Consider the following 55881-nt stretch of genomic DNA (forward strand, 5'->3'; position numbering starts at 1 on the left):
CCTTCGGCCAGGCGGTGAACGAAGTAGTCGCGGGTGGGCTGGTGACGGCGCATGCGCACCACCAGGATGACGTGCAGGGCACGGTTGGCGTCGCGATTGCCTCCCCAATTGAGCCGGTGGCGGATCGTTTTGCCGCTGGAGGCTTCCAGTGGGCTGACCCCGCAGAGTTTGGCGAAAGCGGCGTCGCTGCCGATCCGAGCGGGGTTGTCGCCGAGGGCGGTCAGCAGCGTGGCAGCGGTGTCGGGCCCGACGCTGTAGCTCGGGTGCGGCGGTGGCGGTGATGGTGTCGACGTGGCGTTCGAGTCGGGCGGCTGCGGTGTCGAGCTGGTGGCAACGTGCCGCCATCGACTTGATAGCAGTAAAGAAAGTTCTCACATCGCAGGCCAGCGGCGGTCAGGCGGGCGTTGGTCGCGCCTGCTGCCCGCGGCGTCTCGATGCGGCGAGGAGCGAGGACAGTCCTGGCTTGTCGTGGTGCCAGGATGCCGTGGCCGTTGAGATGTACAGCGCTCGTCGTCGTGTGCAAGCTTGTGTGGCGGCGGACGGAGGGCGAAGCGTAGCGAGCGGCGCGGACGGGAGCGCCAGCGGACGGGAGCAGAGGGAGTGTAGCGAAGCCCGCAGGTAGCCGCCGGTTCCTCGCGGGCTATGGCGGCCCGGGCTCCGCTGAGCATCAGTTGCGGGTCTGCGCCATGGCGATGGGACTCGTAGGATGGCGGTTGTGAGCGGGATGCTGGCGCAGCGTGCACGGCGAGAGGCCGAGACGCGACTGGTGGGGCAGCTGCGGCGGTTGGCGCATGTGCGGGGTGTCGCGACGACTGCCGAGCGGCTGAGTCGGCGGTTCGATGCCCAGACAGCGGACTCTTTGGTGGCAGCGGCGTGGCTGCACGATATCGGCTACGCACCGTCGTTGCGCCGGACCGGGTTTCATCCGCTCGATGGCGCAGAGTTTGCCCGGGCGGCGGGTTTTCGGGAGCTGGTCGCCTCCCTGGTGGCGTTCCATACTGGGGCGCACGCGGAAGCTGCCGAGCGCGGCTTGTCAGGTTTAGCGGCGTTCAGCGATCCGCCCAGCGATGTTCTGGATGTGTTGACCTTTTGCGATCTGACGACCGGGCCGGACGGGGCGCCGGTATCACCGCGAGATCGATTGATCGAGGTGTTGGGCCGCTATGGACCCGAGGACCCGGTGCACCGCGCGGTCGACGCGGGGCGCGACGAACTGTTGGCGGCGGTCCGACGGGTACGCGATTGGCTGTAAACCCAGCCGGTTAGCCGAGGTAGGGGCTGTCGCGGTGTTGCAGGTAGTGCTCGATGCGCAGTCGCATCGACGGGTGCATGTCCAGATTGGGGATGTCGTCGGGATCGGTCCAGGCGATGTCGGTGCTTTCGTGATCGATGGCCAGGGTACCGCCGAGAACCTTGGTGGTGAAGGACAGAGAGAACTGTTGGCGGACTTCGCCATCGGTGAACGCGACGACATGCTGCGGGTTGGTGTAGACACCGACAAGGCCGGTGACTTCAATGTCGAGCCCGGTTTCCTCTTTGACTTCCCGGACGGCGGTGTCGGCAATCGTTTCGCCGATGTCGTGTCCGCCGCCGGGTAGCGCCCACAGGGTGTTGTCGCGGCGTTTGATCAGCAGGATACGACCCTGTTCGTCGGTGACGATGGCCGAGGCTGACGGAACGACGCTGTTGGGCAGCGGGGCGTTGGGGTCGTTGTAGTAGTCGGTTCGCATAGGGTTCAGCCTTTCGCGCTGAGCGGTCTGGCGCGATCCCAGACCTGGGTGAAAGCGTCTTCGAGGGTGGCCCAGAGCCGTGGTTCGTGGTGGCGCGACAGCACAAGCACGGGGTTGTTGCGCCCGGGTGAGCCGTAGATGTGGAAGTTGACGATCATGGCGTCGTCGACCCGGAAGATCGACGTGTAGAGCGTGGTGTCGTGGGTGCGGATATCCAGCCCCGGGGTATCGGCATGCGGGGCGAGCAACTCCACGGACGTGCGGCAGCGGGCGATGACGGCCTCGCCGATGCCTTCCTCCTTGCCGCGCAGGATCGTGGTGGCAGTGTCAGGATCCCCGACGAGAAACCGCACCGCCACACCGCGGGCGGCGGCGTCGAGCAGAATGTCGAGGAAGCCGTCGAGGGTGTCAAACAGGAACGTGGCCGCCAGGACGAGGATGTCGATGCCGGTGGTGGCGTCGCCGAAATGCTGCTGCCACGTCGTGATCGGCAGCTGGGTGCGGCTGGCATACAGCGTCGCGGTGAACGGACCACCCAGCGACGTCGTCGCCAGCGCGCTCGCGGTAGGGGCAGGATACTGGTTGGGCCACAGGTTGTGCGGTGTGCAGCCAAGCAGCTTAGCGGCGCGGCGGGCGTTGTCCTCGCGGACGTTGTAGTCGATGTTGGCCAGCCAGCGGCGCACCGTCTTGATATCCACGCCCACCGCAGTGGCGAACCTCTGTGGGGAGAGTCCCTTGGCGTGCAGCCGTTGGGTGAGGCGATCGTTGGGGATCGTGGCGGCCTCGGCGTCGCCGTCCTGATCGCCCGTCGTCTCAGCGCACATCTTTCCGTGTCATCCCTGTCCATCCTCAGCGCGTGGTTCCTAGTTTGCCATGCGACTGCCGCCGCCCCGCGGCGGTGATGCCCGTCCGATGCCCACGGGCATGTCCCTGTCGTGTCCGAAATGTCTGCGGCAGTGTCGGCAATGCCTGCCAACGTCCCTCGCTACGTCCGCGATGTCCACGTGAACTGAGCCCAGCGCCGCAACGGGCGCAAACAGATCACGAAAGGAACAGCGGGACAATGCGTTTAAGAATCGACACATCAGGCACACGGTTCATCGTCACCCGAGCGGCCGAGCCGCGGCTGAACTTCGAGACCGGCAGCCCAAAAGTGGACACCGCCACCGGCGTGCCACTGTATGCCGCGCAGCTGTTGGCGTTGGATGACACCGGTGGTGAAGTGCTCAACGTCACCGTCGCCGGGGATCCGAAAGTGACAGTCACCCAACCTGTTTCAGTCGCGGGTCTGGTTGCTATCCCTTGGGCTCAAGGTGATCGCAGCGGCGTGGCGTTCCGTGCCGACGCCATCACCCCCACCAACCCCGCGGCTGCGCCGAGCGATCAAGCGTCCCGCGCGCAGAAATAACCCCATTTGCTGGGGCGCGGCGCTCGTGGGTGTCGCGCCCCAGCACGTGAGCTGCTATCGACCATTCACTCACCAGAGGGACGCCTGTCATGGCATCAAACTACAAAAACAGCAAGAACTCTCAATCCAACGACGACGACTGGATCACCGACCTCATCCTCTCACTGTTCAAAGCGGCCGGGTATCTGCTGTGGTGGGCGGTCCTGTTCCCGGCCATCAGCATCCCGATCATCGCCAGCGTGGCGATGGCCATTACCCATGGCTCACGCGCGGGTCTGATCATCGGTATTGCTTTCGCTGCCGCGTATGCGGGCTGGGCGTGGCTGGACCCGCGATCGTTTCACGGATGGGTCACCGAGCCGGTGCGGCGGCGCTGGTTGACCTGGTCGCGCTACACCCGCACCTGGCAATCGGTGTGCACCCTGCACGGCCTGACCGCCACACTTGGCGAACGCACCTTGGTGCCGACCTTGCAGTCGGTGCGCATCGGCAAGACGACCGACGTCCTGGCGCTGCGAGTGGTCACCGGCCACTCCCTGGCTGATTGGCACAAGCAATCGGAGGCGCTAGCCGCCGCCTGGCGTGCCGACCGGATCGCCATCCGCGCGACCGCGCCCGGAGAGCTACGCATCACCCTGATGCGCGGCGACGTGCTGGCCGACCCGATTGCCCTGCCCATGCCCACGACGGCGACTGCGGTGGATGTGGGGTCGGTGCGGGTCGGGATCACCGAAACCCGCCACTGGTGGCACCTACCTCTGCTTGGCCACCACCTGCTCGTGGCTGGCGCGACCGGCGCGGGGAAAGGTTCAGTGTTGTGGTCACTGATCGCTGGCCTCGCCCCCGCCGTGAAAACCGGACAAGTGCGGCTCTGCGTCATCGACCCGAAAGGCGGCATGGAACTGGGCGCCGGAGCACCCATGTTCACGGTGTTCACCCACGACGCCACTGGCACCACCCTGTACCTGCTGCGGCAACTAGTGGAGGTGATGCACGCCCGCGCCAATCGGTTACGGGGCAAGACGCGCATGCACACCCCGACTCCGACTGAGCCGTTATTCGTGGTGGTGATCGATGAGATCGCCGCGCTGACTGCGTATGTGACCGACCGCAAGGTGCGCAGCGAAATTGAACAGCTGTTGGGCCTGCTGCTCTCCCAAGGCCGGGCCGTCGGCATTTCGGTGGTGGCAGCGGTGCAAGATCCGGCCAAAGACACCCTGCCGGTGCGGCAGCTGTTTACCGTGCGAATCGGGTTGCGGTTGACCGAAGCCACCCAAACCACCATGGTTTTGGGCCAGGGCGCCCGCGACGCGGGGGCCGACTGCGATCACATCCCCGACACCACTCCCGGTGTGGGCTACATGATGATCGATGGCACGGCCCAACCGGTGCGGGTACGGGCATTTCACGTCGCCGACCACGACATCGCCACTCTGGCAGCACGATTCCGGCCACCTCGTGCCGCGACCCGAACCAACCAGTCCAACAGCGGGCGCACCGACACCGCCCGGGGTCAACGGTGACTACTGCAACGACAGCCCCCACGCTGGTGTTGCCCGGGGTTCCCGGCTCGATCGACACCAATGCGGTGGTGGATCAGATGGTGCGCCGCGCGTCCTCGACGGGGTTCGAATCGTGGTGGCGGCGCGCGGAATCTGTTGGCTTCTGCGCCCACCCCATCCAACTCAGAGGTACCGACGAGATAGGCCGCGATCGGGTGGTGTGGACACGGTGCAACAACCGCCGCGCTCAGGTATGCCCATCGTGCTCAGACCTGTACGCCCGCGACACGTGGCAGCTCGTGCACGCTGGCACCGCCGGCGGCCACCACAACATCCCCGCAGCAGTGGCCGATCGTCCGCAGGTGTTCGTCACCCTCACCGCACCTAGCTACGGGCCTGTTCACGCCGCCGCGCGTGCAGGCGACAAGAAGCAGCGTGTGTGTCGCGACCACCACCACACTGGCGGCTACCGCCGTTGCCCGCATGGAAAACCACTGTGGTGCAGCACAACCCACGGCGAAGGTGATATCTATGCGGGACAGCCGATCTGCGCGGACTGCTACGACTACACCGGGCATGTCCTGTTCACATGGCACCTGCCCGAACTGTGGCGACGCTTCACCATCACCCTGCGACGCACACTGCGCCGAGAGCTACGCGCTTCGGGCGCCGACCCGGATGCGGTGCAGGTCAGCTTCATCAAAGTCGTCGAACTGCAAGCCCGGCTCATCCCGCACATTCATGCCCTGATCCGCCTCGACCCGCCCGACAGCGATGACTCTGGCGGTCATGACTGGCATGCGCCCCTTGCGGCAACCGAACTGGCCACCATCATCCAACAGGCCGTTCGAACCGTGGCCGTGACGGTCACCGACTCATCCTCAAATACAGCGACACGGGTGATCAGGTTCGGCACACAAGTCGACACCCAACCCATCGACAACCGGCACGCCGGCACGGACGGCTCTGCTGTGCAGGAGGATTCACCACACGGCGGGGTTCTTCCAGGCCGCCGCGTAGCTCGCTACCTCGCGAAATACGTCACCAAATCCTTAGCTGACGTCGGGATCAGCGCGCGACGCATCTCCACCGAGGCCATCGCTGACCTCGATGTCTGCGACCACGTTCGGGCGATCCTGACCGCCATCAGCCAACTCGCCGATAAGGGACTGGCCGGTGTCGGTCGGTGGCTGCACACCCTGGGCTACCGGGGCCACATCACCAGCAAATCCCGCCGCTATTCCACCACGATGACCGCGCTGCGCGAACGTCGCGCGGCCTGGACCCGTGAACAACGTTTAAAAAGCACTGCGCACCAACATGATCTCGGCCTCGACTCCACCGATGGCGATGATCTGGTGGCATGGGAATTCGATCGTGCCGGCCCCACCAGCCTCGGCGACCGGACCCTCATCTACTCCGCGGCCGTCCAACACATCCACACCCGCCGCATCGGACTGATCGAAGTCCGTGGCCAAGCCCGCAATCAACAATGGGATCCGCCAGGGGGAAGCGATGGCTGACAGGTCCCGAGCAGCACGTGCTCGCTCCGGGTGTGACGCTCGTCCCGATGCGCCGACGGTGTCAGAGGGGGGTGTTGAAATTGTTGTGCCCAACCAATATCGACTTCCGTCCGAGGCCAACCGCGCGCTGGTACACGTGATAATGGCTGTGCGGGACCGGATGCTTGGATCAGGGAGGGGAGTGGCGTGAGCCTGAGGTTCGCCTTCTATGGCCGAGTGAGCACGGAGGACGCTCAAGACCCGGAGGCGAGCCGCAGCTGGCAGAAGCGGCGTGCCATGGACCTGATCACTCCGCACGGCGGATTCATCGCCGCCGACTACTTCGATGTGGGACAGAGCCGTTCACTGCCGTGGAAGCGCAGGCCAGAGGCGTCACGTCTGCTTGCTGATGTCGCTTGTCGGGACCGTAGCTTTGATGCCGTAGTGATTGGGGAACCCGCCCGTGCGTTCTACGGGCCGCAGTTCGCGCTCACCTTCCCTGTCCTCACGCACTACGGAGTTGGCCTGTGGGTACCCGAGGTCGGCGGAGCGGTCGATCCCGGCTCCGAGGCACACGACCTGGTGATGACTCTGTTCGGCGGCATGAGCAAGGGAGAGCGCGCTCGAATCCAAATGCGCGTCCGTACGGCGATGTCAGCACTCGCGCAGGACACCGCCAGATATCTCGGTGGTCGACCACCCTACGGTTACCGGCTCGTCGATGCCGGCCCGCATCCAAACCCTGCCAAGGCCAATCTTGGGCAGCGGCTTCACCGCCTCGAACCCGACCCCGCGACATCTTCGGTCGTCGAGCGGATCTACCGCATGTACGCCGACGGAGCGGGCCTGCGCTATATCGCGCAACTGCTCACCGACGATGGTGTACCGTCACCGAGCCAGTACGACCCGGCACGGAATCGGCATCGTGACCCACGAGGATGGTCCCATTCGGCGATCCGCGCGATACTCGACAACCCGGCGTACCGCGGTATCCGTGTTTGGGGCAAGCAGGAGAAATACGAGGTTCTGGTCAACCCCGATGATGTCGCTGCGGGGTATGAGACTCGTATGCGGTGGCGTGATGAGGCCGACTGGATCGCACCAGAACGCCGCACGCATGAAGCGCTGATCCGTGACGAACTAGCGCAGGCTGTCCGTCTTCGGATGCAGGCGCGGCGGGGTCCCGGTCTTGTTTGCAGCAGAGAGTCAACAGTGCCATATGCACTGCGTGGGCTGCTGTTCTGTGCCGCATGTGGACGGCGGATGCAGGGCGCTGCCCGCGTCGGGAAGCGAACAACACGCATCCTCTACCGTTGTGAGCTCGGTAAGTCGCGTTCGGTACCCGCGGACCTGAGTGATCACCCGCGCACCGTCTACCTCCGTGAAGATGAGGTGACTGCGCGACTTGACGAATGGATCGCCACCCTGGCCGATCCGGCCGACTTGGCACGCGGGCAAGACGCGGACCCGGTAGCAGGGGCTGGCTACGCGGCCTTGCAGCGCCAGCTCAGCGAGGCGAATGCGAAGGTTGCTGCTCTGGTTACCGCCGTGGAGTCTGGTGTGGCCGTTGAGGATTTGACTGTTGCATTGCGCCGCCGCACCGCCGAGCGCGACGAGCTGAAGGTCCGTCTTGAGCAAGCGGAGCGACCTCGCGTCATGACTGCCGCACAAATCAGCGAGTTGGTTGAGGAATTGGGCGGGCTGTCAGCAGTGCTTGGTGAGGCAACCGGGGCGGAACGCGCTCAGGTATACGCAAGCCTGGGCCTGCGCCTCGACTACGACCCGCATCTTCAGCGAGTCACGGCGACTGCCGACTTAAGTCGTGTCGCCGGACGTGTCCGAGGGGGGACTTGAACCCCCACGCCCGTTAATAGGGCACTAGCACCTCAAGCTAGCGCGTCTGCCATTCCGCCACTCGGACCAACCCGGCTCGGCCGGGCAGCTAAGGCTAACGGATGCTGATCGCCGGACCCAAACCCAGCCCGTGCGGCGCCATGCGATGGGCCGCAAAAGCCACTCGGAAGGGACTGGGAGGCAAGTGGTAGTAAAGAAACTGTGACCGCTTTCCCCGATCCCGCCGACGACGCAGTGGGCGAGGTGGTCGAACTCGTCAGCACCCTCATCCGTTTCGACACCTCCAACACCGGCGAACCCGACACCACCAAGGGCGAGGCCGAGTGCGCCCGCTGGGTGGCCGCCCAGCTCGAGGAAGCCGGCTACGAGACCGAATACGTCGAGTCCGGCGCGCCCGGGCGCGGCAACGTCTTCACCCGGCTTCGGGGCAGTGATCCGTCCCGCGGGGCGCTGCTGATCCACGGTCACCTCGACGTGGTGCCCGCTGAGGCCAACGACTGGAGCGTGCACCCGTTCTCCGGTGCGATCGAGGACGGCTACGTCTGGGGCCGCGGTGCGGTCGATATGAAGGACATGGTCGGGATGATGATCGCGGTGGCCAGGAGCCTGGCCCGGGCCGGCATCACCCCGCCGCGTGATCTGGTGTTCGCGTTCGTGGCCGACGAGGAGGCCGGCGGCAAGTACGGCGCGCACTGGCTCGTCGAGAACCGGCCGGATCTGTTCGCCGGTGTCACCGAGGCGATCGGGGAGGTCGGCGGATTCTCACTGACGGTGCCGCGGCGCGACGGTGGCGAGCGCCGGCTCTACCTGATCGAGACCGCGGAGAAGGGGCTGTGCTGGATGCGGCTGCGGGCCCACGGCCGGGCCGGGCACGGGTCGATGATCAACGACGACAACGCCGTCACTACGCTGGCCGAGGTCGTGGCACGACTGGGCCGGCACCGCTTCCCGCTGGTGCTCACCGAGGCCGTGGCGCAGTTCCTGGCCGCGGTCAGCGAGGAGACCGGGCTCACCATCGATGTCGACTCCCCGGACCTGGAGGGGATGATCGAGAAGCTGGGGCCCATGGCTCGCATCCTCAACGCCACCCTGCGCGACACCGCAACCCCGACCATGCTGCAGGCCGGTTACAAGGCCAACGTGATCCCGGCGACGGCCGAGGCCGTGCTGGACTGCCGGGTGCTGCCCGGGCGCCAGGCCGCGTTCGAGGCCGAGATCGACGAGCTGATCGGCCCGGACGTGACCCGGGAATGGGTCACCAACCTGCCGCCGGTCGAGACCACCTTCGACGGCGACCTGGTCGAGGCGATGAACGCCGCGCTGCTGGCCTGTGACCCGGACGCCCGGACCGTTCCCTACATGCTGTCCGGCGGGACGGATGCAAAAGCGTTCTCCGAGTTGGGTATTCGATGCTTCGGGTTCGCTCCGCTGCGCCTGCCGCCGGACCTCGACTTCTCCGCGCTGTTCCACGGCGTCGATGAGCGGGTCCCGGTCGACGCGCTGACGTTCGGTACCCGCGTGCTGCACCACTTCCTGACACACTGTTGACCACAACGAGAGGACCAGGCATGACCACAGCTCCCGATCCCTACGCCGCGCTGCCCAAGCTGCCGACGTTCACGCTGACGTCGTCGTCGCTGACCGACGGCCAGCCGCTGGCCAACGCCCAGGTGAGCGGAATCATGGGTGCCGGGGGCCAGGACGCCAGCCCGCAGCTGAGCTGGTCGGGCTTCCCGGAGGAGACCCGCAGCTTCGCGGTCACCGTCTATGACCCGGATGCGCCCACCGCGTCGGGGTTCTGGCACTGGGCGGTGGCCGATCTGCCGGCCACCTGCACCGAACTGCCGGAGGGTGTCGGTGACGGCAGCCTGCTGCCCGGCGATGCGCTGACGCTGGTCAACGACGCCGGGATGCGCCGCTACGTCGGCGCCGCGCCGCCGGCTGGGCACGGCCCGCACCGGTACTACGTCGCGGTACACGCCGTCGACGTCGAGAAACTGGACCTGGCCGAGGATGCCAGCCCGGCCTACCTCGGCTTCAACCTGTTCATGCACGGGATCGCCCGCGCGGTGATCATCGGCACCTACGAGCAGCAGTAAGGTCCCCCGCCGAGCAGACACAAAATCGCATGATCCCGTGTCGCGGGACGCGATTCTGTGTCTGCTCGCGCCAAGTGGCTAACGCGCGGCCGAACCGACCGCTTCGGACAGCGACGCGAATCCGCCGGCGCGCAGCCGCGCGGCCAGGCCGTCGTGGATGTCCCTGGCCCACAACCCGCCGCCGTAGATGAACCCGGTGTAGCCCTGCAGCAGCGATGCGCCGGCGGTGATGCGCTCCCAGGCGTCGTCGGCGGTCTCGATCCCGCCGACGCTGATCAGGACCAGCCGGTCACCGACCCGGGCGTAGAGCCGCCGCAGCACTTCCAGCGCCCGGCGGGCGACCGGAGGGCCGGAGATCCCGCCGGGCCCTAGTGCTTCCACCCCCGGGGTGGCCAGCCCGTCGCGGGACACCGTGGTGTTGGTGGCCACGATGCCGGCCAGGTCCAACTCCACACACAGGTCGGCGATGGCGTCCAGGTCGGTGTCGGCCAGATCCGGCGCGATCTTCACCAGCACCGGTTTGGTGGTCTCTGCGCGCACCGCCGCCAGGATGGGCCGAAGCGCCTCGATGGCCTGGAGATCGCGCAGGCCCGGGGTGTTCGGCGAGCTGACGTTGACCACAAGGTAGTCGGCCAGCGGGGCGAGCAGCCGGGCGCTGGCGCGGTAGTCGGAGACCGCTTCCTCGGGTGGGGTGGTCTTGGTTTTGCCGATGTTGACCCCGATCGGCACGTCGGCGTGATGCCGGGCCAACTGTGTCGCCAGCGCGCCGGCCCCGTGATTGTTGAACCCCATCCGGTTGAGCAGGGCGCGGTCGGCCGGCAGCCGGAAAAGTCGCGGTGCGGGGTTGCCGGGCTGCGGTGCCGCCGTTACGGTGCCCACCTCGGCGTAACCGAAACCCAGTGCGCCCCAAGCGTTCAGCCCGACGCCGTCCTTGTCGAACCCGGCGGCCAGCCCAAGCGGGCCGGGAAAGCGCACCCCGAAAACCGTGCTGGCCAGCAGCGGGTCGTGCGGCCCCAGCCGGCGCTGCAGCGCCCGGCGTGCCGGCGCCGGCGCGGTGGCTCCGCGTAGCGCAGCGAACACGAACGTGTGGATGCGTTCCGGTGGCACCAGAAACAAGGCGCGGCGCAGCACGCCGTAGAAACCCATTCGCCTACAGCCCCGGTTGGTCGACGCAGCGGTTCCCGCTGACGGCGTTCAATGGGGATTTCTTGCGGCGCAACAACACCCGCCTGCTCCCGTCGGTGTACAACCGCACTCGGGTCAGCTCCCAACCTCGGTATTCGGCTTCGATGGACAACCGGGTCGAGGCCCCGATGCGGGTGACCTCCGGCGGCAGCCGCAGCGGAATCCATTCGTAGTCATCGGACAGTTCGGTGTCCCAGCCGGCCGGCAGTCGCCCGTGCCGCAGCGCGGTCAACGTGGCCTCGCCGCATGCTCGATCACCTGCACCCCGCCTCCGGCGCCTGAGACCACGTACAACGTGTCCGAGGTGTCATCGAAAACCAGGGTGTTGGGCTGCTGCACGGTCGGATATCGAACCTTCTCCACGGGGATTCCGGTGGTCAGATCGTATCCGACCACGGTGTTCGTCGCGGTTTGCGACACCCAGGCGAACGCGTTCGAGCCGGCCACCCCGTAGGGGGAGTGCGGCACCGGGTAGGCCTGCCGCAGCATCAGCGGGTCCGTTCCGTACACCAGCAGCAGACCCCCGCGGGTGTCCGCCGCGAGCACCGGCCCCCCCGGATCCGCTGCCAGCGTGGTGGCGCCCTGGCCCGCCCGCAGGGCGTACTGCGGCTTGCCGTCGGCGCCGATGGTGGTCACCGACGTCTGACCGCGATCCAGCACCACGGCGGTGTCGCCCTGCGTCACGATCTGATCGACTCTGGCGAAGATCTTCACCCGTCGGGCGATTCGCTCACCGTCGGGCCCCAGGGTGTAGACCGCACCGTCGGAGCTGCCCAACACCATGGTGCCGTCGCCGCGCCGGCCGATCGCGGTGAAGTCCACATCGGCGGCGTCGTCGACGTCGATCCGGTCGATCCGCCGCGCGGCAAGGTCGACCGCGAAGTAGCCGCCGCGGCCGGACAGGTAGGCGACGCCCCGGTTGTCGCCGGTCAGCGCGGTCGCCGGACCCGGCAACGTCAGGGCCGCGGCAGCGCGCCCGGGGGCACCGGCCAGGTTGACCGTCGCCGGAGCCTGCGCGTCGGGTCCGGGGTTCAGGACCGCCAGCAGCCCGGTGGCGGTGTCGAACACCGCGCCGGTGGACACCCCGGCCAGTGGCCGCACCGTGCCGGCCGGGTGCTGCGCGGCGGCGGGGGAGACGGCGGGCTCGGCGGGCGGGATCGTCGGCGGCGGCGCGGTGATGGGATTGGACGAGCACGCCGTGAGCAGCAGCAGCGGTAGCAGCAGCCCTCGAACGGGCCGGCGGGTGGAGCGCTTCAGCACGGGCAACTCTTCCAGCTCTGGTCGATACGCGGGCGGTACAGGGCGAACACGATTCTAAGGAAGGCGATCAGGCCCAGACCGCATGTCCGGCGTAACGATAAGTTTGCTTAGGTGTAATCTCGCGGCCATGACTGTCGCCGAGGACTGGCAACTGGCATGTTCGGAGTTCTTCCTCGAGGAGATCTGGACCGGCGCGTTCGCGAGCGGGTTCGGGGAGGTCGGTGACGGCCGCAGTTTCTCCTTCCATATCGAGCACCAGACGCTGGTGGTCGACATCTACCGGCCCCGGCTGGACTGCCCCGTCCCGCACGACGAAGACGTGGTGGCCACCGCGAGCCGGCGGCTGGTCGGCATCGACGTCGCCGACGAGCGCAGCCTGGCCGCCGCCGTTCGTGACGTGGTATCCGGTCTGACCCGCTGACACCCGCCCGGTACGGTCGTCCTCGTGTCTGAGGTCGTGTCGGTACTCGAGGCTGCTGTGATGTCGTGGCCACAGGTCGTTGTCCTGGCGATTGTCCAGGGCCTGACCGAATTTCTGCCGGTGTCCTCCTCGGGACACCTGGCGCTGGTGTCGCGGCTGTTCTTCGACGGCGACGCCGGAGCCTCCTTCACCGCGGTGACCCAACTCGGCACCGAAGTCGCCGTACTGGTCTATTTCGCCAAGGACATCGCGCGCATCGCCACGGCCTGGCTGTCCGGGGTGGCCTCGGCGCTGACCAAGACGCCGCTTGCCGCCGACCGCCAGGTCGACTACCGGATGGGCTGGTACGTGATCATCGGCACCATCCCGATCTGCGTGCTGGGCCTGCTGTTCAAAGACGAGATCCGGTCCGGGGTCCGCAACCTATGGGTGGTGGCCACCGCGCTGGTGGTGTTCTCGGTGGTGATCGCCGCCGCCGAATACCTCGGCAGGCAGGCCCGGCACGCCAAGCAGCTGACCTGGCGCGACGCCGTCCTGGTGGGCTCGGCGCAAACGCTTGCACTGGTGCCCGGCGTGTCCCGGTCCGGTGCGACCATCAGCGCCGGGCTGTTCCTCGGCCTGGACCGGGAACTGGCCGCCCGCTTCGGCTTCCTGCTGGCGATCCCGGCGGTGTTCGCCTCCGGGCTGTTCTCGCTGCCCGACGCGTTTCACCCCGAGGGCGCGGGCATGAGCGCCAGCGGGCCGCAACTGCTGGTGGCCACCCTGATCGCCTTCGTGGTGGGCTGGGCCGCGGTGGCCTGGTTCTTGCGGTTCCTGGTGTCTCACAGCATGTACTGGTTCGTCGGGTACCGGATGGTCGTCGGCACCACCATCCTGATCCTGCTGGCCACCGGCGCGTTGGTGGCCCAGCCATGACCGTCATCCTGCTGCGGCACGGCCGGTCCACCTCGAACACCTCCGGGGTGCTGGCCGGGCGGACGGCCGGTGTCGAGCTCGACGCGCTGGGCCGCGAGCAGGCTGTGCAGGTCGTCGACCGGTTCGCCGGCCTGCCGATCAAGGCGCTGGTGCGCTCACCGCTGCTGCGCTGCCGCAGCACCGTCGAACCGCTGGCCGCCGCGCTGGGGCTCGAACCGGTCGTCGACGACCGGCTCGCCGAGGTCGACTACGGAACCTGGACCGGGCGCAAGATCACCGAACTCACCCAAGAAGCGCTGTGGCGGGTGGTGCAGGCCCAGCCCAGCGCGGCGATCTTCCCCGACGGCGAAGGTTTGGCGCAGGTGCAGGCCCGGGCGGTCACCGCCGTCCGCGATCACGACCGGCAGCTGGCCGAGCAGCACGGCTCCGACGTGCTGTGGGTGGCGTGTACCCACGGCGACGTCATCAAGGCCGTCATCGCCGATGCGCTCGGGGTCCACCTGGATGGTTTTCAGCGGATCACCGCCGACCCGGCCTCGGCGAGTGTGATCCGCTACACGCAGTTGCGCCCGTTCGTCATCCACCTCAACCACACCGGAGCGTCTTTGGGTGCCGCGGTGAAGGATTCGCCGCCCGACGTCGGTCGGGAAGGCGACGCCATAGTCGGCGGTTCCACCACCTAGTCCACCTCAGATGCCGGCGTGCGCCTCGACTGCCGGTATTTTGGAGATGCCATGTCCCGAGCCATCCACGTCTTTCGCACTCCCGACCGCTTCGTGGCCGGGACCGTCGGCCAACCCGGAAATCGGACCTTCTACCTGCAGGCGGTCCATGACGAGCGGGTGGTCTCGGTGGTGCTGGAAAAGCAGCAGGTCGCGGTGCTGGCCGAGCGGATCGGTGCGCTGCTGTTGGAGGTCAACCGCAGATTCGGCACCCCGGTGCCGCCGGAGCCCACCGAGATCGAGGACCTGAATCCGCTGGTCACACCGGTGGATGCGGAGTTCCGGGTCGGGACCATGGGATTGGGCTGGGACTCCGAGGCGCAGACGGTGGTGGTCGAACTGCTCGCGGTCAGCGACACAGAGTTCGACGCCTCGGTGGTGCTCGACGACACCGAGGACGGCCCGGACGCGGTGCGTGTCTTCCTGACACCGGAGTCGGCGCGCCAGTTCGCCACCCGATCCAACCGGGTCATCTCGGCGGGACGTCCGCCGTGCCCGCTGTGCGACGAGCCGCTGGACCCGGCCGGCCACATCTGCGTCCGCACCAACGGCTATCGCCGGGGCGCCTTCGGGCCCGACGATGAGCCCGATGACTCCGACGTCTGACGACCGGGAGGCGTTGCGCTCCGGGGAGCTGGAGATCCTGGGCCGAATCCGCTCGGCGAGCAACGCCACCTTCCTGTGCGAGGCGACGCTGGGGGAGCACCGCGTCCACTGCGTCTACAAACCGGTAGCCGGCGAGCAGCCGCTCTGGGATTTCCCCGACGGCACCCTGGCCGGCCGTGAGCTCGGCGCCCATCTGATCTCGGCTGAGTTGGGTTGGAACCTGGTGCCCTACACCATCATTCGCGACGGTCCCGCCGGCCCCGGCATGGTCCAACGGTGGGTGGAGCAACCCAGCGACACCGACGACGAGCCCCCCGGAACCGGCCTGGTCGACGTGGTGCCGGCCGACCAGGTTCCCCCCGGCTACCTGCCGGTGCTGCGGGCCTACGGCCACACCGGCGACCCGGTCACCCTGGTACACGCCGACGACGTGCGGTTGCGCCGCATCGCGGTGTTCGACGTGGTGATCAACAACGCCGACCGCAAGGGCGGGCACATTCTGTGCGGCACCGACGGCCGCGTGTACGGCGTGGACCACGGTGTGAGCCTGCACACGCAGGACAAGCTGCGCACCGTGCTGTGGGGTTGGGCGGACAGGCCCCTGCAGGAGATGGCCGACGAGACGCTGCCGGCGCTGTCTGGGCTGCTGGTCGCGCTGGACGGCCCGCTGGCAGGGGCGCTGGGGCCGCACCTGACCTCCGCCGAGATCGTCGCCTTGCGGCGGCGGGTGGAAGACCTGCTGGAACACCCGGTGATGCCCGGCCCGAACCGCCATCGCCCGATACCCTGGCCGGCGTTCTGACCGGCTCGGGACGGTCCACGCAACCGGGGTCGGGGATACTGCCAGACGTGACGCTGACCGACGCGGCGCTGGCCGCCGAACTGGCAGTCGAGGCCGGAAAGCTCTTGTTGGCGGTGCGTGACGAGGTGGGTTTCGCTCATCCATGGCACCTCGGCGACGCCGGTGACGGGCGGGCCAACCAGTTGATCATCCGCAGGCTCAGGGACGCGCGCCCCGGTGATGCGGTGCTCAGCGAGGAATCTCCCGACGATCTGTCCCGGTTGCGGTCCGATCGGGTCTGGATCGTCGACCCGCTCGACGGCACCCGTGAGTTCACCACGCCGGGACGTGACGATTGGGCGGTGCATATCGCGCTGTGGCAGCGCCGGGGCGCGGACGGTTCCGGCGCCATCACCGACGCCGCGGTATCACTGCCGGCCTATGACAACAGAAGCAACGTCGTATTCCGCTCCGACACGGTTACCCAGAACGTCCCGTCGACCCAGGCTCCGCGGCCCATTCGGGTCGCGGTCAGCGCTTCCCGGATGCCCGCGGTGGTGCGCCTTATTCGGGAGGTGGTGCCGGTCGAGCCGGTGCTGATGGGCTCGGCGGGTGCCAAGGCGATGGCCGTGGTGCGCGGCGAGGTGGACGCCTACCTGCACGCCGGTGGTCAGTGGGAGTGGGATTCGGCTGCCCCGGCCGGTGTGGTGCTGGCGGCCGGCCTGCATGCATCCCGGCTCGACGGGTCACCGCTGCGCTACAACCGACCCGACCCGTACCTGCCCGATCTGCTGATGTGCCGGCCCGAGGTGGCGCCGACGTTGCTGGACGCGGTGCGGCGGACAGTGCTCTAACCGCCGGGCCTTAAAGTCGTGGGCATGCAATCGTGGTCCGCGCCGGCCGTTCCGGTCCTGCCCGGGCGCGGCCCGGCGCTGCGCCTGTATGACACCGCCGACCGCCAGATCCGTCCGGTGGCGCCGGGCCCGACGGCCAGCATGTACGTCTGCGGCATCACGCCCTATGACTCCACCCACCTCGGCCACGCCGCCACCTATCTGGTGTTCGACCTGATTCACCGGCTCTGGCTCGATGCGGGCCATCAGGTGAACTATGTGCAGAACGTCACCGACGTCGATGATCCGCTGTTGGAGCGCGCCGAGCGTGACGGCGTGGACTGGCAGAGCCTGGCGTCCAGCCAGGTGGAGCTGTTCGGCACGGACATGACCGCGTTGCGGGTGCTGCCGCCGAGCCACTACGTGGCGGCCACCGAGGCCATCGACGAGGTGGTCGAAGTGGTGGAGAAGATGTTGGCGGCCGGGTCGGCCTACGTCGTCGACCCCTCCTCCTCGGACCACCCGGACATCTACTTCCGGGCCGACACGACCGAGCAATTCGGTTACGAATCCGGATTCGACCGCGCCACCATGCTGGAACTGTTCGGCGAACGCGGCGGGGACCCGGACCGGCCGGGCAAGGCGGATCCGCTCGATGCCCTGCTGTGGCGCGCCGCCCGGCCTGGCGAACCCAGCTGGCCCGCGCCGTTCGGGGCCGGCCGGCCGGGCTGGCATGTCGAGTGCGCCGCGATCGCGCTGAGCCGTATCGGCTCGGGAATCGACATCCAGGGCGGCGGCTCCGATCTGGTCTTCCCGCACCATGAGTTCTCCGCCGCGCATGCCGAATCCCTCACCGGGGAGCGCCGTTTCGCCCGGCACTACGTGCACGCCGGGATGATCGGCTGGGACGGGCACAAGATGTCCAAGAGCCGCGGCAACCTGGTGCTGGTGTCCAAGCTGCGCGCCCAGGGCACCGAGCCGGCCGCGATCCGGCTGGGCCTGCTGGCCGGGCACTACCGCAGCGACCGGTTCTGGGACGACGCGACCCTGGCGGCGGCCGACGCGCGGCTGGAGCGCTGGCGGGCCGCAACCAGCCTGCCCGCGGGACCGGCCGCCGACGACGTCATCGCCCGGGTGCGTCGTTATCTGGCCGATGACCTGGACACCGTCAAGGCGCTGGCCGCGTTGGACGGCTGGACAACCGATGCGCTGGAGTACGGCGGCCACGACGCCGCCGCACCGCGGCTGGTGGCCACGGCGGTCGATGCGCTGCTGGGAGTGGCGCTCTAGGCAACCCGCGGCGGGAGTAGTTTGAGCACATGTCTTCGATTCACTCCCAAGTCGTTTTCATCACCGGTGGCGCGCACGGTATCGGCGAGCAGCTGGCCCGGCGGCTGCACTCCCAGGGCGCCTCGGTGGTGGTGACCGACCTGGATGAGGCCGCCCTCAACAAGCTGGCCGATGATCTCGGTGACCGGGTGCTGACCGCCGTCGCCGACGTACGGGATCTGGCCGCAATGCAGTCGGTGGCCGCGCAGGCCACACAGCGTTTCGGCGGCATCGACACCGTCGTCGCCAACGCCGGCATCGCCAGCTACGGGTCGGTGCTGAATGTGGATCCCGAGACGTTCAAGCGGGTTATCGACGTCGACGTGGTCGGGGTGTTCAACACCGTGCGGGCCGCGCTGCCGTCGGTCATCGAGCGCCGCGGCTACGTGCTGATCGTGTCCTCGCTGGCGGCGTTCACTCCGCTGGCCGGGATGGCTTCCTACGATGTGGCCAAGGCCGGGGTCGAGCACTTCGCCAGTGCGCTGCGCCAGGAGGTCGCCTACCAGGGCGTGGAGGTCGGTTCGGCGCACATGGGCTGGATCGACACCCCCTTGGTTCGCGATACCAAGGCCGATCTGGGGGCTTTCGGCGACATGCTGGCCAAGCTGCCGTGGCCGCTGAACAAGACCACCTCCGTCGACCAATGTGTTGACGCCTTCGTCGCGGGCATCGAGGGCCGCCGCCGACGCGTCTACTGCCCGCGTTGGGTGGGGGTGTTCCGCTGGCTCAAGCCGGTGCTGACGTTGCGGGCGGTGGAGGGCCCGTTCGTCAAGGGGGCTGCCACCATCGTGCCGCGGATGGACGCCGAGGTTGCCGCCCTGGGCCGCTCCACCAGCGCCTACAACGAGAACCTCGAGAAGTAGTTGCGCGCCGAATGTCCGGTTAATGCACGCGTCAGGGCGGAAAGCGCGTCTTAAGTCGACATTCGGCGTCCGGGTCCCGCGTCAGCGCCGCCGGCGCCGCAGGTAGCGCTCGAACTCGGCCGCCAGCGCGTCGCCGTCGATCTTGTTCAGCGCATCGGTCATGTCGACCTCGGCGTCGCCGCGTTCCTCCAGCGACGTCACGTAGTCGGCGATCTCGTCGTCCTCGCTGGCCATCTCGGTGACCGCCTGCTCCCACTCTTCGGCCTGGGCCGGTAGGTCACCCAGCGGAACTTCGACGTCCAGGGCGTCCTCGACGCGACGCAACAGGGCGACCGTCGCCTTGGGGTTGGGTGGCTGCGAGACGTAGTGCGGCACCGCCGCCCAGAACGTCACCGCCGGAATCCCGGCCGCCACGCAGGCGTCCTGGAACACCCCGGTGATCCCGGTGGGCCCCTCGTAGCGGGTCTCGGTCAGACCGAAGCGGGCCGCGGACTCGGCCGAATACGCCGCCCCGGACACCGGCACCGGGCGGGTATGGGGGGTGTCGGCCAACAACGCTCCCAGGATCACCACGGTGTCGACGTCGAGGTGCTCGATGACCTCCAGCAGCTGCGCGCAGAACGTCCGCCACCGCATGTTGGGTTCCACCCCGTGCATCAGCACGATGTCGCGGTCGCTGCCCGGGGGACGGCAGTGCGAGATCCGCATCGAGGGCCACACCAGCTCGCGGGTGACGCCGTCGAGCTGGCGGATCACCGGCCGATTCACCTGGTAGTCGTAGTAGTCCTCGTCGTCGATCTCGACGATCAGCCGGGCCTCCCAGATGTTGTTGAGGTGCTGGACCGCGTCGCTGGCGGCGTCGCCGGCGTCATTCCAGCCCTCGAACGCAGCCACGACGATGGTGTCGTGGAGTTCGGGAAGTGCAGCGCCGTCATCCGATCGGGTCACGGAATCAGCGTACGGCGTAGGCAAAGATCACGGGTCCCACCGGACCGGCCGAGTCGCCCTGTTCGTCAGGGCATTCGTCCCCACGCTGGGTGACAACGTAGACTTTTCACGGTCGAGAGGCGTTGCAACGGTTCGCCGGGTACCTGCCGGTAGCCGCCACGCTCGACAGAGTTAAGGACGCCTTCCGTCAGGAAGGAGCCCGCGTGAATTCGTTTGAGCCCAACATCCGGCCCGACTGCACCGAGGAGCTGACGGCTGCGCTGGGTCGGCGGATCATGGTGATCGACGGCGCGATGGGCACGGCGATTCAGCGGGACCGCCCCGATGAGGCCGGTTACCGCGGTGATCGGTTCAGCGAGTGGCCGACCGCGCTGCAGGGCAACAACGACCTGCTCACCTTGACGCAGCCGCAGATCATCGAGGGGATCCACCGCGAGTACCTCGAGGCGGGCGCCGACATCCTGGAGACCAACACGTTCAACGCGAACGCGATCTCGCTCGCCGACTACGACATGGTGGACTTCAGCTATGAGCTGAACTACGCGGGTGCCGCCCTGGCCCGCAAGGCGGCAGACGAATACAGCACGCCGGACAAGCCCCGCTACGTGGCCGGTACGCTCGGGCCGACGACGCGGACCGCGTCGATCTCGCCGGACGTCAACGACCCCGGAGCCCGCAACGTCTCCTACGACCAGCTGGTCGCCGCCTACCTCGAAGCCGCCAACGGCCTGGTCGACGGTGGCGCCGACATCCTGCTCATCGAGACGATCTTCGACTCGCTGAACTCCAAGGCTGCGGTGTTCGCCGTCGAGACGCTGTTCGAGGACCGCGGACGCCGCTGGCCGGTCATCATCTCCGGCACCATCACCGATGCTTCCGGGCGCACATTGTCCGGGCAGGTCACCGAGGCGTTCTGGAACTCGATCCGGCACGCCAAGCCCATCGCGGTGGGCCTCAACTGCGCCCTCGGCGCGCCGGAGATGCGGCCCTACATCGCCGAGATGGCGCGGATCGCGGACACCTATATCTCCTGCTACCCGAACGCCGGTTTGCCCAACGCCTTCGGCGAGTACGACGAGTCCCCCGAGCGTCAGGCCGGCTACATCGCCGACTTCGCCGACGCCGGCCTGGTCAACATCGTCGGAGGGTGCTGCGGAACGGCGCCGCCGCACATCGCCGAGATCGCCAAGGTCGTCGAGGGCAAACCGCCACGCGAGCTGCCGAACATCGAGGTCGCCACCCGGCTGTCGGGCCTGGAACCGCTCAACATCACCGACGACTCGCTGTTCGTGAACATCGGTGAACGCACCAACATCACCGGCTCCGCCCGGTTCCGCAACCTGATCAAGGCCGAGGACTACGACACCGCGCTGTCGGTCGCGCTGCAGCAGGTCGAGGTCGGTGCGCAGGTCATCGACATCAACATGGACGAGGGCATGATCGACGGCGTCGCCGCGATGGACCGGTTCACCAAACTGATCGCGTCCGAGCCGGACATCAGCCGAGTCCCGGTGATGATCGACTCCTCCAAGTGGGAGGTGATCGAGGCGGGCCTGAAGAACGTGCAGGGCAAGCCGATCGTCAACTCGATCTCCATGAAGGAGGGCGAGGAGAAGTTCATCCGCGAGGCACGGCTGTGCCGCAAGTACGGCGCCGCCGTCGTCGTGATGGCCTTCGACGAGCAGGGACAGGCCGACAACCTGGAGCGCCGCAAGGAGATCTGCGGACGCGCCTACCGGATCCTGACCGAGGAGGTCGGCTTCCCGGCCGAGGACATCATCTTCGACCCGAACTGCTTCGCGCTGGCGACCGGCATCGAGGAGCACGCGACCTACGGGATCGACTTCATCGAGGCCTGCGCCTGGATCAAGGAGAACCTTCCCGGGGTGCACATCTCCGGCGGCATCTCCAACGTGTCGTTCTCGTTCCGGGGCAACAACCCGGTCCGCGAGGCCATCCACGCGGTGTTCCTGTTCCACGCCATCAAGGCCGGCCTGGACATGGGCATCGTCAACGCCGGAGCGCTGGTGCCCTACGACTCGATCGACCCCGAACTGCGGGACCGGATCGAGGACGTCGTGCTGAACCGTCGCGCGGATGCCGCCGAGCGGCTGCTGGAGATCGCCGAACGGTTCAACACCTCCGAGAAGACCGAAGACCCCGCGGCCGCCGAGTGGCGATCTCTCCCGGTCCGCGAGCGGATCACCCACGCCCTGGTGAAGGGCATCGATGCCCACGTCGACGCCGACACCGAGGAGCTGCGGGCCGAGATCGCCGCCGCGGGCGGTCGGCCGATCGAGGTGATCGAGGGCCCGCTGATGGACGGCATGAACGTCGTCGGCGATCTCTTCGGCGCGGGCAAGATGTTCCTGCCCCAGGTGGTGAAGTCGGCCCGGGTGATGAAGAAGGCCGTGGCGTACCTGCTGCCCTATATCGAGGCGGAGAAGCAGCCCGGCGAAGCGGACAACACCAACGGCACGATCGTGATGGCGACGGTGAAGGGCGACGTCCACGACATCGGCAAGAACATCGTCGGGGTGGTGCTGCAGTGCAACAACTACACCGTCGTGGACCTCGGTGTGATGGTGCCCGCCGAGAAGATCCTGGCCGCGGCCAAGGAGTACGACGCCGACATCGTCGGCCTCTCGGGCCTGATCACGCCGTCGTTGGACGAGATGGTCAACTTCGCCGTCGAGATGGAACGCGAAGGCCTGGAGATCCCCCTGCTGATCGGCGGCGCGACCACCTCGCGCGCCCACACCGCGGTGAAGATATCGCCGCGTCGCAGCGGTCCGGTGGTCTGGGTCAAGGATGCGTCGCGTTCGGTTCCCGTCGCTGCCGCGCTGCTCGACGACAAGCAGCGGCCGGCGCTGCTGGAGGCCACCGAGGCCGACTACGCCTCCCTGCGTGAACGACACGCCCAGAAGAACGAGCGGCCGATGGTGACGTTGGAGAAGGCCCGCGCGAACCGGACGCCGATCGAGTGGGACGGCTACACGCCGCCGGTGCCCGCGCAGGGTCTGGGAGTACGGGAGTTTCTCGGCTACGACCTCGCTGAGTTGCGTGAGTTCATCGACTGGCAGCCGTTCTTCAACGCCTGGGAGATGAAGGGCCGCTTTCCCGACATCCTCAACAACCCGGTTTCGGGCGAGGCTGCCCGCAAGCTGTACGACGACGCCCAGGTGATGCTCGACACCCTGATCAAGGAGAAGTGGCTGACGGCCAACGGGGTGATCGGTTTCTTCCCGGCGAACGCGGTCGGCGACGACATCGAGGTCTACACCGACGAGACCCGCACCGAGGTGCTGGCCACGTTGCACAACCTGCGCCAGCAGGGCGAGCACCGCGACGGCATCCCGAACCGGTCGCTGGGCGACTACATCGCCCCCAAGGACACTGGCCTGGCGGACTACGTCGGCGCCTTCGCAGTCACCGCGGGACTCGGCAGCGGAGAGAAGATCGCGGAGTTCAAGGAAGCCCTCGACGACTACAGCGCAATCCTGTTGGAGTCGATCGCCGACCGGCTGGCGGAGGCTTTCGCCGAACGGATGCACCAGCGGGTTCGCAAGGAGTTCTGGGGATTCCAGCCAGACGAGCAGCTGGACAACGAGGCACTCATCGCCGAGAAGTACCAGGGCATCCGTCCGGCCCCGGGCTACCCGGCCTGTCCGGAGCACACCGAGAAGGCGACGCTGTGGGAGTTGATGAACGTCCACGAGCGGACCGGCATCGAGCTGACCGAGTCGATGGCGATGTGGCCCGGCGCCGCCGTCAGCGGCTGGTATTTCTCCCACCCGGAGTCGCGGTATTTCGTGGTCGGCCGGATGGCCCAGGACCAGGTCGCCGACTACTCGAGGCGCAAGGGCTGGACCCTGCGGGAAGGTGAGCGGTGGCTCAGCTCCAACCTCGCCTACAACCCGGAAGACTGAGCCTTGGCGCTGCGCGCGGTGCTGTGCGACATGGACGGCACCCTGGTCGACTCCGAGAAGCTCTGGGATGTCGCGATGGACGCGCTCTACGACCGCCTCGGCGGGGTGCTGACACCGGAAGTCCGGGCGACGACGGTCGGGGGGTGTGCGGAGAACACCATGCGGATCGTCTACGGCGACCTGGGTCTGGATCCCGACCCGGCGGCGATGGCGGATTCGGCGCGCTGGCTGCACGACTACACCGGCGAGCTGTTCGACGCCGGCCTGCCCTGGTGTGACGGCGCGCGGGAGCTGCTGGATGCGTTGGCTGCCGCGGCGGTGCCGACTGCCCTGGTGACCAACACCCCGCGGCTGCTGGCCGAGCGGGCGCTCAACAGCATCGGGCGCCACTATTTCTCGGTCGTGGTCTGCGGCGACGAGGTGGCCTTCGGCAAGCCGGCGCCGGATCCCTACCTGCGGGCCGCCGAGCTGCTGGACCTTGATCCGCGCTGGTGTCTGGCCGTGGAGGATTCGCCGACCGGGGCCGCCGCGGCCGAGGCGGCCGGCTGCGCGGTACTGGTGGCGCCCAATGCGGTGCCGGTGCCGGCAGGACCGCGACGCCGCCAGGTGGGGTCCCTGGTCGGGCTCGGGCTGGCGGACCTGCACGAAATCTACGTCGAGCTGGCCGCCCCTTCCCCTCGCGAGCGTGCGTGTTTGCACGCCGACACGCCGTGAAAGCTGTACATCCGTGCACGCTCGCCCCGGCGCCGGAACCAGCGCGGACGAAACTGCCGTGACCGCCCCCGATGCCGCATGAAACAATCGCTGCTCGTGAAGACCTTCGAGGAGCTGTTCGCCGAACTCGGTGAGCGGGCCGCCACCCGGCCGGCCGGCAGCGCCACTGTGGCCGCGCTGGACGCCGGGGTGCACACCGTCGGCAAGAAGATCCTGGAGGAGGCCGGCGAGGTGTGGCTGGCCGCCGAGCACGAATCCGACGACGCCCTGGCCGGCGAGATCAGCCAACTGCTGTATTGGACCCAGGTGCTGATGATCTCGCGTGGCCTCACCCTGGCCGACGTGTACCGGAAGCTATGAGCATGTTGCGTGTCGCGGTTCCCAACAAGGGCGCGCTCAGTGAATCCGCCGCGGCGATGCTGTCGGAGGCCGGCTACCGCAGCCGCGCCGATTCCAAGGACCTGACGGTCATCGACCCGGCCAACAAGGTCGAGTTCTTCTTCCTGCGGCCCAAGGACATCGCCATCTACGTCGGGTCGGGCGAACTCGACTTCGGGATCACCGGGCGGGACCTGGCGGCTGAATCCGGCGCCCCGGTGGCCGAGCGGTTGGCCTTGGGCTTCGGGTCGTCGCGATTCCGCTACGCCGCCCCCGCCGGGCGCGACTGGGTCGCCGCGGATCTGGCCGGCAAGCGAATCGCCACCGCTTACCCCAACCTGGTTCGTAAGGATTTGGCGGCCAAAGGGATTGAAGCCACAGTCATCCGGCTCGACGGGGCCGTGGAGATCTCGATCCAGCTCGGGGTGGCCGACGCCATCGCCGACGTGGTGGGCTCCGGGCGCACCCTGCGCCAGCACGGTCTGGTGGCTTTCGGTGAATCGCTGTGCGATTCCGAAGCGGTGTTGATCGAGGGCGCGGAATCCAATGGCCGCAGCGCCCAGACCGCCGCCGCCCGCGACCAATTGGCGGCCCGGGTGCAGGGCGTGGTGTTCGGCCAGCAGTATCTGATGCTGGATTACGACTGTCCGCGTGCGGTGCTCGACCAGGCCACCGCGATCACCCCCGGCCTGGAGTCACCCACCATCGCCCCGTTGGCCGACCCGGACTGGGCGGCGGTGCGCGCGCTGGTGCCGCGGCGCGGGGTCAACGCCATCATGGACGAACTGGCCGCGATCGGGGCGAAAGCCATCCTCGCCTCGGACATCAGATTCTGCCGATTTTGATCAGTACCGGTGGCCCGCGCGTCGCCGTGTTAGCGTCCGGTGATCCGCTCGACTGGCCCTGGAGGTTGTGGTGACGCATTTCATCGTGCTGGTGCTCGCGCTGTTGATCGGTGCCGTCGCCGGACTGCGCGCGTTCACCGCGCCGGCCGTGATGGCTTGGGCGGCCGCGCTGCACTGGATCAACCTGGACGGGACCTGGGTCCAGTGGCTGAGCCACCCGGTGACCGTCACCGTGTTGACGGTGCTGGCCGTCGGCGAACTCATCACCGACCAATTGCCCAGCACCCCGAATCGCACCGTGCCCCTGCAGTTCATCGCGCGGATCCTGCTGGGCGGGTTCGCGGGCGCGGTGCTCGGCACCGCCTGGAACTTCACCTGGACCGCACTCGGCGCGGCCATGATCGGCGCGGTGATCGGCACCCTGGTCGGTCTCGGGATGCGCCAGCGCCTGGTCGCGGCCAATGACGGCCACGACCTGCCGATCGCATTGCTGGAGGACAGTGTCGCGGTGCTGAGCGGTATCGCGATCGCCGCGCTGACCGCGGTGGTGTGAGTCCCGAGGTTCAGCGCCGCTGCACCAGCAGCGCCTGCGCCGAGGTTCCGACGAACCCGGTGTGATCGAACAGCTCCGCGGTGGTCACGCCGACCCCGTCCGGGCCGATCGAGGCGCGGGCCCGCAGTCCGAACGTCTCTCCGTCCGGCAGCCGATGCAGATGCACAACGGTGTCGGTGTTCATGAACATGTACTCGTCGGCGTTCAGCGTGGCGCCGACTCCGTTCGCCGAGTCGACCACCATCGCCAGCCGCTGCAGGGCGGTGGTCGGCTCGGTGTCGACCAGGTGCACCAGCGGAGTCAGCCACGACGTCGCCGTACCGTCGGGTGAGTCCGGCTGGACAACCCAACCCATGGATTTGGCGTATCCGTCGGCCTGGGCGAACCACTCCGGCGGCGGCAGGGCCGGACCCCTGGTCAGGGGCGGGTGGCGGTCGGAGGCCACCGCGGCGGTGTCGGAGGTGGCCAGCGCCCACGCGCTCAGGCGTGCCACCGGCCGGTCGTCGTCGCAGGTGAGCATCTCGGCTTCCAGCAGACAGATCCGCCGGCCCGGCCGCGGCACCCGGGCCCGCACCCGCACCGGGGCCACCGGTACTCCTCCCAGGATGTCGAGGCTCAACCGGGCGATCCGCTGTCCCGATCCGTCGATAAGCCGCTCGATCTCGCGGGTGAGCAGCGCCAGCGGCGGCGAGCCGTGCTGCAGGGGGCCCCAGTGACTGCGGGTCAGGTCATCGGATTCGAAGACGTCCTCGGAATTGCCGACCCGATGGTAGTAGCTGCCCGTCATGCGGCGCTCTCGGCCGGCCAGCCGGGGTAGGGCGGGGGTGCCCCGCCGAACGCCGGACACCGCACGCGGTGTGCGCACCGGTCACACAGGCGTGACGGTTTGGGGCGGAAATCTCCTGTCACACCGGCGTTTTGGATGGCCTGCCAGATCGCGACCAGGGTCTTCTCGAAACGCATCAGCTCGGCATGGTCGGGGGAGTAGTCCAGCAGCTGGCCGTCGGCCAGGTAGATCAACCGCAGCCGCGCGGGCATCACCCCGCGCGATCGCAGCAGCGCCACCGCATAGAACTTCATCTGGAACAGGGCCTTCGATTCGGCCGACGCCAGGGTTGCCGAGGGGGCTCTGCCGGTCTTGTAGTCGACCACCCGCAGTTCTCCGGTTGGGGCGACATCGATGCGGTCGACGTAGCCCCGCAGCAGGGTGCCGTCGGCCAGCTCCACCTCGACCCGTTGCTCGCAGCTCTGCGGTTCGAACCGGCGCGGATCCTCCAGCCGGTAGTAGCCGGCCAGCAGCTTGCGGGCCTCGGCCAGCAGCTGCTCGGCGTCAAGCTCGGCGGCCAAGCCCGGATCGGTGCCGATCAAGTGCTCCCAGGACGGAGCCACCAGGTCCCGGGCGGTCTCGGGCCCGCGCTGCGGTGCGGGCAGCGCGTAGAGCCGCTCCAACGCGCCATGCACCACCGAGCCGCGCAGCTGTGCCGCCGACGGGGGCTCGGGCAGCCGGTCGATCGCCCGGAACCGGTACAGCAGCGGGCACTGCTTGAAGTCGGCCGCCCGCGACGGGGACAGCGCCGGCCTGCTCATACCGCAGAACCCTACGGGCATGCGCCGACAACCCATCTCTAACACGCTGCGTAGGGTGGACGGCTGTGTCCGAATCCGGGATGTTCCAAGCGGGCGATCGGGCCCAGTTCACCGACGCCAAGGGCCGCCGCTACACCACGGTGCTGGTCCCCGGCGGTGACTTCCACACTCATCGCGGCGCCATCCCGCACGATGCGGTGATCGGTCTGCCGGATGGCAGTGTGGTCAAGTCCGCCAACGGCGACCCGTTCTTGGTGCTGCGGCCGCTGCTGGTCGACTACGTGATGTCGATGCCGCGCGGCGCGCAGGTGATCTACCCGAAGGACTCCGCGCAGATCATCCACGAGGGCGACATCTTCCCCGGGGCGCGGGTGCTCGAAGCCGGTGCCGGCTCCGGCGCGCTGACCCTGTCCCTGCTTCGCGCCGTCGGCCCGGAGGGCCGGGTGATCTCCTATGAGCTGCGCGACGACCACGCCGAGCACGCCCGTCGTAACGTGGAGACCTTCGTCGGGCACCTGCCGGACAACTGGCAGCTGGTGATGGGCGATGTGGCCGACTGCGACCAGCCCGACGGATCGATCGACCGGGTGGTGCTGGACATGCTGGCGCCATGGGACGTGCTCGACACCGTGTCGCGGGTGCTCATTCCCGGCGGGGTGCTGGTGATCTACGTCGCCACCGTCACCCAGTTGTCCCAGGTGGTCGAGGCGCTGCGTGAACAGCAGTGCTGGACCGAGCCGCGGTCCTGGGAGACGCTGCAGCGCGGCTGGAACGTCGTCGGTCTTGCGGTGCGGCCTCAGCACGCGATGCGCGGCCACACCGCGTTCCTGGTCTGTGCCCGCCGGTTGGCGCCGGGCGCCGTCACCCCGACCCGGCTGGGGCGTAAACGCCCGGTGTGAGCGATCCGGTCAGGTTAGGTTCCTACTGTGCTGCCCGATCCCGAGGTCGCCCGCGTAGTCGAGCGGCTGCGTGCCGTGCGGTTCCTGCTGGAGCGCGCCAACGAGGAATGGGGCCGGCAGCTGTTCGTCGCCACCGACTCTGCCGGCACGGTTGAGGCGAGCGTCGATGCTCAGCGCCGCCTGGTCGACCTTCGCATCCTCGATGACCGGATCATGAACCTGGGTGCGCACGATGTCTCCGGTCGGATCAACGAAGCGATGTGGGTGGCAAGTGATTTCGCTGCTTCCTCGGTGGAGGAGGATGTCGGCGCGCTGGAGCATGAGATCGCCGCGGCCCTGGCCGAACCGGACGGAACGTGAACCTCAGGGCGCCCAGAGCCGCGCATTCATCGCATGCGCCGACGGTGGTTCCACGTCCACGGCCCCGTCGGCGCCGATCGTGTACGGGAAGATCAGTCCTATCGCCGCGCCTTCGCGGTGTTCGACGCTGAGCTCGATCCCGTCGAGGCGACGCTCGGGCAACGTCACGTTCAAGGCGACGACGGCGGCCCGCAGGCTGTCCTTGACCGCGGTCACGGCTCGCCAGTGCGCCGCCAGTTGTTCGACGACGGTCAATTCGGCGGACGCCGGGTAGTTGGGTGCGATCATCGCGTGCTCGCCGTCGACAGACACCGCCAGCGCGAAGGGCAGGAACTCACCGCGGGCCGCGATGTTTTCCAGCGCGAGATCGACCGCGGCTTCGGTGAGTCCGTCCAGGTCGGCCTGCGCCTGTTCGGTCACGTTGTCGCGCCAGCTCGGCATGCGCTGATCGCCTCCTCGTCAGTCGGCCTCAACGGTAACCTGTCACCACGGCATCGTTCACGGCAGCGGGTAGGCATGGCAGACATCATCCGGGTACAGGTGGAAGCGCTCGCCGCTCAGTCCAAGAACGCCACCGACGCCGCCGAGGAGATCGGGCAGCGGCTGGCCGGTTTGCGCACCCGCATGGACAACCTGGCGAGCACCTGGACCGGCGGCACAGCCGCGCCGGCGTATCTGGACATCTGGAACGAAATCAGCGAAGAGTGCCACGACATGATCGAGGACCTGAGCTGGATCGGAAAGTCGCTGTCGGCCGCCGCCTCTGCCTACACCCGCATGGAGCACGGTGCCGTGCAGGCATTCCACGAGGTGAACCGCTCGGCACCCGACAGCGGCAGGCTCTGATCATGGTGCGGCGCACCGTCAATGAAGAAGACCTTGTCGACGCGGCCCACGCGATGCGGCAGTTCTGCGGGATCATGAAGCAGCGGCTCGACGGGGTGGCCGACGGTCTGAAGGGTTTGCAGCAGGACTGGGACGGCATCGCCTTCGACGCATTCCTGGACAGGGTGCACGGCTGGCAGCGCTGGGCCGACGAGATGAACGAGGTGCTGTCGACCATGGAGCGCAACGCGCATATCGCCCATCGCAACTACACTCACAACGCGGAGGTCAACATCGCCATGTGGGGCGGCTAGCGGCTGCTCAGGCGGGTGGATAGTCGGGCGGGGGTGTGGCGTGAGCACCGATGTCGATCCGGAGCTGTTCTACGACACCGCGATCGCCTACAAGCAGGACAGTGATGCGGCCGCGGCGGCGCTGGGAAAGCTCGCCGATGTGGAGACCTCGAACGCGGCGGGCAGCAACGGGGTCGGCCCGCAGTGGGCGGCGAGCTACGACTCCGCGGCCGACGACGTGGGGCAGGTGGCGTACCGGCTCGTCAACGTGTTGCACAACCTGGGCAACCTGTTGCGTCAGAACGGCATCAATCACGATCAGAGCGAAGAGGCATCAACGCTGAACCGGCACAACGAGTTCGGTGATCCAATCCCTCCGCCAGGGGAGACCACCGGAACGTTCCTGGGCGCGCCGGTCGACGTCGGCACGGTCAAGGGAGGTGATGACCCAGAGCCGCTGGGCTGGGATCTGGTGCGTGACCGGATCACCGACGGCTGGCCCAACGGTCATCCGGACCGGCTGTGGGCGGCGTCGTCGGCGTGGACGACCTTCGGTCACGATCTCGTTGCCGTCAACGATCAGGCCAGCCCGGCCGAGTTGGCGCTGATCACCGGCGTCGATGCCGCGGAGATCGGCGCGGTGACCGCGCGGATGAACGAGGCCAGAATCATCAACACCGATGTGGCCGGCGCGTGCGGTGACCTGGGGCGGGCATCCAAGGCCTACGGCGACAAGATGGAGACCACCAAGTTCGGGATGAAGTTGCTGGTGCTGGAATTGTTTCTGCTCAAACAGCTTCTTGATTCGCCGCGTCTCTGGCCGCTGCGTGACTGGGCCATGGCGAAGTTCACCGACACCGCGGTCGAAACCATCAACAACCTCAACACCGCGCTGCGGACCACCGCCGGCACGACGATGTTGGATCTGGGTGCCGCGTCCCTGTCGATGAGTACGGCGCTGCCCGCCGCTAAGAAACTGCTGGATCTCGTACCCCGCCGGGTGAACCCGACCTCGGCCGAACGGGTCAATGACAACCGCCGTAAGGGCTCACGCGCCGAGCAGCGGGCCGGGATCGATCCGAACGTCAAGAAGCGACGGATAGCCGTCAAGAGCCCGGCTCCGGGAAAGCCAAGGTATCGGATCCCCGACGAAATCGATGACGAGAACCGGGTGCTACGTGAGGTCAAGAACGTCAAGACCCTCACGGCTACCCAGCAACTCCGGGACATGGCCGAATGGGCCCGCGACAACGGCTACAAGATGGTGATCGTGGTGGACAAGGGCCGAACGGATGTTGGCGATGTGGAGCAGTTCCTGGAAGGGAAGTACAAGGGCCTGGATGTGGTGATCGACGAGAGCATAAACCTGTCATGAAGTATGGCCCGGACCCTGAAACCTGGCCGGAGTACCGCCGGGCGATGAAGTACGAGCTGGATGCGGCCGGTATCCCCGAAGACACCGTGTGGGAGCTGGTGAATTCACGGTTCGACTACCCGCAGGCAGTTCCGATCATGGTGGACTGGCTGCAAAACCTCGACGACCGGGTTCCGCCCGGCGAACCGCGTAGGGCAATGCGGTTGGGGCTCATGCGCAATCTGATCACCAGACACGCCAAAGGCAACCGCGAGGCTGTTGAGATCCTGTTTCATCAGTTCGAGGTCGAGCCTCCGCTGGATGCCAACGAGCTCTCCGTGACGGTCCAGGCGCTGGTGCCGCTGCTGGAGCGCGAGGATTTTCCCCGGGTGAAGGAGTTACTGCGGTTCCGCCCGCCCGGCGCCGATGCCTGGGATCCCGGCTGGTGGCCGCCGGGGGAGTTGGTGCGCTGGTTGGGCAAGATCAAAGACGACGAAGCCAAGCAGTTGGCGCTGGAGCAGCTTGGTAACGAACGCAATCGGATCGAGGCGATGCGCGCACTGGCCCAGCAGCGGGCGACCGGAGTTCGTGACGCCGTGGCGCGGTATCTCGACGACGAACATCAAGTGTTCCGCAAAGAGGCGGCCAAGACCCTGGCCAAATTGCCCGACGAATAGCGGGGACGATCGAAGGTTCCGGCGTCCACGCAGGCGTTACCCGCCACCCCACATCCGGGCGTTGGCTTTCGCGGTCTGAAGGTAGTTGTTGTAGGCGGTCCGCAGGTTTCGTTCCATCTGGCCCACCTCCCGGTTCATCTCGGTCAGAGCCCACAGTTGCCACTGGCGCACATCATGGATGGCGGGAACGAAGGTCGGCCCCTCCCAGCGCTGCAGAGCTATCAGGCCGTCGGCCACCTCGTTCAGCCGCTGGGTCACCGCGTGGCGGAACTCGTGCAGCACTTCGATCGTGTCGAGCATCTCCGCTTCGTCAACGGTGTGTCGCGCCATTGGCAGAGCCTTCTGGTCGGTGGCGAACCGCCTGTCTTCGGTGACTGAGCAAGGTTATCGTCGAACGCGATGTCATACGACCTGACGGTGTACGCGGCCGACAACATCGAGGGCGACCGATTGATCGCCCTGGTCGAATCGATCCCGGGGCTGTCCGTCGGCGACAGCGGCGACGGCGAAGTCAGCGTGCTGCGCGGTAAACGGCGAACCTATTCGTTCACCGTGTTCGGGCCCTACCGCATCGAACCCGAAGACGTGCCCGAGGATGTCGTCCAACATGTACTCGATCCCGCCATCAGCTGGCAGATCGTCGTCGAAGGCAGCAGCCCCACCGAGATCGCACCGGCGCGGCGCTTCGCCAAAGCACTCGCGCATGCCGCGCGCGGGGTGGCCCTTGACGAGCAGACCGAGGATGTACTGGGCGCCAAGAAATCCCGTCGCGTTGACCGCCCCCCAACCGAACCCGTGCGAGTGCTCGATCTGGAGTGGTACTCACCGGCGTCGGCGCCCCCAGCCCCGGACCTCTGGCTGGAGCTGGCCAGAAAGGTATTCCCCGAAGCCCTGCCACGACGCTACGGCGGGTACCAGCCCTACCCGTATCGGCTGAATCGCGACGGCGAAGGCCCGTTTGTCACGGAATTCGGCTGGATCCGGGAGCGGTACGAATCGCAGATCTTCGTCGCCAGCAATCCGTGCCTATCGGGCGGTCTCTTCGCTCCACCGTGGGGCGGCTACCTCTTCGACAGTCTGCACCTGCTGGCCGCGCCGCTGGATGACCCTCGGTGGCGCAACACCGTCCGGCGTTTCTTCGTCGCATACGCCCGCCGCCGCGGCAGCGTCCTGGCTGTCGGCGAAGTGTTGCGCAACCATACGTTGAGCGGTCCACCGAATGACCGTCGCGACCAACACGGCACGCTCAGAGGTGAGGACGGAATCCTGGGCCTGCCGGCGAATCCGGTCTGGCTGACCTGGCTGGGCAACGACTACCTGCATCTCGTACACGACCATCTACCGCCGGAACACACCACCTACTACCCGGAAGGCGCTCTGTACGCCCCCGCCGACGAACCCGCCGACCGCGGTCAACTCGCTGAACTGCTCGATCCCATCCCCGCACGACTGCGGGTCTCCGCCATCCCCTCGGCGTACGGTCCGGCGAACTCACCGACGAACAGTCCGGCGCTGGTCCGTTTGGAGACGGGAGAAGACCGTGGCATTCCCGTCGATATCCCCGCGAAAGTGACTGCGTTGCAAGACCTGTCACAGAAAACAACCGCTGCTGCCGACGACATCTCCGGATTGTTGCGCAACCTTCGGGCGCAGCTGGACAAGTTGGCCACCAGCTGGACCGGGCCGGCGGCCTCGGCGTATTTCAGCGCCGGAGCGCGCAGTATCTCCGAACTGAGCGCAAAATGCGCTGACCTGACCGTCGATCTGCGACGAATCGGCACAGACCTGTCGACGTCGGCCTCCTCCTACCACGGGGAAGAGTGAATCACCCAGCGGCGCAAGCTCAATCGTCGCTGCGGCTCAGCCCACGGCGCACCGACAGCAACTCGACCTCCGGGCGGGCCGCCACCAGCCGCTCGGCCGCGTCCAGCACCTCCACCAGATGGCCGCGCTCACCGGACACCGCGGACAGCCCGATACCGCTGCGCCGGTGCAGATCCGTCGAATCGGTTTCGGCGGCCGACACATTGAACCTGCGCTGCAACTCCGCGACGATCGGGCGCACCACCGAGCGCTTCTGCTTCAGCGAATGCACGTCACCGAGCAGCAGGTCGAACTCCAGCCAGCCGATCCACATGTCTAGGGCGTAGGCGGAGCCGGGGCGGCGCTGCTCGCCTGGGACTTGCCGAACGCCAACAGAGTCTTGGCCGTCGCCTGCGACAGCTGCCAGCCCTCGCCGTTCGACCTGAACTCCATCGGAAAGAAGAACCCGCCGGTGGCGGGGTTGGCCGTGTTGACGGTGACATCGGCGCTCACGTTGCCCGGGTAGCGGTCCGACCAGGTGACGCCGGCGGCTTCCAGGCTCAGCGGCAGATAGCCGCCGTCTCTGAGCGCAGTCGCGAACTTCTCGATGGTTTCGGCGTCGGTGGATTTGGCGCCTTCGATGAGCGGCACCTTGTCGACACCGGGAACCTCGGGGTCGGAGAGCCGATACAGCACGTCGGTCAGCGCCTCGGGTGCCGGCAACGGCGCTGCCGGTGCCGGCGCCGACACCGTTGTCGTCGCGGTCAACGGCATCTCGGCCACCGGTTCAGCCGGTTGCTGGCGACCGCAGCCCGACAAGGCCAGCACCGCCGCCAGGGCGGTGCTCACGGCGATGCGGGAGCGGTACATCCAGCAGTGATCAGTTCGACGAGGTCATCTGCGACAGGGTCAGCAGCGACGTCTTCGACAGCTTCCAGCCGCCCTGGTCGACGAACGTCAGGTTGACCGAGCGCGGCTCCATCTTCGGGCCCGACGCGGTGACGTCCGCGGTGGCAGCCCCCGGGCCGGCCGGGGTGACGTTGGCCACGCTGATTGCCAGCGGGAATTTGCCGTTGCGGGCGGCCTTCTGCATCTTGTGGTCCATCAGGGCCGTCTCGGCCCCGCCGAGGCCGCCCTCGATGAGGTAGGACTTGCCGGCGGCGGGAATTCCCGGGTCGGCCAGGGTGTTGAGGACGTCGGTCAACTGCTCCGGTGCAGGTACGTCTGCTGCCGGGTCCAGCGGCAGCGGCGCGAAGAACACCGTTGTCGGTGCTTCGGCGGAGGCGGGGGCGGGCGTTGCCAGGTAGCTCACAGCTGAGGCTCCGGCGCTGATCACGACGGCGGCTGCAGCGGCTGTGGCTAGGGATTTCACGCTCAACGGGGATCCTTTCGATCACTCAAATCAGATTCCAGGCTAACAGCGTGGCCGGTGTGTCGGATTCCCAGAGAGCACGCGAATGCACAATGGCCGGTAGCGTTGAGGTATCCGTCGCTTCAACTTCCAGTTCGGGAAAGGAGCGCACCATGGGAAACATGGAAGAGTCGCCGCGTCCTGAGGCTTTCGACGCGTCCAGGGGGTCGGACGCGCCCGGTGATGACTTCGCCGAGTTGGAGGAGTTGCGCCGCGAGGCCGCGATGCTGCGGGCGCAGCTCGACAATTCACCGCAGGACTCCGCTCGCGTGGGCCGGGACGTGCGCCAGCTCGAAGCCCACATCGACTCGCTGACCACGCGGAACTCCAAGTTGATGGACACCCTCAAAGAGGCGCGTCAGCAGTTGCTGGCCCTGCGCGAGGAGGTCGACCGGCTCGGTCAGCCGCCGAGCGGCTACGGCGTGCTGCTGGGCAGTCACGAAGACGACACGGTCGACGTGTTCACGTCGGGCCGCCGGATGCGGCTGAACATCTCGCCCAACATCGACGTCTCGACCCTCAAGAAGGGCCAGACGGTCCGGCTCAATGAGGCGCTGACGGTGGTCGAGGCCGGCAATTTCGAATCGGTCGGCGAGATATCCACGTTGCGTGAGATCCTGTCCGACGGGCACCGCGCGCTGGTTGTGGGCCACGCCGATGAGGAGCGCATCGTCTGGCTGGCCGAGCCGCTGGTGGCCGAGGATCTGCCCGAGCGCCACCCGGACGCCCAGTCCGACGACCGGCGTCCCCGCAAGCTGCGCCCCGGCGATTCGCTGCTGGTCGACACCAAGGCCGGTTACGCCTTCGAGCGCATCCCCAAGGCCGAGGTCGAGGATTTGGTGCTCGAAGAGGTGCCCGACGTCAGCTACGGCGACATCGGCGGCCTGACCCGCCAGATCGAGCAGATCCGCGACGCGGTGGAGCTGCCTTTCCTGCACAAGGACCTTTACCGGGAGTACGCACTGCGCCCGCCGAAAGGGGTGCTGCTCTACGGCCCGCCCGGCTGCGGCAAGACGCTGATCGCCAAGGCGGTGGCCAACTCGCTGGCCAAGAAGATGGCCGAGGTCCGCGGCGACGACGCGCACGAGGCCAAGTCGTACTTCCTCAACATCAAGGGCCCCGAGCTGCTGAACAAGTTCGTCGGCGAGACCGAACGCCACATCCGGCTGATCTTCCAGCGCGCCCGCGAGAAGGCTTCCGAGGGCACCCCGGTCATCGTGTTCTTCGACGAGATGGACTCGATCTTCCGCACCCGCGGCACCGGTGTCTCCTCGGACGTGGAGACGACGGTGGTTCCGCAGCTGCTCAGTGAGATCGACGGTGTGGAGGGGTTGGAGAACGTCATCGTGATCGGCGCCTCCAACCGTGAGGACATGATCGACCCGGCGATCCTGCGGCCCGGCCGGCTCGACGTCAAGATCAAGATCGAGCGCCCGGATGCCGAAGCGGCCCAGGACATCTTCTCCAAGTACTTGGTCGAGACGCTGCCGGTGCACGCCGACGACCTCGCCGAGTTCGGGGGAGACCGCGCGGCCTGCATCAAGGCGATGATCGAGAAGGTCGTCGACCGGATGTACGCCGAGATCGACGACAACCGGTTCCTGGAGGTCACCTACGCCAACGGTGACAAAGAGGTCATGTACTTCAAGGACTTCAACTCCGGGGCGATGATCCAGAACGTCGTCGACCGGGCGAAGAAGAACGCCATCAAGTCGGTTCTGGAGACCGGCCAGCCGGGCCTGCGTATCCAGCACCTGTTGGATTCGATCGTCGACGAGTTCGCCGAGAACGAGGACCTGCCCAACACCACCAACCCCGATGACTGGGCACGGATCTCGGGCAAGAAGGGGGAGCGGATCGTCTACATCCGCACCCTGGTCACGGGCAAGAGCTCCAGCGCCAGCCGCGCCATCGACACCGAATCCAACCTGGGTCAGTACCTGTAGCTGAACTGTTCGGCGGCGACCTTGGTCGTGCCGATGGCCGCATACGAGCCGGTGAGGCTGACCATGCTCACAGCAGCGCGAAGCGACAGGTCGCGGCGGAAGAGGTGGCTGACACCGTTGACGGTGTCGACGGTGTCCACCATGAGTGAGAGCCGCTTCCAGCGGTAGCGTTCCCGGGCGCCGCTGGTGAGGTATCCCAGGCCCATTACAAACGCTCGCGCACCGTAGATCCTGGTCATGTAGGTGAGTTCGGGTGACGGCGCAACTCCGACGAACTTGGCGAATTGCCGTGGTGCCATCAACGAGGCCACAGCGAGAAGCATCCGTCCCAACGCCATCAGGCTCAGTGCGCTGGTCCGACTCTCGGCCACCGGGCGGTCCCGACCGGTAGCGGTCTCGGTGGTTGCCATATGAGCCCCTTCGGCTGTCCGTTCCTCTACTGACTGACGGTCAGTCATGTACAGTAGCGCCGGATTTCTGCGGGTGTCAATCGTGTCCAGCAGAATCGGTCTGCTGGGGGGCGGACTTGGGAAGGACGATGTGGTGGCGGAGCAGGGGCCCGGGAGGCGGCGTACGACGCTGCCCGCGGCGCAACGGGAAAGTCAGTTGCTGGAGGTGGCCCGGAATTTGCTGTTGGCAGACGGACCCACCGAGTTGACGGTTGACAAGGTCACGGCCGCGGCCCAAGTCGCCAAGGGCACCTTCTACCTGTACTTCAATTCCAAAGATCACCTGCTGGCGCGGTTGTGGGCCGACTACCTGGATGCCTTCCTGGCCATAGTGCACAAGCAGCTCGACGTCGCGACGCCCGCGGCCGGTTGGCCGGGGGCAATAGACGAGCTGATCGAGCAGATGATCCGCTACGACATGGCCAATGCCGTCCTGCACCGGGCGGTGTTCTCCCAAGCATCCGGCGACGGACTGCGCCAACTGCGCCAGGCCGATTCAAAAGTCATCACGCTCATAGCCGAGGCCGTTGCCTCGGCGGTGGCTGCTGGTTCCGCCAGCGTCACCGATCCGCCCACCACCGCCGCGCTCATGTACTACGCCGTCGATGGCCTGTTGAACGCCGCCTACCTGGCGAATACCGAGCCAGACGCCGACAGTCTTATCGCCGCGGCCAAGGAGATGGTCCACCGGACCCTGGGTACTGCCCGGGCTTAGCCCCGCGAGCGGGCGTAGTTTGCGCGCTGACGCTCCGCCGTCAGCGACGTTCTGTGCACGATCGCGACAATGTCGGAAACGGCCGACTAGCCTCGAACCGATGCGGCTACGTTTTGCGTCCGACGGTGACGACGAGGACGCTTACCTACGCGACCCGAGACGCGTTGCTCGACGAGTTCAGCCAGGACGATGTCGCCGAATTTCTGCTTGCCTGGTGCCAGCGCAAGCTGTCGGCACCGGCCGATGCAGCAGACGGCGTCTGCGCCGCGGTCGGCGCCTACTTCGAGTTCATGGCGGCCACGAACCGCCTGGCGGGCGGTGTTCCGCGGGCTGCGGGCCTGATGCGGACCAACCGTTCAGGTTGCTCGAAGACCTTTGGCGGCACCCCGCCGCGGAGACCGCCGCAGTCCTCGACGTTCTGGAAAGCCATCTCAAGGACCCCAAACCAGCCAAGGCCGCACGTAGGGCCGCGATGCGTCACCGCAGCTGGATGGCGAATCGCAAGTGAACCGCCCGTCGGACCTTGTGGTGATCGCAGCGCTCAAAGAATGGGCATGTACGTCGTGTTCGGGTACCGGCGACCTGCTGATCATGGACGACGCAGGCCCGCTGTGCCTGCACTGCGCCGACCTTGGCCATCTCGAATTTCTGCCGTCGGGCGATGCAGCGATGACCCGTCGCGCGAAGAAGGCCAGTCGGCTTTCGGCAGTGGTGGTGCGCTGGAGTCGGTCACGCAAACGCTATGAGCGCCAGGGCATCCTGGTCGAGCCACAGGCGATCGAGTATGCCGAGCGCGAGTGTCTCTCCGATGCCGAGGTGCGCGAACGGCGCAGGGAGCGCGACGCTACCCGACGTGCGGATGAGGACCAGCGTTTCATCGCCGAGTTCGCCGACGCCATCCGTGTGCAGTTCCCGGGTTGTCCCGCTGACCGGGCCTTCGAGCCAGATGCCGTTCGCCTCGCTGTCGTTGCGTCGATCCGGCACACCGACACTGACTACGACGAGCTGCTGATGTCCGGCGTCGACCGAGAAACGGCCCGGTACCGGATATTCGACCGCGTCGAGGCTGTTCTCGATAGCTGGCGCTCGCCTCGGCACCCCGCGTAGCCAGCAAGCCCCCTCGCCTAGGCTGGGGAGATGCAACGGATCATCGGGACGGAAGTCGAATACGGCATCGCTTCGCCGTCGGACCCGGCCGCCAACCCGATCCTCACCTCGACCCAGGCGGTGCTGGCCTACGCCGCGGCCGCCGGAATCCCGCGCGCCAAGCGCACCCGGTGGGACTACGAGGTGGAGTCCCCGCTGCGTGACGCCCGCGGATTCGACCTGAGCCGCTCCAGCGGCCCGCCGCCGATCATCGACGCCGACGAGGTCGGCGCGGCCAACATGATCCTCACCAACGGGGCACGGCTCTACGTCGACCACGCCCACCCCGAGTACTCCGCGCCCGAGGTGACCGATCCGCTGGATGCCGTCATCTGGGACAAGGCCGGCGAGCGGGTGATGGAGGCCGCCGCCCGCTATGTGGCCAGCGTGCCGGGGGCGGCCAAGCTGCAGCTGTACAAGAACAACATCGACAACAAGGGCGCCTCCTACGGCACCCACGAGAACTACCTGATGAGCCGGCAGACCCCGTTCTCGGCGATCATCGCCGGTCTGACCCCGTTTCTGGTGTCGCGGCAGGTGGTCACCGGCTCCGGCCGCGTCGGTCTCGGCCCGGCCGGCGACGAGCCCGGCTTCCAGCTGTCCCAGCGGGCCGACTACATCGAGGTCGAAGTCGGCCTGGAGACCACGCTGAAGCGCGGCATCATCAACACCCGTGACGAACCGCACGCCGACGCCGACAAATATCGCCGGCTGCACGTCATCATCGGCGACGCGAACCTCGCCGAGACGTCGACCTACCTCAAGTTGGGCACCACCGCGCTGGTCCTCGACCTCATCGAGGAAGGCCCCGAGCACGGCATCGACCTGAGCGATCTGACGCTGGCCCGGCCGGTACGCGCGGTGCATGTGATCAGCCGCGACCCCACACTGCGGGCGACCGTCGCGCTGGCCGACGGCCGTGAGATGACCGGCCTTGCGTTGCAACGGATCTATCTCGACCGGGTGGCGAAGCTGGTCGACACCCGCGACCCGGATCCCCGCGCCACCGACATCATCGAGACCTGGGCCCGGGTCCTCGACCAGCTCGAACGCGACCCGATGGAGTGCGCCGACCTGCTGGACTGGCCGGCCAAGCTGCGCCTGCTGGAGGGTTTCCGGCAGCGGGAGAATCTGAGCTGGTCAGCGCCCCGGCTACACCTGATCGACCTGCAGTACTCCGATGTGCGGCTGGACAAGGGCCTGTACAACCGGCTGGTCGCGCGCGGCTCGATGCAGCGGCTGGTCACCGAGCAACAGGTCCTGGCCGCGGTGGACAACCCCCCGACCGACACCCGCGCCTACTTCCGCGGCGAGTGCCTGCGCCGATTCGGGGCCGACATCGCCGCCGCCAGCTGGGACTCGGTGATCTTCGACCTGGGCGGCGACTCCCTGGTGCGGATCCCGACGCTGGAGCCGCTGCGCGGCAGCAAGGCCCACGTGGGAGCGTTGCTGGACTCGGTGGACAGTGCCGCCGAACTGGTCCAACAACTCACCACATAGACCCCGAGCAACGACGGCGCCGACCGGTAGGGTGGAGAAACCGGCCGCGGTGATGCGCGGCCGATGAGATTCAGGAGGCAGCGATGGCTCAGGAGCAGACCAAGCGCGGCGGGGGCGGCGGCGAAGACGACGACCTCTCCGGCAGCACTGCGGCGGGCCAGGAGCGCCGCGAGAAGCTCACCGAGGACACCGACGACCTGCTCGACGAGATCGACGACGTGCTGGAGGAGAACGCCGAGGACTTCGTGCGGGCTTATGTCCAAAAGGGCGGCCAGTGACCTGGCTGTCGCGTGATCGTCTGCCCCTCAACTCAGCAACCTCAGGACTCGCGCTCACTCAGGTAGGTCTGTCGTCGTTTTCGGAGTTCCTGCGGCTGCAGGCTCCTGAACTGCTGCCGACCGGAGCGGGCGCGTCGCACACCGGTGGCGTCGGTGAGCAACTGCCGCACGGCACCACCATCGTTGCGCTGACCTACCCCGGCGGGGTCGTCATCGCCGGAGACCGGCGCTCGACGCAGGGCAACATGATCGCCGGCCGCGACGTGCAGAAGGTGTACGTCACCGACGAGTACACCGCGACCGGCATCGCCGGCACCGCCGCGATCGCCGTCGAGTTCGCCCGGCTCTACGCGGTCGAACTCGAGCACTACGAAAAGCTCGAAGGCGTGCCGCTGACCTTCGCCGGGAAGGTCAACCGGCTGGCGACCATGGTCCGCGGCAATCTCGGCGCGGCCATGCAGGGCCTGGTGGCGCTGCCCTTGCTGGCCGGCTACGACATCGACGCCGTCGACCCGCAGACCGCCGGGCGCATCGTGTCTTTCGACGCCGCCGGCGGCTGGCACGTCGAGGAAGAGGGCTATCAGGCGGTGGGATCCGGCTCGATCTTCGCCAAATCGTCGATCAAGAAGCTCTACGGCCAGATCACCGATGCCGACTCCGCGTTGCGGGTGGCCATCGAGGCGCTGTACGACGCCGCCGACGATGATTCGGCCACCGGCGGCCCGGACCTGGTGCGGGGGATCTTCCCGACGTCGGTCACCATCGACGCCGACGGCGCCGTCGAGATCCCCGAGCAGCGCATCGCCGAACTCGCTCGGGAGGTCATCGAGAGTCGCACCCGCGGAGAGGATTCGGGGGCGAAGGCCAAGCGGGGTAAGAAATGAGCTTCCCGTATTTCATCTCGCCCGAGCAGGCGATGCGCGAGCGTGGCGAGCTCGCCCGCAAGGGTATTGCCCGGGGCCGCAGCGTGGTGGCGCTGGCCTACGCCGACGGTGTGCTGTTCGTCGCTGAAAACCCTTCGCGCTCACTGCAGAAGATCAGCGAACTCTACGACCGGGTGGGTTTCGCGGCCGCCGGGCGGATCAACGAGTTCGAGAATCTGCGCCGTGGCGGCATCCAGTTCGCCGACACCCGCGGCTACGCCTACGACCGGCGCGATGTCACCGCGCGCCAGTTGGCCAACGTGTACGCCCAAACACTGGGCACCATCTTCACCGAGCAGGCCAAGCCCTACGAGGTGGAGTTGTGTGTGGCTGGCGTGGCCTATCAGGGGCAGACCAAAGCGCCTGAGCTGTACCGGATCACCTACGACGGTTCGATCACCGACGAGCCGCATTTCGTGGTGATGGGCGGCACCACCGAGCCGGTCACCACGGCGCTCAAGGAGTCCTACGCCGAGAACGCCGAGCTGGCCGACGCGCTGCACATCGCAGTCAACGCGCTCAAACAGACCGACACCGGCAACGGGGCCGAGCCGCGTGAGCTGGGTCCGGGCACCCTGGAGGTGGCCATCCTGGATGCCAACCGGCCCAAGCGCGCGTTCCGGCGAATCAACCGCACCGCGCTGGAATCGCTGCTGCCGCAGGCCGGCTCGTCGGGGGAGGCGTCAGACGGGGCTCCTGACTAGGCTTTTCGATGCCCAAGAAATACGGGGTCAAAGAGAAGGACCTGGTCGTCAGTCACATCGTCGACCTGATACTGGCCGGGGAGTTGCGCACCGGTGACCGGATCAACCGCGATGCGATCGCGGCGAACGTGGGTGTCAGCCGGCTGCCCGTTCAGCAGGCTCTGGATCAACTTGAATACCAGGGGATGCTGGCCAGTCGCTATCACCGCGGTGTGTTCGTCACCCGGTTCGACGAGGCCGTTGTGCGCGAACAGCATGAGTTACACGGGGTTTTGAACGGCATCGCCTCGGCGCGGGCGGCGGCCAACCCGACCCCGCGTGTCCTGGCCGACCTCGACTCAGCGCTGCGGAATCTGCGGGCCAGCAAGGGGCCCGAGGCGTTTCAGGAAGCGGCCTACGAATACCGCCGGATCATCCTCGATGAGTACGCCGGGCCGCCGCTGTACGCGGCGATCATCGCCGCGCGCGTGTTCGCGCCACGTGGATTCTGGGGGAGCTACCCCCGCACCCACGCGGAGTTCCTGCCCAACCTCGAAGCCGAGAACGCGGCGATCCACCGGCGCGATCCTGACGGCGCCCGGGCCGTGCACATCGAGCGGGCGCGGATGCGCGCAGACGTCGTGATCGCCGAGCTGGCCAGGCGGGGAGTGCTCAGCGACGGACCGGGCTGAGGCCGCCGAGCGTGCGGTTTGGTACGCGAAATAGCTGCTCTGCGTACCAAAACCGCACACTCGGTTCCTGTTTATCGCGTCGACCTACTCCGGGGGTGGTGGCTGGGCCCCTGCGCCGCCTGACCCGCCGGTGCCGCCGGCCGTCCCGGTGGGCGCGGTGCCGGCTTGGCCGGGTCCGCCGGGGGTCTGGCCGGATGCGCCGCCGTTGCCGCCGTTGCCGCCGGTTCCGCCCTCGACGGTTCCGGCGCCGTTGCCGCCGTTGCCGCCGGTTCCGCCGTCGCCGCCGCTGACGTCGGTGGTGGGGCTGCCGTTGATCTGACCGCCACCAGCGCCGCCGTTGCCGCCGTTTCCACCGTTGCCGGCGTGGCTCGGTCCGATGCCCAGGTCGTTGGCCGGGGTCTCGATGCCGCCACTGGCGCCTCCGGTGCCGCCGGTTCCGCCGGTGCCGGCCGTGGTTGCTCCGGCGCCGCCGTTGCCGCCGTTGCCGCCATGGCCACCGGATGCGGTGCCAGAACCTCCGGCCCCACCGGCGCCGCCGTTGCCACCGGCGCCGCCGTCGACCAGGATGCTGCCGGAGTTGGCGCCGCCGTTTCCGCCCCTGCCGCCGTTTCCGCCGACGCTGACCACGCCGTTGCCGGTGGCGCCGTTGCCGCCTGCCCCGCCTGCCGCGCCGGTGCCACCGGCGGCCGTGGCATTGCCGCCACCTCCACCGCCGCCGTTACCGCCGTTGCCGCCTTGACTGTAGATGGTGCCCTCGTGTTGCCAGCCGGTACTGGTACCACCGGCACCCCCGAGCCCGCCGTTGTAGCCGCCGCTGGACCCCAAGCCGCCGTTGCCGCCGTTGCCGCCGACGTAGCTGCCATTGCCGCCGTTACCGCCGTTGCCGCCGTTTGCGGTGATGAAGCCCGAGCCGCCGTTGCCGCCGTTGCCGCCACGGGTCTGGACGGCGGGGTCGTCGGTGGCTCCGGCGCCGCCGTTACCCCCATTGCCGCCACCGCCGCCGCGGCCGCTGGCGCCGCTGCCCCCGTCCCCGCCCTTGCCGGCGCTGGCGAAGCCGCCATCGCCGCCGTTGCCGCCCCTGCCGCCGGGCTCGCCGCCACCGGAGACGGTCTGGCTCGCCGTGCCGCCGGCACCGCCGTTGCCGCCGTTGATGCCCGCGCCGCCGTTTCCGCCGTTTCCGCCGTCGCCGCCGATGCCGGTCCCCTGGGAGTAGCCACCTGCGTAAGCGCCCGTGCCGCCGTTTCCGCCGTTGCCCAGGTAGTCGCCGTTGGCGTCCTGGTAGGCGTCGCCGCCGTTGCCACCGCTGCTGCCGTCACCGGCGGCACCGAACTGCCCGGCGCGCCCGAAGGACGGGTCGTTGTAGATGGTGGAGCCGCGCTCACCGGCCGCGCCTCCCGAGCCCGCAGTGGAGAACACAATCCCGCCGTTCCCACCGTTGCCGCCGTCGACGTGGTCGGCGGTGCCGGTCGCGCCGTTGCCGCCGGCGCCGTGGGCCCCGCCGTTGCCGCCGTTGCCCCCGTTGCCGAACATGAACCCGCTGCGCCCGCCGTTGCCGCCGCTCCCGCCGATCCCGCCGTTGCCTCCGTTGCCATCACCGCCGTTGGCGAACGTGCCGGCGGCGCCGGCGGCGCCGGCTCCGCCGTCGCCGCCGTTTCCGCCGCTGCCGAAGAACCAGCCGGAGGCGTTTCCGCCGGCCCCGGCGTTGCCGCCGTCGATCGAGGTATCGAGGGACGCGCCGCCGTTGCCACCGGTGCCGCCGTTGCCCATCCAGATACCGCCGGCTCCACCGTCTCCACCGTTGGCACCCGCACCACCGTCACCGCCGGCGCCGCCGTCGCCCAGCCAGCCGGGCGCGTTGCCGCCGTTGCCGCCGTCGATGCCCGCGGTATCGGAGTTCCAGCCGTCGCCGCCGTCCCCGAACCACAGCCCGCCGTTGCCGCCGTCGGGGTTCTCGGCGGTGCCGTCGGCTCCGTTGCCGATCAGGAACTGGCCGGCCGAGGTGTTGATCCAGCCGTTGACCATCGCACCGAAGTCACTGTCGATCCAGTTCTCCATGGAGGTGTGCAGCGGTTGATAGATCCACTGGTCGATCAGCGTGGTCCAGTCAAGAGGTTCGCCGACGGCCGTCCCTTCGGCGCTGAGCGCCCACCCGTCGGCGGCGGCGCCATTGAACAGCGGGTCCAAAAGGTCTATGAACCAGTCGAATTCGTCGGCCTGGGCCGGGAGCGCCACGGTCAGGGGTGCCATCCCGAACGTCAGGAAAGCGCCCACCGCACTGGCGGCGCCGACCGCCCGGGAATGGCGGCGCGGGTTGGTGTGATGACGACTCATCTTGAGGGGAACCTCTCTAAGAAGTTGGGGGATAAGGGGTTATCGGGGATCAGAGTCCGAACAGGTCGCCCAGCCAGCCGAACGAGTCGGTCGCCGCGGCACCCAGGCCGCCGTCGTCGAGCACATCGGTGGGCAACAGCGGCAGATCGGTTCCGGCCAACGGCGGGGTCACCACGATCGGCCCCTTGCCGTCCCATCCCGAGCCCAGCAGGGCGCCGACGGTTTGGCCCCAGGCCATCCAGGCGCCGATCGGACCGATTCCGGCACTGTTGAGGTCCAGGTTGCCCAGGACCGGGACACCGCTGAATTCGATGCCCACGCTTTGGAACAGGGAACCGCCGACAGCGGGAACCGAGGCCACGACCTCGCCGTCGGGGCCGAGCACCTGGTAGGGACCGACCTGCACGGCACCCGGGCTGAGCAACCCACCGAACGCGAAATCGAGGTGGTCCATGGTCATCCCGGCCGGGAAGTACCCGGATTCGTTGATCATGGGTAACAACGCGTTCAGGTTCAATGTGGCGCCGTTGAGGAAGGCTCCGGACATGTTGGTCAAGGTGTCACCGAAGCTGTCACCGTCGGTGATGCTGTTCATCAATGCGATCCACGGGCTGATCGCCGGCCCGATGGCGCCCATCAGGACCGCGCTCGCCGGAGACGCCAGGAAGTCAATGATCGGCATGATCGTGGATTGGTCGACATCCGGCGGGATATAGCCGCCGATCTGCCCGAACATCAACGCGTGCGTGCTGTCCAGAGTGTGGTTGAGCACGGTGGAGTAGGTCTCGTCGGTGGTGTTCTGCAACGCGTAGCCGGAGAGCACCGCGTTCAGATGCAGCTGGATCTGCTCCATCACCTCGTTGGTGGAACCCGCCGGGTCATTGAGCAGCCGATCCCAGTAGTCCATCTGATTGGCCACGAACTGCTGCATCCCCACTGCGGGGGCCAAGAACCAGTTGTTGAGTAGCGCGGTCGCGTTGGCCGAGGTGGCGTTGAGCACGTCGTCCCACGCGCTGGCCAGGTGCACGGCGGGCGACTGGACATCGAGCAGAGCGGGCAACGGACCGGCCACCGGCGTCACCGCGACAAGACTGGCCCCCACCAGTGCCACACCTGCGGTGGCGTAGGGGCGGACTGTGGCGTGCAAGGGGTCTCCTTCTGGTTGGTGATGCACAGCACGGATCGGGACGAAGTTGAGGCTAGCTGAGGGATACATAATTTGTATACAAAAAAATAGAACTTGTTCTATCTGGTGAGGTGACGCCGTGACGGCCTGCGTGTCAGTCCGGCGCTGGGCAGCCACAGGGCAGCGTCCACGATGACTGAATAAGCAGGTGCAGAGCATATATGGAGCGCCGCTGGCGAAGAGGCCGGTTCCTGCGGGAGCCGGAAGCCCGCGACCTAGGGATCGTTAGATATGAATGTAATTTGTAGAAAAATGATCACAGCGCCCGTTCAGACTGCCGCGGCAAGACTGTTTTCTCGGAATTGGGTAATACGTTCCACCAACCTGGAGCTTGGTGCCGGACATGTTTGAGTCGGGGCGAGTGAAGCTGCCGTAATCGCGACGAGCGGGATAGATTCTGAGGAATGTCAGGCTTGGATGGCGCCGCCGGCCGGGGCGGCGGGTGACTATGTCGGTCGTCAAGTCGCTGAGCGATCTCCGAGCAGCAGATGCCGGCTTCGGCGGTGGCAAGGGCGCTCATCTCGGGGAACTGCTCACGGCCGGGCTTCCGGTACCGGATGGATTCGTCATCGGGGTCCCGGCCTACGTGGGAGCCGTGACTGCGGACCGGGTCGCGGCGCCGTCGGGCGAGCTACGCGACGAGATTGTGGCCAACTATCAGGCCATGGGCCACGACGTCGCCGTGGCGGTCCGTTCTTCGGCCGTGGCCGAGGACGGCGCGACTGCCTCGCACGCGGGAATCTACGAGACGGTTCTCAACGTCAAGGGCGTCGCACAACTGCTTGAGGCCGTTCGGCGCTGCTGGGCTTCGATGTCTTCGCAGCAGGCCCAGTTGTACAGCGGCGCTAGGGGATTGGTTCCGGAAGAATCCGGGATGGCGGTGGTGGTGCAGCGCCAGATCGCCGCAGCATGTGCCGGTGTCGTCTTCACCGCGGATCCCCTGGGCGGCGGTGCGGACCGGCTGTTCCTCGAATCCGCCGGCGGGCCGGGGGAGAACGTCGTCGCAGGGCTGGTCACACCGGACCGCATCGTCGTCGACAAGGGCTCGATGGACATCGTGGCGGCCCTGGAATCCACCGCTGCGCGTCCGGTGCTGTCCGAGCAGCAGATTCGCGAGATCGCGCGGCACGCGATACGGATCGAGGAATGGTACGGCCGCCCCCAGGACATCGAGTGGGCCTTCGACGAGCAGGGGAGGGTCTGGATTCTGCAGGCACGCCCGATCACCGCGTTCGAAACGCTGGAGGCCAGAGCGAGAGCGGTTGAGTTCTACGATCCGCCGCGTCCACCCGAAAGCCGTTGGACCCGTGTGAATATCGCTGAGGCCCTGCCCGGTGTGCCGGCGCCCCTTACCTGGTCGGTGTGGCGGCCGGGACTCGGCGGCGGGCAGCGCGAATGCCAGATCCAGCTTGGCGTGGTGTCCAAACGTGACGACGGTCCGCTGCCGTTCGTCACCCTGGCGCAGGGTTGGCCGGTGTTGTCCGTCGATCTGCTCCTGAGTCAAGTCGCCCGAATTCCCCGAATGGATCCCAGCGCGTTCAGTGAGCAGATCCTCGGTGCGGCACAACAGGTGGACGATGCACCGCTGCTGGCGAGGGTTGCGACCGCGTTGCGGATGGCCGCGCGAGCACCGATCACCCTGGCACTGCTGAATCGTCGACTTCGGGCCGTGAGCCGGACCTCGCGGAGGGCGTGGCAGCGGGACGCCTGGCGGCCGCCCGCGGATCCGGTCGCTCTGCTGACGGAGGCCGCGGCGCGCTTCAAACAGACCATGACGGTCCACGCCGTGCAGACCTATGTGTGCCAGGGGCTCTACCAGGCTGTCGAGCTGATTGCCGGCGGCGCGACTATCCATCTGCTCTCCGGAGGCGGTGACCTCCCCGAGGCCCGACTGGCCCGGGACCTGTGGATGCTGGCCCTCGGACGGATCAGCTTGGAGCACTTTCTGTTTGAGCACGGATTCCACGGGCCGGACGAGGGCGAGATCGCAGCTGCTTCGTGGCGGCAGAACCCCGAACCGGTTCTGCAATCCGTACGGATGATGGCTGACGGTGATGGATCGCGTGATCCCGGTGCCGCGATGGCCCGCCGGCGTCAGGAACGATTCCAGGCAGAGGCCGCGCTGTGCGCAGCCCTGCCACGCTCGCGCCGCAGGGCGGTGACACGTCTGATCGCCATGACCAGCAAAGCGTTGGTCAGCCGGGAGATCGGTAAGGCGACATTCCTGCAGGACCTCGATGTCGCTCGCCACGCGGTGTCTTTCCTGGGCGACGATGCGGTCTGGCACACGCTCGAAGAACTCCGGGAGAACGTGCGGCCGTCCTCGGCGGATATCCTTGCCCGGCAACATGTCCGGTCGCGGTTCGCCGCGCAGGAGCCGCCGCTGTCCTTCGTCGGGGATCTGCGCCAGCGGCCGTCCGGCGACAGCGCCGGCGTGCCGTCGGTCGTCGCCGGAATCAGCGCGAGCCCGGGCCGCGCCCGCGGACGGGCACGGGTGGTGACCAACCCCGCCACGACCGTCGACCTCGGCGCCGGCGACGTGCTGATCGCGCGGACCACCGATCCGTCGTGGGTGATGCGGTTCATGGCGGTGGCCGGAATGGCGATCGACGTGGGCGGAACCCTGTCCCACGCGGCGATCATCGCGCGAGAGCTCGGAATCCCGTGCGTGATCGGGACGGGCAACGGAACCCAGGTCATCCCCGATGGCGCGCTGGTGGAGATCGACGGAGCCCAGGGCGCCGTGCGGGTTCTCGACGTGCCGACTACCGGTCGATCCGAAATCGCCTGACCCGGCGGCCTCCGCTAACCTCTCAACCCGTGGCGGGTATCCACGAGTCGCCGGTGTCCAATTCGGTTGATCGGCCATCGCGCTCATGACCGTGTCGGCTGCCGTCATCATGATGGTCACCTTGGTCGGCCTGTGGGTCCGGCGCCACACCTGGCGCTACCACTGGGAGGTCCAACCCAGCGTCATCCTCGGTCTGCAAACGGTCGCGACCATGCTGCTGACACCGTGGGCGGCGACGATGCTCGGGCCGTGGTTGCATCGGGTATTGGGGCTGTGGAACGTCACCGGCCTGGTCGGCATGCTGGGCGTACTGCTGACCGGGGTGGCCATGATCGCCCACCTGTTGTCGCGGTTAACCCTGGACAGCCACGGCGAAGTCTTCGGTCGCCGCGTGGGTGCGGCGCTGAGCTTCGGACTCCCGCTGTTGGTCGGCGCATTCGTCGTCGGCCACGCCGGGTACGAACCTGTCCGGCAGATCTTCGACGCCCGCGGCCCGCGATTCGCAGCTTTCTGGGCGGTGCTGGGCGGGCTGTTCGTCTACCTGGGGTACTACTCCAGCCGGCTGCTGCTGATCATCCGGGCCGATCCCCGCTCCAAGCGGGCCGCGGAGCTGTACCTGGTCTGGGCCGGGTGCGGTTTCGGCATTGCCGGTTGCGTGTGGGTCACCGCGTTGTTCGGCAGCAATGTCTGCGTGCCCGCATGGACCTTCGGGTGCATCGGAACGGTCGCGTCCACCTGGGCGTCGATCGGGTCCTGGCGGGCCAAACGGCGCACGTTCGTCGAAGCCGGCGGTTAGGGAGGCTCGACGGAGGAGTGCCAAAGCTGGACCGCCGTAATGGCCCCGGCGGTTAGCGAAGGATCCGGAAGCGTTTGGTCCGGGCGCCTGCGCCGGACGCGAGTTCGACCCGGCTGTGCGGAACACCGAAATGCTCGGCGAGGACCCGGACGACAGCGGCGTTCGCCTTGCCGTCCACGGCGGGCTCACGCACGTAGACCGTCAGCTGGCCGTCGGCGTCGGTCTCCACCAGGGGCCCCTTGCGGCTGCCCGGTTTGACCCTGACGACGACGGTTCTGGGCTCGTCCATGTCCGCCATTCTGGCGGCGGGCGCGCTAGCGGGCGACGATCACCGACGAGCCGTGGCCGAACAGGCCCTGGTTGGCCGTCACACCCACCTTGGCGCCTTCGACCTGCCGGCCGGTGGCTTGGCCGCGGAGCTGCCAGGTGAGCTCACACACCTGGGCGATCGCCTGTGCCGGGATCGCCTCGCCGAAGCAGGCCAGCCCTCCGGACGGGTTGACCGGCACCCGCCCACCGATGGTGGTGGCGCCGCTGCGCAGCAGCTGCTCGCCCTCGCCCTTGGCGCACAGGCCCAGATGCTCGTACCAGTCGATCTCCAGCGCGGTGGACAGGTCGTAGACCTCGGCCAGGCTGACGTCCTCCGGGCCGATCCCGGCCTCGGCATAGGCCGCGTCCAGGATCTGATCCTTGAACACCCGCTCCGGCGCGGCCACCACAGCGGTGGAATCCGTTGCGATGTCCGGAAGTTCGGGCAGGTGCTGCGGGTACCGCGGGGTGACGGTGGACACCGCCCGCACCGACGGCACACCCTCGAGCGAACCGAGGTGCTTCTTCGCGAAGTCCGCGCTGGCCACGATCAGCGCGGCCGCACCGTCGGAGGTGGCGCAGATGTCGAGCTGGCGCAGCGGGTCGGAGACCACCGGGCTGGCCAGCACGTCCTCGACCGCGGATTCCTTGCGGTAGCGGGCATTCGGGTTGGAAAGCCCGTGCCGAGAGTTCTTCACCTTTACCTGGGCGAAGTCCTCGGAGGTGGCGCCGTAGAGGTCCATCCGGCGCCGCGCCAGCAGCGCGAAGTACACCGGGTTCATCGCCCCGATCAGGTGGAACCGCTGCCAGTCGGGGTCGTTCTTGCGCTCACCGCCGACCGGGGCGAACGCGCCCTTGGGGGTGGTGTCGGCGCCGATCACCAGGGCGACGTCGCAGAACCCGGCCAGGATCTGGGCCCGGGCGCTCTGCAGGGCCTGCGACCCGGAGGCGCAGGCGGCGTAGCTCGACGACACCGGAACCCCGTTCCAGCCCAACTTCTGGGCGAACGTCGAGCCGGCGATGAAACCGGGGTAGCCGTTGCGGATGGTGTCCGCCCCGGCGATGAATTGGATCTGCTGAGCGTTCAGGCCGGCGTCGGCCAGCGCGGCGCGGGCGGCGACCACGCCGTACTCGGTGAAGTCGCGGCCCCACTTGCCCCACGGGTGCATGCCCGCACCCAGGATGTACAGCGGTTGGGGAGTCATGCGCCCACCTTCTTCCACGCGTAGACCGTGCGCGTCGCGCCGTCGTCGTCGGTGTAGAGCGGCATGGTGGTCAGTTCCATCTCCATGCCGACCTTCAGGTCCGCGGCCAGCGTGCCCTCGACGACCTTGCCCAGCACGATCAGGCCTTCATCGGCAAGCTCCACCGCGGCGATCGCGAACGGCTCGAACGGATCGGACGGCGGGTAGGGGGCCGGCGGCAGGTACCGGTTCTCGGTGTAGCTCCAGATTTTGCCGCGCCGCGACAGCGCGACCGGCTCCAGCGCGTCGCCGTCGCAAGCCGGGCTGGGGCAGTTGTTCTCACGCGGCGGGAACACATAGGTGCCGCACTGCGGACACTTGGCGCCGATCAGATGGGGGAGGCCGGCGTCGTCAGTGGCGAACCACCCGTCGATCGCGGGCTGCGAGGCTACTTCTGGCACCCGGTCAGCGTACCCAACCTGGGCGGCAAAACTGAAACGTGTTGCAATTCTGCCGGCGTCAACGGGTGTCGGTACCGGGTGCATAGAGTTGGGTCCGTGAGCCCAGATCAGACCAAACCGACGCTGCTGCTTCTGGACGGAAACTCGCTGGCGTACCGGGCCTTCTACGCGCTGCCCGCGGAGAACTTCAAGACCCGCAGCGGCCTGACCACCAACGCCGTCTACGGGTTCACCGCCATGCTGATCAACCTGCTGCGCGACGAAGCCCCCACCCACGTCGCTGCCGCCTTCGACGTGTCCCGGCAGACCTTCCGCTCCGAGCGCTTCCCCGAATACAAGGCGACCCGCTCAAGCACCCCGGACGAGTTCCGCGGCCAGATCGACATCACCAAGGAAGTCCTCAACGCACTGGGCATCACCACGCTGTCCGAGCCCGGCTATGAGGCCGACGACCTGATCGCCACACTGGCCACCCAGGCCGACAGCGAGGGCTACCGGGTGCTGGTGGTCACCGGTGACCGCGACGCGCTGCAACTGGTCAACGACAACGTGACCGTGCTCTACCCGCGCAAGGGTGTCAGCGACCTGACCCGGTTCACCCCGGACGCCGTCGTCGAGAAGTACGGCCTGACCCCGGCGCAGTACCCGGACTTCGCCGCGCTGCGCGGCGACCCCAGCGACAACCTGCCGGGCATCCCCGGGGTGGGGGAGAAGACCGCCTCGAAGTGGATCGTCGAATACGGATCCCTGCAGGGACTGGTGGACCAGGTCGACACCGTCAAGGGCAAGGTCGGAGATGCGTTGCGCGCCAACCTGTCCACCGTGATCCTCAACCGTGAGCTCACCGACCTGGTGCGCAACGTCCCACTGGCCCAGACGCCGGACACCCTGCGGATGCTGCCCTGGGACCGCGAGCAGATCCATCAGCTCTTCGACGACCTCGAGTTCCGGGTGCTGCGCGACCGGCTTTTCGAGACGCTCTCCACCGCTGGGGGCACCGTGCCCGAGGCCGAGGAGGGCTTCGAGGTGCGCGGCGGTGCCCTGGAACCGGGAACGGTCGCGGCCTGGCTGGCCGAGCACGCCGCCGACGGACGCCGGGCCGGACTGGCGGTCATCGGCAGCCACCGCAGCTACGACAGCGACGTGACCGCGCTGGCCCTGGCTTCGGCGGACGGGGAAGGCGGCTACATCGACACCACGACGCTGACCGCCGAGGACGAAGCCGCGCTGGGCGCCTGGCTGGCCGATCCGGGCAAACCCAAGGCCCTGCACGAGGCGAAACTGGCCATCCACGACCTGGCCGGGCGCGGCTGGACCCTGAACGGTGTCACCTGCGACACCGCGCTGGCCGCCTACCTGGTCCGGCCCGGCCAGCGCAGCTTCAGTCTCGACGACCTCTCGGTTCGCTACCTGCGCCGGGAGTTGCGGGCCGAATCCGAAGAGCAACAACAGCTCTCGCTGCTCGACGACACCGAAGGCATCGATGACCAAGCGGTGCAGACCGCGATCCTGCGGGCCCGGGCCGTCACCGACCTGGCCGACGCCCTCGACGCCGAACTGGCCCGCATCGACTCGGCCGTCCTGCTCGACGACATCGAGCTGCCGCTGCAGCGGGTGCTGGCCGAGCTGGAGCACGCCGGGATCGCCGTCGACCTCGACCGGCTCGGCGAGCTGCAGAGCCGGTTCGGCGACCAGATCCGCGACGCCGCCGAAGCCGCTTACGCGGTGATCGGCAAGCAGATCAACCTCGGATCGCCCAAGCAGCTGCAGGTGGTGCTCTTCGACGAGCTGGGCATGCCTAAGACCAAGAAGACCAAGACCGGCTATACCACCGACGCCGACGCGCTGCAGACCCTGTTCGACAAGACCGGCCATCCGTTCCTGGAACACCTGCTGACCCATCGCGATGTCACCCGTCTGAAGGTGACCGTCGACGGGCTGCTCAAGTCGGTGGCCTCCGATGGGCGGATTCACACCACGCTGAACCAGACCATCGCGGCGACCGGCCGGCTGTCGTCGACCGATCCCAACCTGCAGAACATCCCGATTCGCACCGACGCCGGCCGGCAGATTCGCGACGCCTTCGTGGTCGGGCCCGGCTACCCCGAGCTGATGACGGTCGACTACAGCCAGATCGAGATGCGCATCATGGCGCACCTGTCGGCCGATGAGGGCCTCATCGAGGCGTTCAACACCGGCGAAGACCTGCACTCGTTCGTCGGTTCGCGGGCGTTCTCGGTGCCGATCGACGAGGTGACGCCGGATATGCGCCGGCGGGTCAAGGCGATGTCCTACGGTCTGGCCTACGGGTTGAGCGCCTACGGCCTGGCCTCCCAGCTCAAGATCTCCACCGAAGAGGCCAAAGAGCAGATGGACGCCTACTTCGACCGGTTCGGACGGGTCCGTGACTACCTGCACGAGGTGGTCGAGCAGGCCCGCAAGGACGGCTACACCTCCACCGTGTTGGGCCGGCGGCGCTACCTGCCGGAGCTGGACAGCAGCAACCGTCAGGTCCGGGAGTCCGCCGAGCGGGCCGCGCTCAACGCGCCGATCCAGGGCAGTGCGGCCGACATCATCAAGGTCGCGATGATCAACGTCGACAAGGCTCTCAAGACCTCCGGTCTGCGGTCGCGGATGCTGCTGCAGGTGCACGACGAACTGCTCTTCGAGGTGGCAGAGGGCGAACGCGAGCCCTTGGAGGAGCTGGTGCGCGACAAGATGGGCAGCGCGTATCCGCTCAGCGTGCCGCTGGAGGTCGCGGTCGGCTACGGGCGCAGTTGGGACGCCGCCGCGCACTGACCGTCGCGTTGTCGGCGGTGGCCGGAGTCGTGGAAGCTGCTACAATCGAACGTATGTTCGAACAGTTGTCGAGGGTTCCGTCTGCGGAGTCGATCGCGCGACTCAG

58 protein-coding genes and 1 tRNA gene (1 of these 59 running past the window's edge) are annotated in these 55881 nt (G+C 67.7%); 38 read left to right on the forward strand and 21 right to left on the reverse strand.

What is annotated here, in order from left to right; genetic code table 11:
- Window positions 1-359, reverse strand: the 5' portion of a protein-coding gene (locus AWC16_RS25000; protein ID WP_078321963.1) for a transposase. The gene continues 121 nt to the left of window position 1, outside the view; 359 of the gene's 480 nt are visible here — the first part of the coding sequence; the start codon lies at window positions 357-359; its stop codon lies beyond the left edge, outside the window.
- Between the two features lie 356 nt (window positions 360-715).
- On the opposite strand from AWC16_RS25000, the gene AWC16_RS07215 reads away from it, so the two are divergent.
- The gene (locus tag AWC16_RS07215) at window positions 716-1252 is read left to right on the forward strand and encodes an HD domain-containing protein (RefSeq protein ID WP_012394808.1); all 537 of its coding nucleotides are present in this window, start codon (window positions 716-718) and stop codon (window positions 1250-1252) included.
- Window positions 1253-1262: 10 nt separating this feature from the next.
- Here the strand turns inward: AWC16_RS07215 and AWC16_RS07220 are convergent, their stop codons facing one another.
- The gene (locus AWC16_RS07220) at window positions 1263-1730 is read right to left on the reverse strand and encodes an NUDIX hydrolase (RefSeq protein WP_012394807.1); all 468 of its coding nucleotides are present in this window, start codon (window positions 1728-1730) and stop codon (window positions 1263-1265) included.
- Window positions 1731-1735: 5 nt separating this feature from the next.
- Window positions 1736-2554, reverse strand: a complete 819-nt coding sequence (locus tag AWC16_RS07225) for a hypothetical protein (protein ID WP_012394806.1) — start codon at window positions 2552-2554, stop codon at window positions 1736-1738.
- A 239-nt stretch (window positions 2555-2793) separates the two neighbouring features.
- On the opposite strand from AWC16_RS07225, the gene AWC16_RS07230 reads away from it, so the two are divergent.
- The 4 genes from AWC16_RS07230 (at window position 2794) to AWC16_RS07245 (ending at window position 7996) form a co-directional block, all read left to right on the forward strand.
- Window positions 2794-3138, forward strand: coding sequence for an SCO3933 family regulatory protein (locus tag AWC16_RS07230; RefSeq protein ID WP_011893911.1), 345 nt, complete (start codon window positions 2794-2796; stop codon window positions 3136-3138).
- An 89-nt stretch (window positions 3139-3227) separates the two neighbouring features.
- Window positions 3228-4661, forward strand: coding sequence for an FtsK/SpoIIIE domain-containing protein (locus AWC16_RS07235; protein ID WP_012394805.1), 1434 nt, complete (start codon window positions 3228-3230; stop codon window positions 4659-4661).
- Complete coding sequence (locus AWC16_RS07240) at window positions 4658-6163, forward strand: replication initiator (protein ID WP_012394804.1); 1506 nt, start codon at window positions 4658-4660, stop codon at window positions 6161-6163. The genes AWC16_RS07235 and AWC16_RS07240 overlap by 4 nt, the downstream gene beginning before the upstream one ends.
- A gap of 186 nt (window positions 6164-6349) precedes the next feature.
- Window positions 6350-7996, forward strand: coding sequence for a recombinase family protein (locus AWC16_RS07245; protein WP_082698416.1), 1647 nt, complete (start codon window positions 6350-6352; stop codon window positions 7994-7996).
- Here the strand turns inward: AWC16_RS07245 and AWC16_RS07250 are convergent.
- Window positions 7978-8063: transfer RNA gene (locus AWC16_RS07250), tRNA-Leu, on the reverse strand. The two genes, AWC16_RS07245 and AWC16_RS07250, sit on opposite strands and share 19 nt — an antisense overlap.
- A 134-nt stretch (window positions 8064-8197) precedes the next feature.
- Here AWC16_RS07250 and AWC16_RS07255 point away from each other — a divergent pair.
- Window positions 8198-9544, forward strand: a complete 1347-nt coding sequence (locus AWC16_RS07255) for a M20/M25/M40 family metallo-hydrolase (RefSeq protein WP_085264064.1) — start codon at window positions 8198-8200, stop codon at window positions 9542-9544.
- 20 nt (window positions 9545-9564) lie between these two features.
- Entirely contained in the window at window positions 9565-10095 is a 531-nt protein-coding gene (locus AWC16_RS07260) for a YbhB/YbcL family Raf kinase inhibitor-like protein (RefSeq protein ID WP_085264065.1), read from the forward strand.
- 78 nt (window positions 10096-10173) lie between these two features.
- On the opposite strand, the gene AWC16_RS07265 is transcribed toward AWC16_RS07260, so the two are convergent.
- The 3 genes from AWC16_RS07265 to AWC16_RS07275 are packed head-to-tail and all read right to left on the reverse strand — an operon-like array spanning window position 10174 to window position 12537.
- Window positions 10174-11241 carry a quinone-dependent dihydroorotate dehydrogenase gene (locus AWC16_RS07265; RefSeq protein WP_085264066.1) on the reverse strand — a complete coding sequence of 356 codons (1068 nt, stop codon included), beginning with the start codon at window positions 11239-11241 and terminating at the stop codon, window positions 10174-10176.
- 4 nt (window positions 11242-11245) lie between these two features.
- Window positions 11246-11512, reverse strand: a complete 267-nt coding sequence (locus AWC16_RS07270; RefSeq protein WP_085264067.1) for a DUF5703 family protein — start codon at window positions 11510-11512, stop codon at window positions 11246-11248.
- Window positions 11509-12537 (reverse strand): YncE family protein, encoded by a 1029-nt coding sequence (locus AWC16_RS07275; RefSeq protein ID WP_085264125.1) that lies wholly within the window; start codon window positions 12535-12537, stop codon window positions 11509-11511. Before AWC16_RS07275 ends, AWC16_RS07270 begins: the two co-directional genes overlap by 4 nt.
- A 130-nt stretch (window positions 12538-12667) precedes the next feature.
- Here AWC16_RS07275 and AWC16_RS07280 point away from each other — a divergent pair, with 130 nt between their 5' ends.
- The 8 genes from AWC16_RS07280 to AWC16_RS07315 are packed head-to-tail and all read left to right on the forward strand — an operon-like array spanning window position 12668 to window position 19010.
- On the forward strand, window positions 12668-12961 hold the full coding sequence (locus AWC16_RS07280; RefSeq protein ID WP_085264068.1) for a hypothetical protein: 294 nt from the start codon (window positions 12668-12670) through the stop codon (window positions 12959-12961).
- A 60-nt stretch (window positions 12962-13021) separates the two neighbouring features.
- Entirely contained in the window at window positions 13022-13876 is an 855-nt protein-coding gene (locus tag AWC16_RS07285) for an undecaprenyl-diphosphate phosphatase (protein WP_085264126.1), read from the forward strand.
- Window positions 13873-14559, forward strand: a complete 687-nt coding sequence (locus tag AWC16_RS07290; RefSeq protein WP_085264069.1) for a histidine phosphatase family protein — start codon at window positions 13873-13875, stop codon at window positions 14557-14559. Before AWC16_RS07285 ends, AWC16_RS07290 begins: the two co-directional genes overlap by 4 nt.
- Window positions 14560-14610: 51 nt before the next feature.
- Window positions 14611-15204 (forward strand): DUF3090 domain-containing protein, encoded by a 594-nt coding sequence (locus tag AWC16_RS07295; protein WP_085264070.1) that lies wholly within the window; start codon window positions 14611-14613, stop codon window positions 15202-15204.
- Window positions 15188-16006, forward strand: coding sequence for an SCO1664 family protein (locus AWC16_RS07300; RefSeq protein WP_085264071.1), 819 nt, complete (start codon window positions 15188-15190; stop codon window positions 16004-16006). The genes AWC16_RS07295 and AWC16_RS07300 overlap by 17 nt, the downstream gene beginning before the upstream one ends.
- 47 nt (window positions 16007-16053) lie before the next feature.
- Window positions 16054-16839 carry a 3'(2'),5'-bisphosphate nucleotidase CysQ gene (locus AWC16_RS07305; RefSeq protein ID WP_085264072.1) on the forward strand — a complete coding sequence of 262 codons (786 nt, stop codon included), beginning with the start codon at window positions 16054-16056 and terminating at the stop codon, window positions 16837-16839.
- 24 nt (window positions 16840-16863) lie between these two features.
- Window positions 16864-18108: a cysteine--1-D-myo-inosityl 2-amino-2-deoxy-alpha-D-glucopyranoside ligase gene (mshC, locus tag AWC16_RS07310; RefSeq protein ID WP_085264073.1), complete on the forward strand. Its 1245-nt coding sequence runs from the start codon at window positions 16864-16866 to the stop codon at window positions 18106-18108.
- Between the two features lie 29 nt (window positions 18109-18137).
- Window positions 18138-19010, forward strand: a complete 873-nt coding sequence (locus tag AWC16_RS07315) for an SDR family oxidoreductase (RefSeq protein WP_085264074.1) — start codon at window positions 18138-18140, stop codon at window positions 19008-19010.
- Window positions 19011-19091: 81 nt separating this feature from the next.
- Here the strand turns inward: AWC16_RS07315 and AWC16_RS07320 are convergent, their stop codons facing one another.
- Complete coding sequence (locus tag AWC16_RS07320) at window positions 19092-19958, reverse strand: PAC2 family protein (RefSeq protein ID WP_085264075.1); 867 nt, start codon at window positions 19956-19958, stop codon at window positions 19092-19094.
- 203 nt (window positions 19959-20161) lie between these two features.
- On the opposite strand from AWC16_RS07320, the gene metH reads away from it, so the two are divergent.
- From metH to AWC16_RS07345, 5 genes are all read left to right on the forward strand, one after another.
- On the forward strand, window positions 20162-23887 hold the full coding sequence (gene metH / locus AWC16_RS07325; RefSeq protein ID WP_085264076.1) for a methionine synthase: 3726 nt from the start codon (window positions 20162-20164) through the stop codon (window positions 23885-23887).
- A gap of 9 nt (window positions 23888-23896) precedes the next feature.
- Window positions 23897-24601 carry an HAD-IA family hydrolase gene (locus AWC16_RS07330; RefSeq protein ID WP_085264127.1) on the forward strand — a complete coding sequence of 235 codons (705 nt, stop codon included), beginning with the start codon at window positions 23897-23899 and terminating at the stop codon, window positions 24599-24601.
- Window positions 24602-24679: 78 nt separating this feature from the next.
- A complete protein-coding gene (locus AWC16_RS07335) occupies window positions 24680-24961 on the forward strand; it encodes a phosphoribosyl-ATP diphosphatase (protein ID WP_085264077.1) in 282 nt (93 codons plus the stop codon).
- Between the two features lie 2 nt (window positions 24962-24963).
- On the forward strand, window positions 24964-25824 hold the full coding sequence (hisG, locus tag AWC16_RS07340) for an ATP phosphoribosyltransferase (RefSeq protein WP_085264078.1): 861 nt from the start codon (window positions 24964-24966) through the stop codon (window positions 25822-25824).
- Window positions 25825-25894: 70 nt separating this feature from the next.
- Window positions 25895-26377, forward strand: coding sequence for a DUF4126 family protein (locus AWC16_RS07345; protein ID WP_085264128.1), 483 nt, complete (start codon window positions 25895-25897; stop codon window positions 26375-26377).
- Window positions 26378-26387: 10 nt separating this feature from the next.
- Here the strand turns inward: AWC16_RS07345 and AWC16_RS07350 are convergent, their stop codons facing one another.
- The gene (locus AWC16_RS07350) at window positions 26388-27164 is read right to left on the reverse strand and encodes a thioesterase family protein (RefSeq protein WP_085264129.1); all 777 of its coding nucleotides are present in this window, start codon (window positions 27162-27164) and stop codon (window positions 26388-26390) included.
- Window positions 27161-27964 carry a RecB family exonuclease gene (locus AWC16_RS07355; RefSeq protein ID WP_085264079.1) on the reverse strand — a complete coding sequence of 268 codons (804 nt, stop codon included), beginning with the start codon at window positions 27962-27964 and terminating at the stop codon, window positions 27161-27163. Before AWC16_RS07355 ends, AWC16_RS07350 begins: the two co-directional genes overlap by 4 nt.
- An 80-nt stretch (window positions 27965-28044) precedes the next feature.
- On the opposite strand from AWC16_RS07355, the gene AWC16_RS07360 reads away from it, so the two are divergent.
- Window positions 28045-28863, forward strand: coding sequence for a tRNA (adenine-N1)-methyltransferase (locus tag AWC16_RS07360; protein WP_276062548.1), 819 nt, complete (start codon window positions 28045-28047; stop codon window positions 28861-28863).
- Between the two features lie 27 nt (window positions 28864-28890).
- The gene (locus AWC16_RS07365; protein ID WP_085264081.1) at window positions 28891-29223 is read left to right on the forward strand and encodes a YbaB/EbfC family DNA-binding protein; all 333 of its coding nucleotides are present in this window, start codon (window positions 28891-28893) and stop codon (window positions 29221-29223) included.
- A 3-nt stretch (window positions 29224-29226) separates the two neighbouring features.
- Here the strand turns inward: AWC16_RS07365 and AWC16_RS23845 are convergent, their stop codons facing one another.
- Window positions 29227-29664 carry a hypothetical protein gene (locus tag AWC16_RS23845; RefSeq protein ID WP_133055920.1) on the reverse strand — a complete coding sequence of 146 codons (438 nt, stop codon included), beginning with the start codon at window positions 29662-29664 and terminating at the stop codon, window positions 29227-29229.
- Window positions 29665-29739: 75 nt separating this feature from the next.
- On the opposite strand from AWC16_RS23845, the gene AWC16_RS23850 reads away from it, so the two are divergent.
- Genes AWC16_RS23850 through AWC16_RS07385 form a run of 4 tightly spaced genes read left to right on the forward strand, consistent with a single transcriptional unit; the run spans window position 29740 to window position 32372 of the window.
- Window positions 29740-30069 carry a WXG100 family type VII secretion target gene (locus AWC16_RS23850; RefSeq protein ID WP_133055921.1) on the forward strand — a complete coding sequence of 110 codons (330 nt, stop codon included), beginning with the start codon at window positions 29740-29742 and terminating at the stop codon, window positions 30067-30069.
- A gap of 2 nt (window positions 30070-30071) precedes the next feature.
- Window positions 30072-30362 (forward strand): WXG100 family type VII secretion target, encoded by a 291-nt coding sequence (locus AWC16_RS07375; protein ID WP_085264083.1) that lies wholly within the window; start codon window positions 30072-30074, stop codon window positions 30360-30362.
- Between the two features lie 40 nt (window positions 30363-30402).
- Entirely contained in the window at window positions 30403-31716 is a 1314-nt protein-coding gene (locus AWC16_RS07380; protein ID WP_085264084.1) for a putative toxin, read from the forward strand.
- A complete protein-coding gene (locus tag AWC16_RS07385) occupies window positions 31713-32372 on the forward strand; it encodes a HEAT repeat domain-containing protein (RefSeq protein ID WP_085264085.1) in 660 nt (219 codons plus the stop codon). Before AWC16_RS07380 ends, AWC16_RS07385 begins: the two co-directional genes overlap by 4 nt.
- A 36-nt stretch (window positions 32373-32408) precedes the next feature.
- On the opposite strand, the gene AWC16_RS07390 is transcribed toward AWC16_RS07385, so the two are convergent.
- Window positions 32409-32702 (reverse strand): WXG100 family type VII secretion target, encoded by a 294-nt coding sequence (locus tag AWC16_RS07390; RefSeq protein WP_085264086.1) that lies wholly within the window; start codon window positions 32700-32702, stop codon window positions 32409-32411.
- Window positions 32703-32771: 69 nt separating this feature from the next.
- Between AWC16_RS07390 and AWC16_RS07395 the strand changes: the two genes are divergently transcribed.
- Entirely contained in the window at window positions 32772-34196 is a 1425-nt protein-coding gene (locus AWC16_RS07395) for a WXG100 family type VII secretion target (protein ID WP_085264087.1), read from the forward strand.
- Window positions 34197-34215: 19 nt separating this feature from the next.
- Here the strand turns inward: AWC16_RS07395 and AWC16_RS07400 are convergent, their stop codons facing one another.
- Genes AWC16_RS07400 through AWC16_RS07410 form a run of 3 tightly spaced genes read right to left on the reverse strand, consistent with a single transcriptional unit; the run spans window position 34216 to window position 35547 of the window.
- Complete coding sequence (locus tag AWC16_RS07400) at window positions 34216-34509, reverse strand: DUF503 domain-containing protein (RefSeq protein ID WP_085264088.1); 294 nt, start codon at window positions 34507-34509, stop codon at window positions 34216-34218.
- Between the two features lie 2 nt (window positions 34510-34511).
- The gene (lppK, locus tag AWC16_RS07405) at window positions 34512-35045 is read right to left on the reverse strand and encodes a lipoprotein LppK (RefSeq protein ID WP_085264089.1); all 534 of its coding nucleotides are present in this window, start codon (window positions 35043-35045) and stop codon (window positions 34512-34514) included.
- 10 nt (window positions 35046-35055) lie between these two features.
- Window positions 35056-35547 (reverse strand): MTB12 family secreted protein, encoded by a 492-nt coding sequence (locus AWC16_RS07410; RefSeq protein WP_234812162.1) that lies wholly within the window; start codon window positions 35545-35547, stop codon window positions 35056-35058.
- Between the two features lie 161 nt (window positions 35548-35708).
- Between AWC16_RS07410 and arc the strand changes: the two genes are divergently transcribed.
- Window positions 35709-37532 (forward strand): proteasome ATPase, encoded by a 1824-nt coding sequence (arc, locus tag AWC16_RS07415; RefSeq protein WP_085264130.1) that lies wholly within the window; start codon window positions 35709-35711, stop codon window positions 37530-37532.
- On the opposite strand, the gene AWC16_RS07420 is transcribed toward arc, so the two are convergent.
- Window positions 37520-37942 (reverse strand): hypothetical protein, encoded by a 423-nt coding sequence (locus AWC16_RS07420; protein WP_085264091.1) that lies wholly within the window; start codon window positions 37940-37942, stop codon window positions 37520-37522. The two genes, arc and AWC16_RS07420, sit on opposite strands and share 13 nt — an antisense overlap.
- A gap of 82 nt (window positions 37943-38024) precedes the next feature.
- On the opposite strand from AWC16_RS07420, the gene AWC16_RS07425 reads away from it, so the two are divergent.
- The 7 genes from AWC16_RS07425 (at window position 38025) to AWC16_RS07455 (ending at window position 43918) form a co-directional block, all read left to right on the forward strand.
- A complete protein-coding gene (locus AWC16_RS07425; RefSeq protein WP_234812163.1) occupies window positions 38025-38696 on the forward strand; it encodes a TetR/AcrR family transcriptional regulator in 672 nt (223 codons plus the stop codon).
- A gap of 528 nt (window positions 38697-39224) precedes the next feature.
- Window positions 39225-39803 (forward strand): DUF2293 domain-containing protein, encoded by a 579-nt coding sequence (locus AWC16_RS07430; protein ID WP_234812164.1) that lies wholly within the window; start codon window positions 39225-39227, stop codon window positions 39801-39803.
- A gap of 30 nt (window positions 39804-39833) precedes the next feature.
- Window positions 39834-41342, forward strand: coding sequence for a depupylase/deamidase Dop (gene dop / locus AWC16_RS07435; RefSeq protein WP_085264093.1), 1509 nt, complete (start codon window positions 39834-39836; stop codon window positions 41340-41342).
- An 83-nt stretch (window positions 41343-41425) separates the two neighbouring features.
- Entirely contained in the window at window positions 41426-41620 is a 195-nt protein-coding gene (locus tag AWC16_RS07440; protein WP_085264094.1) for a ubiquitin-like protein Pup, read from the forward strand.
- Entirely contained in the window at window positions 41617-42504 is an 888-nt protein-coding gene (gene prcB / locus AWC16_RS07445) for a proteasome subunit beta (RefSeq protein WP_085264095.1), read from the forward strand. The genes AWC16_RS07440 and prcB overlap by 4 nt, the downstream gene beginning before the upstream one ends.
- The gene (gene prcA, locus AWC16_RS07450; protein WP_085264096.1) at window positions 42501-43247 is read left to right on the forward strand and encodes a proteasome subunit alpha; all 747 of its coding nucleotides are present in this window, start codon (window positions 42501-42503) and stop codon (window positions 43245-43247) included. Before prcB ends, prcA begins: the two co-directional genes overlap by 4 nt.
- Before the next feature lie 8 nt (window positions 43248-43255).
- The gene (locus AWC16_RS07455; RefSeq protein ID WP_085264097.1) at window positions 43256-43918 is read left to right on the forward strand and encodes a GntR family transcriptional regulator; all 663 of its coding nucleotides are present in this window, start codon (window positions 43256-43258) and stop codon (window positions 43916-43918) included.
- 84 nt (window positions 43919-44002) lie between these two features.
- Here AWC16_RS07455 and AWC16_RS25525 read toward each other — a convergent pair whose 3' ends face one another.
- The gene (locus AWC16_RS25525) at window positions 44003-46249 is read right to left on the reverse strand and encodes a PGRS repeat-containing protein (RefSeq protein ID WP_165759180.1); all 2247 of its coding nucleotides are present in this window, start codon (window positions 46247-46249) and stop codon (window positions 44003-44005) included.
- Window positions 46250-46298: 49 nt separating this feature from the next.
- On the reverse strand, window positions 46299-47396 hold the full coding sequence (gene gjpA / locus AWC16_RS07465; RefSeq protein WP_085264098.1) for an outer membrane porin GjpA: 1098 nt from the start codon (window positions 47394-47396) through the stop codon (window positions 46299-46301).
- A 487-nt stretch (window positions 47397-47883) separates the two neighbouring features.
- On the opposite strand from gjpA, the gene AWC16_RS07470 reads away from it, so the two are divergent.
- Window positions 47884-50226, forward strand: coding sequence for a PEP/pyruvate-binding domain-containing protein (locus AWC16_RS07470; protein WP_085264099.1), 2343 nt, complete (start codon window positions 47884-47886; stop codon window positions 50224-50226).
- 85 nt (window positions 50227-50311) lie between these two features.
- Window positions 50312-51022, forward strand: a complete 711-nt coding sequence (locus AWC16_RS07475) for a hypothetical protein (protein WP_085264100.1) — start codon at window positions 50312-50314, stop codon at window positions 51020-51022.
- 52 nt (window positions 51023-51074) lie between these two features.
- Here the strand turns inward: AWC16_RS07475 and AWC16_RS07480 are convergent, their stop codons facing one another.
- From AWC16_RS07480 to AWC16_RS07490, 3 genes are read right to left on the reverse strand one after another with little or no spacing between them, the layout of a single operon-like run.
- Window positions 51075-51311, reverse strand: coding sequence for a DUF167 domain-containing protein (locus AWC16_RS07480; protein ID WP_085264132.1), 237 nt, complete (start codon window positions 51309-51311; stop codon window positions 51075-51077).
- A gap of 25 nt (window positions 51312-51336) precedes the next feature.
- Window positions 51337-52536, reverse strand: a complete 1200-nt coding sequence (locus AWC16_RS07485) for a lipid-transfer protein (protein ID WP_085264133.1) — start codon at window positions 52534-52536, stop codon at window positions 51337-51339.
- Window positions 52533-52976, reverse strand: a complete 444-nt coding sequence (locus tag AWC16_RS07490) for a Zn-ribbon domain-containing OB-fold protein (protein ID WP_085264101.1) — start codon at window positions 52974-52976, stop codon at window positions 52533-52535. Before AWC16_RS07490 ends, AWC16_RS07485 begins: the two co-directional genes overlap by 4 nt.
- Before the next feature lie 78 nt (window positions 52977-53054).
- Between AWC16_RS07490 and polA the strand changes: the two genes are divergently transcribed.
- Window positions 53055-55775 carry a DNA polymerase I gene (polA, locus tag AWC16_RS07495; protein ID WP_085264102.1) on the forward strand — a complete coding sequence of 907 codons (2721 nt, stop codon included), beginning with the start codon at window positions 53055-53057 and terminating at the stop codon, window positions 55773-55775.
- The last annotated feature ends 106 nt before the right edge of the window (window positions 55776-55881 follow it).

It is taken from the genome of Mycolicibacter longobardus (assembly GCF_002102265.1).
Lineage (GTDB): Bacteria > Actinomycetota > Actinomycetes > Mycobacteriales > Mycobacteriaceae > Mycobacterium > Mycobacterium longobardum.

Coding starts and splice junctions, on each gene's coding strand:
- AWC16_RS07220 (WP_012394807.1), bottom strand. CDS start 1,730: ATGCGAACCGACTACTACAACGACCCCAACGCCCCGCTGCCCAACAGC.
- AWC16_RS07225 (WP_012394806.1), bottom strand. CDS start 2,554: ATGTGCGCTGAGACGACGGGCGATCAGGACGGCGACGCCGAGGCCGCC.
- AWC16_RS07230 (WP_011893911.1), top strand. CDS start 2,794: ATGCGTTTAAGAATCGACACATCAGGCACACGGTTCATCGTCACCCGA.
- AWC16_RS07235 (WP_012394805.1), top strand. CDS start 3,228: ATGGCATCAAACTACAAAAACAGCAAGAACTCTCAATCCAACGACGAC.
- AWC16_RS07260 (WP_085264065.1), top strand. CDS start 9,565: ATGACCACAGCTCCCGATCCCTACGCCGCGCTGCCCAAGCTGCCGACG.
- AWC16_RS07265 (WP_085264066.1), bottom strand. CDS start 11,241: ATGGGTTTCTACGGCGTGCTGCGCCGCGCCTTGTTTCTGGTGCCACCG.
- AWC16_RS07280 (WP_085264068.1), top strand. CDS start 12,668: ATGACTGTCGCCGAGGACTGGCAACTGGCATGTTCGGAGTTCTTCCTC.
- AWC16_RS07285 (WP_085264126.1), top strand. CDS start 13,022: ATGTCGTGGCCACAGGTCGTTGTCCTGGCGATTGTCCAGGGCCTGACC.
- AWC16_RS07290 (WP_085264069.1), top strand. CDS start 13,873: ATGACCGTCATCCTGCTGCGGCACGGCCGGTCCACCTCGAACACCTCC.
- AWC16_RS07295 (WP_085264070.1), top strand. CDS start 14,611: ATGTCCCGAGCCATCCACGTCTTTCGCACTCCCGACCGCTTCGTGGCC.
- AWC16_RS07300 (WP_085264071.1), top strand. CDS start 15,188: ATGACTCCGACGTCTGACGACCGGGAGGCGTTGCGCTCCGGGGAGCTG.
- mshC (WP_085264073.1), top strand. CDS start 16,864: ATGCAATCGTGGTCCGCGCCGGCCGTTCCGGTCCTGCCCGGGCGCGGC.
- AWC16_RS07315 (WP_085264074.1), top strand. CDS start 18,138: ATGTCTTCGATTCACTCCCAAGTCGTTTTCATCACCGGTGGCGCGCAC.
- AWC16_RS07335 (WP_085264077.1), top strand. CDS start 24,680: ATGAAACAATCGCTGCTCGTGAAGACCTTCGAGGAGCTGTTCGCCGAA.
- hisG (WP_085264078.1), top strand. CDS start 24,964: ATGTTGCGTGTCGCGGTTCCCAACAAGGGCGCGCTCAGTGAATCCGCC.
- AWC16_RS07350 (WP_085264129.1), bottom strand. CDS start 27,164: ATGACGGGCAGCTACTACCATCGGGTCGGCAATTCCGAGGACGTCTTC.
- AWC16_RS07355 (WP_085264079.1), bottom strand. CDS start 27,964: ATGAGCAGGCCGGCGCTGTCCCCGTCGCGGGCGGCCGACTTCAAGCAG.
- AWC16_RS07360 (WP_276062548.1), top strand. CDS start 28,045: ATGTTCCAAGCGGGCGATCGGGCCCAGTTCACCGACGCCAAGGGCCGC.
- AWC16_RS23845 (WP_133055920.1), bottom strand. CDS start 29,664: ATGCCGAGCTGGCGCGACAACGTGACCGAACAGGCGCAGGCCGACCTG.
- AWC16_RS23850 (WP_133055921.1), top strand. CDS start 29,740: ATGGCAGACATCATCCGGGTACAGGTGGAAGCGCTCGCCGCTCAGTCC.
- AWC16_RS07375 (WP_085264083.1), top strand. CDS start 30,072: ATGGTGCGGCGCACCGTCAATGAAGAAGACCTTGTCGACGCGGCCCAC.
- AWC16_RS07385 (WP_085264085.1), top strand. CDS start 31,713: ATGAAGTATGGCCCGGACCCTGAAACCTGGCCGGAGTACCGCCGGGCG.
- AWC16_RS07390 (WP_085264086.1), bottom strand. CDS start 32,702: ATGGCGCGACACACCGTTGACGAAGCGGAGATGCTCGACACGATCGAA.
- AWC16_RS07395 (WP_085264087.1), top strand. CDS start 32,772: ATGTCATACGACCTGACGGTGTACGCGGCCGACAACATCGAGGGCGAC.
- AWC16_RS07400 (WP_085264088.1), bottom strand. CDS start 34,509: ATGTGGATCGGCTGGCTGGAGTTCGACCTGCTGCTCGGTGACGTGCAT.
- lppK (WP_085264089.1), bottom strand. CDS start 35,045: ATGTACCGCTCCCGCATCGCCGTGAGCACCGCCCTGGCGGCGGTGCTG.
- arc (WP_085264130.1), top strand. CDS start 35,709: ATGGAAGAGTCGCCGCGTCCTGAGGCTTTCGACGCGTCCAGGGGGTCG.
- AWC16_RS07420 (WP_085264091.1), bottom strand. CDS start 37,942: ATGGCAACCACCGAGACCGCTACCGGTCGGGACCGCCCGGTGGCCGAG.
- dop (WP_085264093.1), top strand. CDS start 39,834: ATGCAACGGATCATCGGGACGGAAGTCGAATACGGCATCGCTTCGCCG.
- AWC16_RS07440 (WP_085264094.1), top strand. CDS start 41,426: ATGGCTCAGGAGCAGACCAAGCGCGGCGGGGGCGGCGGCGAAGACGAC.
- prcA (WP_085264096.1), top strand. CDS start 42,501: ATGAGCTTCCCGTATTTCATCTCGCCCGAGCAGGCGATGCGCGAGCGT.
- AWC16_RS07455 (WP_085264097.1), top strand. CDS start 43,256: ATGCCCAAGAAATACGGGGTCAAAGAGAAGGACCTGGTCGTCAGTCAC.
- AWC16_RS25525 (WP_165759180.1), bottom strand. CDS start 46,249: ATGAGTCGTCATCACACCAACCCGCGCCGCCATTCCCGGGCGGTCGGC.
- AWC16_RS07470 (WP_085264099.1), top strand. CDS start 47,884: ATGTCGGTCGTCAAGTCGCTGAGCGATCTCCGAGCAGCAGATGCCGGC.
- AWC16_RS07475 (WP_085264100.1), top strand. CDS start 50,312: ATGACCGTGTCGGCTGCCGTCATCATGATGGTCACCTTGGTCGGCCTG.
- AWC16_RS07480 (WP_085264132.1), bottom strand. CDS start 51,311: ATGGACGAGCCCAGAACCGTCGTCGTCAGGGTCAAACCGGGCAGCCGC.
- AWC16_RS07485 (WP_085264133.1), bottom strand. CDS start 52,536: ATGACTCCCCAACCGCTGTACATCCTGGGTGCGGGCATGCACCCGTGG.